Consider the following 57,671-nt stretch of genomic DNA (forward strand, 5'->3'; position numbering starts at 1 on the left):
CCAAATTGAACGCGCCCAACGTGATCCGCACCAGAAAATGGCTTTAGTCTTTCGCTGGTATTTGGGACTTTCCTCACGCTGGGCTAATCGCGGCGAGCCAGGGCGCGAAATGGACTACCAGATTTGGTGCGGTCCGGCGATGGGCACGTTTAACGCCTGGGTGCAGGGAACGTACCTGGAACCGCCGGAGAACCGGCGCGTGGCCGACATAGCCCTGCACTTAATGACCGGCTGCGCGTACCTTGCCCGCGCGCGCATGTTAGCCCTCCAGGGGGTTCGCTTATCCCCTTCCCTTTTCCGCTATACTCCTCAACATCCCATGCTCTGACGCACTGGATGAGCGTGCCGCAGCGGAACATAAATCAAAGCCTCTGGTACATTTTCCGTACATATGGCCAGGGTGAGGACTTTTTGCCCAACAACACACCACCAAGCATGCCAGGAGGCGTGAATACCACGCACAGTAATCGCAGCGCCCCGCCATGAAGAATCGGAGGGCAAAGCCGAGGGCAAATGCACATTAACCCGGCGGGTATCCCAGCTCAGTCCTACCCGCAGGGCTTTCAACGCTGCCTCTTTCAGACTCCATATTAGAGTTACAGCAAAGGCGGATTGGGTTACCGGCAATCGGTGCAGGAAAGCCTGTTCCTCCGGCGTGAAGAAATCTTCAACAAAAGAGCGCGGTCGCGGCTCAATGGTCTCTAGATCAATCCCAAGCGCCAAATCGGGAGCCAAGGCCAGCGCACAGGCTGCCCACCCTTCGCGATGGCTGAGTGAGAGCGAAACCGGGAAAGGATTCTCCGCAGAAACCCAAACCTGGGGCGCCCCCTGAGCACTGCGCAAAACACTAACCCGCTGCATTTCAATCTCGTGCAGGCGGTGATCTGCAGCACAGAGGAGATGCTTTGCCACCCAACGTCCCAGCAACCAGTCGGCGCGTCGCCGCGGAAAACGCAGATTTTTAAGGTGAATCTGTTCAGCCGCTGATAGGGTATGTTCCAGAGTGGCAGAATCAGCCGGCACAGCCGATCCACCCGCCAGTGTCCAATAAATGCTCACCATTATTCACCTACCTTTCGTTCAAGAGATGCCCGAAACGGTGCCACCAGTGCTGGATCGGCCGCATAAGGTAACCGTGCCGTCCGATAACCCTTGACCTCAATAACCACTCGCCCATTAGCATCTACAACCCGCGCGTCAAACCGCCGATTCTCACCCAGCGGTGAAATTGGAATCACCTCAGCCCATACCGGTTCCTGCCATTGCCACGCGGTATAAGTAATCCGCTCCGCACCAAAGGGTAATGCCAGGACACCATCTTGGGCTACTTCCCATGCCGCCGCCGTCTGTAGCACCAATTCGAGCAAAGAGGGAAGGGTGACTAGCGGCGCAGCACTCAGTGCAGGCAAGGACGCAGACAGGCGCCCTCGCGCTCGATGCGGTTCGACCTGCACGGCCTCCAGCACCTGGAACGCTGGCCCGTGGAAGAACAGCCGATAAATGGCCTCGCGGTAGATAAGGCGATGCTCATCCAAGGCGGGTACCTCTGCCTCAGGTGCACCAACCGATTCAGGGGTTCCCAGTAGCACTTTAGCCGTAAAATGGCGCAAAGTCTGAGGTGGCATGCCGGCGCGGGTCAAGGTGGATTCCAGCACCGCCTGGGCAACCAATCCCTCTCGGGCTGGATAGAGATTAACTTTGATCACAAAACGCCGCGGTTGGTTACGGTAGAATTTCAACGGTGCCATAAACTGAACATCTGTAAATCCCCTTACTTGCCAGGCCGAAGACTCATCAGCGAGACTTAGCCAGCACAACGCCGCTGTGGCGAACCCCTCTAAACCCATCACTGCCGGTAACAATGGAATGCCGTTAAGGGCATGATCCGAAAGATAAGGGGTTTGCTGTGGATCCAATTCAACTTCGAAGCGTGCCCCCTCCCAGCGATCATACCCTGTCAGCACCCCGGGAAGGTGATGAAGATCATTGCCTACAAGGGGTTTTATGGCTTCGAGATCGAGACCATCCTGCTCGCGGCGGGGAAGGGTAAGCAAGCCCAGCGAACCCGCCAGAACGACCTCCGGCTGCCCCCAATTGGCAACTAACTCGCGATACACCCATCGAGCTGCCTCTTCGGGTTGCATCAGGTCTATCCCTGCCCGACGCATCAATTCAGGCACATGGCCACGGCTGGCCATCCCCACCTCAGCCCAGGCTCCCCAATCTAACGCAATGGTTTTCATCCCGGCAGGATGATGACGGAGTGCCAGCATCATCTTCGCCAGGAAGTCATTCCCGGCGCAATAATCCACCTGCCCCGCATTGCCAAACCGGCCCGCTACTGAAGTAAATGTAACGACCGCGCGTGGCCATACCCGATGCCGATGCAATGCCCTATAAAGGTGATAGAACCCTTGAGCCTTGACCGCCAGAATCTGAGCAAATTCCTCACGCGGCTTACTCTCCAGGCGACGACTGCGCTCAATTCCTGCGGCATGAATAAGGACATCTATGTGCCCCTGCTCATGAATCACACGTGCCACAACGTCTTCCACGGCCCGAGTCTCAGTGACATCAGCAGTAAGATAGATAATGTCCGACCCCTGGGAGCGCACTTCCTCCAACAACCTCAATGTTCCCTCTGCACGATCCAGCGCCGCCAGATGTTGTTCCACTTCCGCCAGAGAGGGCCGTTTGCCCTCTGCCGCAAGGCGTTTGAGCAAAACCTGGCGCAAAGCCGAGCGGTCCTGCCGTAATAGCATCAAATCGGGGTCGTTGGGAGCAGGCAAAGGTGAGCGTCCAATTAAGTAAAACACCCCATGGGTCTGGCGCGCCAGATCACGCACCACGGCCTGGGTGATTCCACCACTACCACCGGTGATCAAGAAGACCGGCTTTTTTCCCCAATCCGGACTCACAACGGTATCCAATGGTGCCTCGACTAGGGTGACACCATAACGCTGACCTCGGTATCGTCCTACCTCTACCACGCCGGGGTCATAAAGTAATTCTTCGATCAACTGCGCGGCAATTTCGGCGGCTTCAGCCTGCGGAGCAAAATCTACCACCTTGACCAGTGCATTGGCCCGTTCCCAAGACACCGCTTTGACCAACCCGCTGACCAAACCGCCCAAGGGGGCCGCCAGTGGCTCACCGGAGAATCCTTGCCGACCGTCCAGGCGCGTGGCTGCAATTAAGAACGGCTCACCCGGCAGAGTCTGGAGCAGGTCAAACAGCGTCTGGGCCCGGCGTTGTACCTCAACCTGCCATTGTTCGTCTCCCATAGCATCAAGCTCAGGGTGCACATCCAGGCCGGGCAAGAAGAACACACCATCCACCTTCCCGTCCTGAACCCATCCCTGAACCCGCGCGCGGGTTTGCTCAGACCACTCCGCCGGGATCATCAGCACCTTGACTTTGCGCACACGCAACCGGCGTGCCAGGGCCAAGCCAACACCGCCCTGATCTTCCACCAAAACCACCCGTAACCCTGCTGAAAGATCAATCCCGGTCGGCTGGCAAAGCGTTGCCCGTGGGCGCAGCACAGCCTGGGGCACCCGCCGGCGTATCATTCCGGCTTCTTGCTTGTCACTTTCCAAGGTCTCGGAAAGCACGCCTTCTTCCTGCATGGAAGGGAGCGTCGTTGACCTACCCTCCGTCTCGGTTTCAGGCGCAGTCTCCCGTGAGATAACCTGCGCGGCCAAAGCCTCTTGGATAAACGCAATGACCTTGCGCAGGGTATTGTAATCGCTCAAACGCAGGTCTTCCCGCCGAGGTATTCCATATTGCTCACGAACTGCGGTGAAGAGCTCTGCTTGCTTAACGGTATCAATGCCCAAATCCGCTTCCAAATCCAAATCCAGGTCTAACATTTCCTGAGGATAGCCGGTCTTCTCACTCACCAGCCCCACGACAAAGGACTGAATGTCCGTCTCATCCACGGTCTTGACCGCTTGAGCCGCAGGCGGTTGAGATGGGCCGAGATGCGCCTCTCCACCCTCTATATCTATGGGTAGATGATCAACAGGATATCCCACCCGCGCGGCGACCAGTTCCAGCACTTCTGGACTCACGGCTTCAGAGGATTGAGCATCTAAGGCTGAGGTTGATGGTCGCGATCCCGACCCGCTTTGTGCCTCAAGCGACTCCCGCACAAACGCGATCACCTTACGCAGCGTGTTGTAATCCACCAACCGCAAATCCTCACGGCGAGGAATACCATAGCGTTCGCGCACCGCAGTGAACAATTCTGCCTGCTTGACCGTATCAATGCCCAAATCGGCTTCTAAATCGAGATCCAAATCGAGCATATCGGGTGGGTAACCAGTTTTCTCACTCACCAGTGCTACCAGCACGGTTTTAATCTCCTCTTCGCTGGGTAGCCCCACCCTGGGCTGGGTCAAAACTATCTGCCCATGTCGTTCTTCGGCCACGAGCGGCCCGGGATGCACCTCAAGCGCCACCTCGGCACGGGAAACGGCCCCGGTCACTTGCGGTTGGTTTCCTGCCGTCTCGCATACAAACGCAATCACCTTGCGCAGTGTGTTATAGTCCACCAAGCGCAAATCTTCACGGCGAGGGAGCCCGTAGCGCTCCCGCACGGCAGCAAAAAGTTCGGCTTGCTTAACGGTGTCAATGCCGAGGTCGGCTTCCAAGTCCAAGTCCAGGTCCAGCATCTCACGTGGATAACCCGTCTTCTCGCTTACCAGGGTTAAAACAAATTCCGTAACCTGTTGCTCATCCGGCACCGGCAGCGTTGGCTGGGATGTTGGCAATGCCTCCGGTTGCTGAGCGGACAGGGATTGCAAAGACTCAAGCACTTCCTGGGCCTCTTCTTGCGCAATAGCCTCAGCCCACTGCGTTGGCCCTTGTCCGTATTGCCAGCGTGATTTCAATGGCGACCGCTGTGGCGGGCCGGCGTGGCGAATGCGCAGCGTCCGCTGTACCACCTCCAACTCGGCCTGTTCATAACCGGCCAGATCGGCCAGCCAGCGTTGATAGACCCGATGATCCACCCGTTCTCCCTTGTCATCAATTCGCCGTAGCAAGGCCATAGCAATTTGAGACCCAAAACCGGCCCCTAAACGCAAGGCATAACGCAGGGGGAACACCCCTCCCCGTGAGAGGTTCAAATCACCCAATTCTGGATCGGGCTCAAAACCATCGTCAATATTGGCAATGGGGGGAACCCGACCGTATTGCAACGCTTTAACCGCCAGAACATCTTCTATCCCCACCCCCATGGCATGGCCAGTATAACCCTTGGTATTCGCGATTAAGATGCGGTTGGCGTGTTCGCCAAACACCTGGCGTAATGCTCGGATTTCGGCCGACGCGGAGCCTCCGCGGGCCGGGGTATAGGTCTCATGAGAAACGAACACCATATGCGGCGCCATTGCCGCCCGCTTGAGCCCAAAACGGCGTTCCGCGGTGCACACCAAACGCTCCATAATCTCACTGACGTGGGATACATCCAGGCGGGTACCGTGATAGGCGCTATTAGCGATATCGGTGGCCAAGACCTCACAGATGCCTCGCATTCCGCGCTCACGCACCGCGTCCTCTGATTCCACGACCAGCGCCGCTGCGCCCATGCCCATAATCATCCCATTGCGTCGCCGGTCAAAAGGTAGCACAGCCTGACGCAAGTTGCCTTCAATCGTTGCCGCGCCGCTGGCCATCAGCGATGCTCCAATCCAGGATATCAGGGGATTGCTGGTCACATCATCGCCGGCAATAATAACGACGCGGCGGCAACGCCCTTGACGTATCCAGTCCTCGGCCAACGACAGCGCATGGGTGGTACTGGCACAGGCTGCATTCACATGGGTATTTGGACCACGCGCACCGATGTATTCGGCAAATTGGGAATGCCCCATGCTCAACGCCCGAAACACCAGGCGGCGATCCAGATGATAATCTCTTTCCTCCAATTGGCGTTCAAGGGAGGTTATTTGAGCGCGCAAAATAGGCACAACATCAGGCGAAGTCACGCTCAATGACTCCAATAAGGCGTACAGCGTGCCTAACTGACGTCTGAGCGTCTCATATTGATAAAAATCTTCAATCTCGCGCGCCAGTTCACTGAGCCCCGGAAAAGCGGAAGCAAAGATCACGCCGGTCTCGTCGGCCAAAGCAGGTGGCAGGCGCCAACGATCTGGCAAATAGGTCCCCACACTGGTCGGACGGTAATGCATCACGAGGGGAATGCCCGCATCGCGTAAGGCTTCAATACCGGCGGCTATCGCCAGTTGGGTCGAAATATCCAGGGCTTCTACGCGTTCCGCGGGCACACCAAAATCCGCACTCAGGTCGAACCGTCCACGCTGGCCAGCCAGTTTGACCGTTTGCTCGAGATCCTCAACGGGTTGCACTTCAGCCCCATTATCACTCTTGATCAGGCGAATAATGCGACGTTGGAGGAGGCTTTGTCGCACCTCCAACGGCAACGGCTCAATCATGATCTCACCGCGCAGCAACCGCTCCACGTTGTCATCCGCAAAAACCGCATGCTGGCGCCCCGGTAACCCCAAGCCGGCCCCACTGATAACCACAGAACCCGTCAACGGCAAAACACCGTCTCGGATCACCACTGCTGGCGCTTCATAGTGAGCGGGCGATTTGGGCTCCGAGGTTGATGCTTCACCTAAGGGTGAAATTGTTACCGGAAGAGGACGCGCATCGGCTACCTGAGGAACAACACCCGCCGCATATAAACCGGCCAGCGTCTCATTGAAAGAAGCCGGCCCACCCTTGCGGGGGTGATTGGTTGCAAGCACCCATACTTCAGGCGCTTTTTCCCTAAGGATATCGTTGGTAAGCCCGGCCAAAACGCGCTTTGGACCCACCTCAACAAAGATGCGTGCACCGTGGGCGTAAAGGGTTTGCACGCCGCGAATGAATTGCACTGGCGAAGCCACCTGGTGTGCCAACAGGTCAAGCATGGCTTCACGCTCGGTCGGGTAGAAGTCGCCGGTTACATTTGAGATAACCGGAATGCGCGGCGGCTGAAGGTGCATGCGTGCGATAATTTGCCGCAAAGGTTCACTGGCCGGAGCGACGATTTGGGTGTGGAATGCATGGGAGACGGGAATCTTCACTGCCTGGTAGCCTGCCGCCTGTAATGCATTGATGGCAGCGTCAACCGCTGCTGTTTCGCCCCCGATCACGCTTTGCAGCGGGCTATTGTAGTTGGCAATGACCACATACCCCGGTACCTGGCTCAGGATGCGTTCAATGGCCTCAGGGGGCGCGGAGACCGCTGCCATGCACCCGTTATCGGCCATGGAAACACGCGCCATCTCGCGTCCCCGTGCGCTAACGATCTCCAAGGCCTCGGCAAAAGGCAAAGCCTCTGCCGCCACCAGCGCCGCGTACTCGCCCAAACTGTGACCAATAGCCATATCGGGAGAAAACCCGTATTTCTTCAGCAAACGCAGAAGGGCAACATTCGCGGTCAGCATGGCTGGCTGCGTGACAATCGTGTTTCGTAATTCGGCCTCGGCCTGTTTGAGACGCTCATCGCCATCCTCAACAAAGACATAATCGCTCAACGGACGGCCTAGAATCGGCGTCATGACCGCGTCGGCTTCTTGGAATGTTTCAGCCACAACCGGATCTAAATCCCGTAAGTCACGCAGCATATTAACGTACTGTGAACCCTGTCCCGGGAAAAGGAACGCCACTTTACCCGCAGCCCCTCGTCCGCGGAAGATACCCTGTCCGGCTAAGGCTTGCCAGGTTTCGGGCGCATCTTTCTCCAAGGCCGCCAAGGCTTTCTCTAACCGCTTCGCCAGGTCCGCCGCATCGGCATAATCCAGCGCCAAACGCTCAGGTTGGCGCACATCCTCGAGAGCAGGTGTCTTCCAGGTTGGTGTCCGCCCCGTTCTTGCTTCCTCGAGCACCCGATACAACTGTTGAGTCAATGTGGCGCGATCCGGAGCACCTATCACCAATAGACCACGATAGATTGGCAACCCTTCGGACGCCCCGCTCGAAAGGGGTTCTGGTGTGGTTTCCACCGGAGCGACCGATACCGCCGGGAAGACTTTCTTTTCGCTAGTGAGTAACCCGGGCACATACTCCTCAACTACGGCGTGGAAATTCGTCCCGCCAAAGCCGAAAGAACTGATACCAGCACGCCGAATCTCTCCACGTGGACGTTCCCAAGGACGCAGTTCGGTAATCACGTAGAAAGGTAAATGATCAAAATCAATATTGGGATTGGGGCGGGTGAAGTTTATTGAGGGAGGTAATACCTTCTCATACAGCGCAAAGGCCACCTTAAGCAATGCCGCTGCACCGGCAGCGCTCTTGAGGTGACCAATGTTCGACTTGACCGAACCCAATGCAATGGAGGCAATCGGTAGGTCAAAGGGATCAAAGACGGCGTTGAGGCTATTGACCTCAACCACATCCCCCACACGGGTAGATGTGCCATGTGCTTCGATAAGGGTAGCCGTAGCCGGTGAAAGACCGGCATTCTTCCAGGCCCGTTCAATGGCACGCTGTTGACCGGTGGGATTGGGTGCCGTGATCCCTTTACCGCGCCCATCACTGCTCGCTCCTACCCCGCGAATCACCGCATAAATCTTGTCGCCATCGCGTTCAGCATCGGCCAGGCGCTTGAGCAGAAAGACTGCCGCTCCCTCACCCATGACAAACCCGTTAGCACCCTCGGCGAAGGGCCGCGAACCATCCGGGCTCAAAGCGCCGATTTTACAGAATTTGACGTAGGCATCAATGCTCATATTGCCGTCCACCCCACCGGTGAGGACAGCATCGAATTGGTCATTATTTAAACCCTCTATAGCCGCCTGGAGCGCCGCCAGGGAGGATGCACAGGCTGCATCGGTCACAAAATTAGCCCCGGAAAAATTGAACACATTGGCAACTCGGCCAGCAATGATGTTGGCCAACTCACCAGGCATGGTATCTTCGGTTATCGGTGGCAGTTTAGTTCGTATTTTCGTCGCCACCCCTTCTAAAAGCATACGCTGCACCTCAGGAGGAAGGTGCTGAAAGGCTTCAAGTTCGCGTAAGGCTTCGAGATATTCCGGTAGGCGCACGCGCAGACTGGTATTGTATTGGTTCTCACCTGCCATCGAGTTGCCCAGGATGACTGCCACCCGCGTTGGGTCCAGATACCGCTCGGGGTAACCATAATCCAACAGGGCTTCTCGCGCCGCTGCAATCGCCCATTTTTGGGTGTTATCCATCACGGCCAAGACATTGGGGGGAATAGGAAGCCCCCACTTCAACGGCTCAAACCGAAATTCGCGCACCCAGGCACCGATTTTGGTATAGGTCTTATCCGGGGCACGCGGATCAGGATCATAGTAAAGGTCAGGATCCCAACGTTCGCGGGGTACTTCGGTAACCGAGTAGCGCCCTTGTTTAATGTTTTGCCAAAAGGTCGCTGCATCGGGGGCATCGGGTAAGATGGCACCCACCCCCACTATGGCAACCGCTTTGGTCTCGCTCATGCTTGCTCCTCCTCAATGATGATGAGATGCCCTATTGCACAATCCACGCCGTTATTTTCGTCGGCAGAATTTTCATCAGCACTCGTTTATGGAAGCGTTGGGTCTATGTTCGTGGCATTGAAAAAATGCGCATGCCTCATAGCGCAGGGGACTCCACAATCCGCGTTCTATCCATTGGTAACCCCCGGGCCCAAGGAGAGTTACGCCCGTTATAAGAAAAACACCCTGGACAAGACTGACCAGGGTGATGAGAAGATGAACGGCATAGACCAAACTATTACGGGGGTGAAAGCAATTCAATTTCAATCAAATACGTAGGATCACCGGTTTTCCTTGCCCTTAGGGCAGCGACCAGGCGGATCAGGCGGCGCTGCCAGCGATATTTACGATCAAAAGCCGCTTCCACAACTTGCCTCAAACTTATATCCTCTACCGGACGGGCCCGCGCTGGTAAAAATTCGCCCAGGGGGCGCCCGCGCACATCACTGGGGGCTACCTGGGCCTGACCATTTGCCCGAATGCGTTTGGCTTTGCCCGAATCCGCATTGGTCATCACATATAAACGCCCATTGTGAACCACAAACCACACCGGTGTCGCCACCGCTTGACCATTGCGGCGAAACGTCGTTAAGTTGATGTACTGCGCACGATATGCCCATTCAGGTAACTTCTCTTCCATCGCGATTCGATCCCTCTGGTATCGGTTTTGAGGTCTATTTTATCCCTAGCCATCAAAAAGGCGAACCAATGTACAACCCATTACACCCACCTCATCTTTGTGAAGAACGTAACAGACATGACATTCATCGTGACATTTGTCACTATCTGGGGTAGGTCAAGCGTGCTACCATTGAGTTCGATAGAGATTGCTATAACATTTTATAACATGCTATGGAAGAATTATTAACCACACGCCAGGTTCAAGACCTTCTAAAGGTAGATCGGATCACCATTTACCGCATGCTTCAGGATGGGCGGCTAAAAGGGGTGAAGATTGGCCAGCAGTGGCGTTTTCCGCGCAGTGAGGTCGAACGATTACTTGGACGCCCAACACCCGAGCCGGCATCCCAAGCCATGGATCTCGCGGCCAGTTTTCCCACCCACTGCGTCCAAACCATCCAAGACCTCTATGCCGAAGTCAGCGGGTTAAGTGCCGTTGTCCTAGACCCTGAGGGCAACCCCCTAACCGAGATTAGCCATCCTTGCGCGTTTTGCCGTCTGCTGTGGCAAAACCCACAAGCCCGTTTGGACTGCCAGGCTTCCTGGAAACAAATGGTGCGCGAGGTTGCCCCACGCGGCGGGGTTGCAACTTGCCATGCCGGTCTGGATTATTTGCTCACCCCTATCCAGGATGAGGGACAGGTTGTGGCGTGGTTCGTATGTGGCCCCTGCTGGTGGCAAACCCAACCTGCCAATACGGATGCCTTATGGGAGCACCTTGCCCAACGTTATAGCCTATCCTTAGAGCAAGTACGCAATGCCGCGCGCGAGGTTCGTGTCATTGATCCCGCCCAGCGTCAGCGCGTTGCGGCCTGGCCACTGGCTGCCGCCCGCGCTGTGCAAAGTATCCTGCATGAGCGCCTATCGTTTATCGAGCGCCTGCAGCAAATCGCTAGCCTAACTCAAATTTCTTAGCAAGGAGTGTAACTCTTATGAAGAAAATTGTCATTCTCGGCGCTGGAACCGCAGGCACCATCGTGGCCAACCGCTTCAAACGCCTCTTGGATTTCAACCAATGGCAGGTCACCCTGGTTGACCCTGACCCCGTCCACTATTACCAACCGGGGTTCTTGTTCATCCCCTTCCGCATGTATTCAGAGAAAGATGTGATCAAGCCCAAACGTGATTTCATTGACCCACCGCTGCGCTTGATCCAGTCCAAAGTTGAAGCCATTGATGCCGACCATAATCGCGTGCACTTAGCCGATGGTACCAACTTGCCTTATGACTTCCTGATCATCGCCACCGGGGTAGATATTCACCCTGAAGAGACCCCGGGAATGCTGGATGGCGAGTGGGGTAAATCCATTCACTCGTTTTATACCCTGCCTACCAGCCAAGCCCTGCGCGATGCTCTGCGCACGTGGAAGGGTGGACGGCTGGTGGTCAATGTGGTGGACAATCCCATCAAATGCCCAGTTGCGCCGCTGGAATTCATTATGCTGGCCGATTGGTACTTTCATCAGCAAGGCGTGCGCGATCGCGTTGAGATTGTTTACGCCACACCGCTATCGGGTGCCTTCACTAAACCCGTGGCCTCAAAATTGCTCGGCGAATTGCTCGATAGCAAGAACATCAAGGTTGAACCCGATTTCATGATTGAACGGGTAGAGCCGGAAGCCAAAAAGATTGTTTCTTATGACGAGCGCGAGATTGAGTACGATTTACTGGTCACCATCCCGCTCAATAAAGGCGCCGATGTCATCGGTAAATCCGGCTTGGGTAATGAACTCAACCTGGTGCCAGTAGACCCGCATACCTTACGCGCCAAAGCCTATCCCAACATCTTCGTCCTGGGCGATGCCTCGGACGCGCCCGCTTCCAAGGCCGGTGCTACTGCCCACTTCTCCATTGACCTCTTCACCGAACACTTTCTGGATTATGTAGAAACTGGCGAACTCCCACCTTACTTCGATGGGCACGCCAACTGCTTCATCGAAACCGGCTTTGGTAAGGGGCTAATGATAGATTTCAACTATACCCAGGAACCCCTTCCCGGTCGCTACCCGTTGCCCGGAATCGGCCCGTTGACCTTACTGCAAGAGTCCGAGTTCAATCACTGGGGCAAATTGATGTTCCGCTGGATGTACTGGCACATCTTATTGCGGGGCATGGAATTGCCACTTCCTGCCACGATGAGCATGGCCGGCAAGTGGAAAGTTTAGTGGAGGGGCTATGGAAGCCGAGATCGCTGCCTTAAACCAAAAACTCGATGCCCTCATGACACAGGTGGCTTACCTCACCGAGCAGGCCAGGGTGGCCGAGCGCGGACGACAAGCACGGGATGAACTGATTGAAACCGCCATGCCCATCGCCAAAGAAGCTCTACGCCTGGGAAGCGAACAACTCGAAGAGGTGCAGGACTATGTCCAGCCAGAAGAATTGCTGCGCCTCCTTAAAAAATTCCTGCGCCATGCCCGCCAACTTGAGTCCCTGCTTGATCAGTTAGATGCGCTGTACGATTTGCTCGAAACCCTGACCCCAGTCTCCAAGGACGTCATGATGCGCCTCACCGACGTCCTACAAACCCTGGATGAGAAAGGTTACTTTGCCTTCGCTCGCGGTGGGGTTCGCATTGTGGATAACATCGTTACTTCGTTCAGTGAAGAAGATGTCAACCGGTTAGGCGATAATATCGTCCTGATCCTCAACACGATCAAAGATATGACCCAACCTGAGATCATGACCTTTGTCCGCAATACCTTGCTCCTAGCAGAGCAAGAAGTGGGCAAACCGGTAGACACCTCGTTGTTCAGTTTATTGCGCCAGTTGCAAGACCCGGCCGTTCGTCGCGGGTTGGCGCTGACATTGCGTGTTTTGCAGGTCATCGGCCACCAGGCCGATGCCAACTCGAAACCCGTCCCTGCTTAGGGATAAATATTCACACGTAAGGAGGAACCAAACTATGCCTACCCGAGTTATTGCTGGAAAGACCGTGGAAGTGGATGCTGAGGGGTTCATGACCAACCCCAATGAGTGGAACGAGGAGATCGCCGTGGAATTGGCAAAAGAGGAGGGTATTGCCGAACTGACCCCCGAGCATTGGAAGGTCATCAACTTCTGCCGCCAAACCGCCAGCGCTAATGGCAAAGCCCCCACCCTGCGCCAAATTACCGCTGGCACCGGTATCTCCACTAAGGACCTCTTTGCCCTCTTCCCCAAAGGCCCGGCCAAGAAAGTAGCCAAGATCGCCGGGTTGGGCAAGCCCGAAGGTTGCGTCTAATTTAAGCAAAAGGAGTCAAAGCCATGACCGAAGGAAACCGCCACATTGCGTTTATCTGCTCCAAGGGCAATCTCGATATGGCCTACCCAGCCCTGGTAATGGGCTGGGCCGCCCTGGGTAATGGGGTTGATGTTACCATCTTCTTCACCTTCTGGGGCTTGGACCTGATCAACAAGCACCGTGTAGATCATCTGGAATTGCCCCCGGTGGCCAATACCAGTATGAAAATGAGCATGATGGGCATCCCGGGCAATTTGGGCATTCCCAACATTGTCGGCGTTCTGCCGGGTATGACTGCATTTGCTACTAAATTGATGAAAGACAAGATGAAAGCTCTGGGTGTGCCACCAGTACGTGAGTACCTACAAATGCTGGCAGATGGTGGCGCTAAGCTCTATGCCTGTAAGATGACCGTGGATATGATGGGGTTGACCATGGATGACTTCGTCGAGGGCGTGCAGGGTATTGTTACCGCCAGCGACTTCATTGACATGACCGAAGGGGCACAGATAATCTTTATCTAAACCCGGGTTGTTGTCCGATACCAAGAGCGCCTCTGCGGATTGGCAGAGGCGCTTGGTTTTTAATACCGAAACTGAGCCACGAACGGCGCATCGAGCAGGAATTTCACAAACTGTTCGTGGGCTGAAACGCTGCCCAGCACGACCCAACGACAACGCAGCAACCCGCTGCCCTCCTTGAAATATTCGCGGCGGATCAAACGCAAACTTGCACTTTCTAAGGCGACTCGAATTTGATCAAACGACTCAACCCCGCCTTGGAGACTTATTTCGTAAATCCGCTGCTCGCGCAAACGATCAATCCGTCTTTCAAAGGATGGGAACAACCACAGCACGATCAAAGCCAGAAGCGTCACCAATCCGCCCAGCAGATACTCTCCCGCCCCCATGGCCATCCCTACTCCCGCAGTCAACCAAATGATCGCGGCCGTCGTCAGGCCCGCAATCCGCGGCCCTTCTCTTAAAATCGCCCCTGCACCCAGAAAACCGATACCGGTGACGATATTGGCCGCAATACGCGAAATGTCCGAACCACCGAAATAACGTGAAAGCAAGGTGAATAATGCCGAACCCGCGGCAATGAAGATAAACGTGCGAAACCCGGCGGACTTATCACGGTACTCGCGTTCCAATCCGATTAATCCGCCCGCCAACATCGCTGCTACAATGGGGAGAAACGACGTATGAAAGAGACTGGTTAGAAAAGCCATGGCGTCGTTCACTGAAACTCACTTTCTGTGCCCAATGATAAAACTTCACAACCAGATTAGCTTCATTCAGGGGCAATATACCATTACGGAGAAAATGCGTCAAATACAAGAGGAACGTATTTCGTGATAAACTTAACTGCTATGTTCTGGGCTATTTTGCGCCTGGCCATTACCTTTGGTCTGGTGGGACTGGCACCCCTACCCCAAACCCCACCTCCTCTGATCATCTCCCCCACCCCTGGCGCGGTGTTGCGCGGACAGGTAGTCATTCGCGCCAGCCTGCCGCCGGGTGAATTTCAACGCTATGAGTTAGACTTCAGTTATCAAGACGACCCAACTCAGACCTGGTTTCCCCTCACCCAGTCCGATCAACGCCCGGCAGATGAAGCGCTGTTTACCTGGGATACCACCGCCATCACCGATGGTAATTATCGCCTGCGCTTGCGGGTATTGCTGGGAGATGGGCAGGTGATCGAGCACATCGTCACTGAGTTGCGCGTGCGTAACTACACCGCAGTAGAAACCGAAACGCCGCAGGTGTCCTCAGAGCACACGCCAACCCCTACCCCCTTGCCCGCCACCCCGACCCCGCTCTTTACCCCTACACCGTTCCCACCGAACCCCCTTATTTTGACCCCGAATGCTATCCTACGGGTGCTCGCCCGCGGCGGGCTGGTGGCATTGGGTCTGCTCGCCCTTATCGGGCTCTATTCCGGCTTACGCCAGCATCGTGATCGCAGTTAATCGCCTATGACAACGCCATCTACTGATTCTTCCGTAGAATTTGCCTCCTCACCTTACTTGCTGGTCGGTTTAGGGAACCCTGGTCGTACCTATGCCCGCAATCGTCACAACGTGGGTTTCATGGTCATTGACGCCTTGGCCAAACAGTTGGACTTGGGCACCCCACGCTTGCAAATGAAGGCCTTAGTGTTGAATGGCACACTGGACGGGCACAAGGTCATCTTAGCCAAGCCCCAAACCTATATGAATCTCTCCGGCGAAGCGGTGGGCAGTCTGGTACGCTATTACAAAATTCCTTTTCCACATCTTCTGGTCATCCACGATGACCTCGACCTGCCATTCGGGGTTATTCGTCTCCGCCCCGGAGGCGGCGCCGGCGGACACAAAGGACTACTTTCAATTATGGACCGCCTGGGTACTCAGAATTTTCCCCGCCTTCGCTTTGGCATCGGCCGCCCGCCGGGCAAGATGGACCCTGCGGATTACGTGCTTCAAAATTTCGACGCCAGCGAACAGCCCATTCTGGAATTGCTCATTGATCGCGCTGTGCAGGCCATTCGCGTTTTCGTCACCGAAGGCCTGGACACCGCCATGAACCGCTTTAACGGTATGACGCTCGAACCATGAAGGTGGACATCTTATTGGAAGCCCTTCGCTCCCACCCGGAGTACCGCCATCTCCTGGAGGATCTGCGCGACGGTCTGGTGATCCAGGGAATGGGGATCATGCGTGCCGCACGTCAGCCACTGGTCGCCGCTCTGGCTCAAGACCTGGGCGTGCCCTTGCTCTGGATTGTTGAACGGAGTGACCGTGCCCTGGCACTTCACGACGAACTAACCCTCTGGATGGGCGAGGGTCAACATTTCCTCTTCCCTGAGCCCAATCCTCTCTTTTACGAACGAGCCGCGTGGGGAATGTTGACGCGGCGAGATCGCCTCCAGGTGCTGAGCCTGCTCAGCCGTTACCATCTGCCCACATTGCCGCGCCCTGAACAACCACCACTGATCATCGCCCCCTTGCGCGCCGTAATGACCCGCACGATTCCACGACGTGAATTCATCAAAGCCACACGGCTCGTCCGGGTCGGGCAACATTTGCCTTTGGAGCCCTTTTTGCGCCAATGCCTGGACATTGGCTATCAACGTGAGGATGTGGTGGTGGAAGCCGGTCAGGTCGCATTGCGCGGAGGCCTTTTAGATCTGTGGCCACCTACGGAGCCGCTCCCTCTGCGCCTTGAATTTTTTGGGGATGAACTGGATACCTTGCGCCAGTTTGAACCAGCCACCCAACGCACTGTGCGCAATCTGGAACACGCTCTGATCACCCCAGCACGCGAAGTACTGCCAGCCAAAGCCGCTGCGCTTGGTCTTTCACCTGCCGACGTAGATGAATTCGAACTTCCCGTGCTCTATCCCCTCGCCGGCAGCCTGCTGGATTATCTACCCCGCGGCGCCCTGGTAGTTATAGATGATCTGGACCTCTTGCGCAGCACAGCGAATGACATCGAAGAACTGGCTGTGCGCATGCGCCAAGAAAGCATTGCTGAGGGTTTGCTCTCACCCGATTACCCCCTCCCTTACTTCCCCTGGTCAGAACTGCAAGACCTGTTGGGGGATCATCTCTGGTTAGAGTTAGGCCATGGCCAGGCCGAAGAGGGGCACCCCTTAGCAAAGCAATTTCAACCCCAACCTCGCTTTGGCGGACGACTCAAGTCCTTCTTGGAATGGCTTGCCCTGCGCAGCACAGAAGGAGAAGATATTTTCATAGTCTCTCGCCAGATAGCACGCCTGCGCGAATTGTGGGAAGAACACCGCCGCCACATGCCGGAAACCGCGGAACAACGCGTTCATTTCATCGAAGGTAGTCTGAGTGAAGGTTGGGAACTTCTGCGCCCGGCAGCAAAACCACTCCATTTGCTTGGCGACGGCGAACTCTTCGGTTGGGAACGACCACAACCCCGCCGTCGTACCCGCCCTCAAGCGCTTCCTCCTGAAGCCGTCTATGCTGATCTCAAACCGGGCGATTGGGTGGTACATGTGGACTACGGAATCGGTCGCTTTGTGGGCTTAGTGCGGCGCACGCTAGAGGGTGTGGAACGCGAATTTCTCTGTATCGCCTACGCCGAAGGGGATCAACTCTTTGTTCCGGTGCATCAAGCCGACCGCATCAGCCGCTATATTAGCCCGGATGGTGAAGAACCCACTCCCACCCGCTTGGGTACCGCCGACTGGAACCTGACCAAACAGCGGGTGCGTGAGGCCGTGCAAGAGGTGGCCCGCGAGTTGCTGGAACTCTACGCTAGACGCCAAGTGGCTAAGGGCTTTGCCTTTAGCTCCGATACCCCCTGGCAACAGGAACTTGAAGCCAGTTTCCCTTATATTGAAACCGAAGATCAGTTGCGTGCCATTGAAGACGTAAAACGGGATATGGAAAGCCCGCGTCCTATGGATCGCCTTTTATGCGGCGATGTGGGCTACGGAAAAACCGAGGTAGCGTTGCGCGCCGCGTTTAAGGCGGTCATGGATGGTAAACAGGTGGCCGTTCTGGTGCCCACCACCATCCTGGCACAACAACACTATGAGACCTTTCGCCAACGCCTGGCGCCCTTTCCGGTCAATGTGGAGATGCTATCACGTTTCCGCAAGCCCAAAGAACAGGAGGAGATTTTGATCCGCCTGGCGCTTGGGGACATTGATATTATTATTGGCACCCACCGACTGCTCCAGCCCGATGTGGTTTTCAAGGACTTGGGCTTGGTCATCATAGACGAGGAACAGCGTTTTGGGGTTACCCATAAGGAATATTTTAAGAAACTACGCACCGAGGTAGACGTCCTGACCCTGACCGCTACCCCGATTCCGCGCACCCTCTATATGGCCCTGGCCGGTGTGCGCGATATCTCCATCATCAACACCCCACCGGCAGAACGTCTGCCTGTGATTACCCACATCGGTCCCTATTCCCCGCGCCTGGTGCGACAAGCCATCCTGCGTGAGATCGAACGAGGAGGGCAGGTGTTCTTCGTCCACAATCGCGTCCATACCATCCAGGCCATGCGCCGCCATCTGGAAACCCTGGTGCCCGAGGCGCGTATTGCCGTAGCGCACGGGCAGATGCCTGAAGATGAACTGGCCCAGGTCATGGAACGCTTCACCCGCGGTGAGGTAGATGTTTTACTATGCACCTCAATCATCGAATCAGGGTTGGATATTCCTAACGCCAACACCCTCATCGTGGATCGCGGCGATACCTTCGGTCTGGCACAACTTTATCAATTGCGCGGGCGAGTAGGGCGCGGTACCCAGCGGGCTTACGCCTATTTCTTTCGCCACCGTAAACGCCCACCAACCCCTGAAGGTCAGGAACGGTTGGAAATCATTGCCGAGAACACCCAACTCGGCTCGGGATACGCCATCGCTATGCGCGACCTGGAAATGCGTGGGGCGGGCGAAATCCTCGGCACGCGCCAACACGGGTACATTGCCAGCGTCGGTTTTCACCTTTATACCCGCTTGCTGGCGCAAGCCGTGCGCGAACTGCGCCGCGATTACCCACAACTCAGCACGGCTGAACCCACCCCATCCACAGGTGATTTGGGGCTCATGGTTAACGTGGATCTTCCCTTGGATATAGGGATTCCTATGTCTTACGTGCCCGATCAGCAGACCCGCTTAAGCCTTTACCGCCGTCTGGCTGACACCCGCAGCGAAAATGAACTGGGTGCTCTGCGTGAGGAGTTCCGCGACCGCTTTGGCCCCTTGCCCGAAGCAGTGGAAAATCTTTTCTTCCAAATGCAGGTCAAACTCCGCGCCGAGGCTGCAGGGTTGGCTTCTGTGAGCATCGAAAGCGGCCAAATCGTGCTTCGCTACCCTCCTCGTCCTGATGATGCGCCACCTCGGACCCTGCCATCGCTCGAGCCTCTGGCACGCAGCGGTAAGAATGCCTATTGGATGCCCTTCGACCCCTCCAATCCGCAGTGGCGCCAGCGCTTGCTCGACGTGCTGGAACGACTCAGTCAATTAGAACGATCGCCCAAACCCTCATAACCTCCCCGATTTTGTTACCTTTCCCTGCCATAAGACCATCTAATCTTAGTTCAAACCCATTTTGACGTCACCTTAACCCATATCTTGTCCATTGTTTGCCTTTTCTAATTCTGTTCGGGCCAGGATAAACATGAAGCCCATGCACATGGGATGCGCTTATGTCTTACCCTTCTGATCTGCCCTCTATAGCCAACAAGTTACTCACCGCCTTTTACTGTTCGCTGGGACGAGGTCATCCATCAAGCATCTGGTTTGATTCAGGCGCTCATCCATTCTTAATCTCCCTTTAATCGGCAACAATCAAACGCAAAACTTCTTTTATCCCTGTGTTCACGAAACCTTAAAAAACACAGGCTATAGTAACTATTGGAAACATAAATAAAGGGAGAAATCACATGGGATATGCGGATTTGCACATTCACACCATTTACAGTTATGATGGCACGTCTTCGGTAGAAGCCGTATTGAAATACGTTGCAGAGTACACCGATCTCGATGTTATTGCCATAACCGATCACGACTGTATTACCGGTGCCCTCAAGGCGCAGGATTTAGCGCCAGCCTACGGGATTGAGGTCATACCGGGAGTTGAAGTATCTACATCCGATGGTCATGTCCTGGCACTTTACATAGAGCAACCGGTTCCAGCCGGTCTTTCCCTTATTGAAACGGCACTGCGGGTCGGTGAACTGGGAGGACTATGCATTGCCGCGCACCCGATGGCTGCGGGTACCAGCAGCCTCGACTTTAAAACCATCCACGCCGCGCTTGAGCATGCGGAGGTGCGCCGCATCCTGGTAGGGGTAGAACGTTTCAATGGCGGACTGGTTTACACCCGGCGTAATCCATGGGTCGAAGCAATGGCCAGCGCCTTACCTCTCGCCCAAGTTGGCAATAGCGATGCTCATGTCCTCCGCATGATCGGTCAAGGGGCAACATACTTTCCTGGTACCACCGCGGCTGAACTGCGTCATGCTCTGGAACAGGCTACGACCGAAGTGCGCAAGGGACATGGTCTTGGGGGAGTTGAGGTGCTGCGCGACTTTATCCCTCGCTATCTTTTGCGTAAGATGGGTTGGGTGGTTCATAATTCAGGCCCGCACGCTCCACTCCGACTAGCCCGCATGTCCCAAGCGCTACAAAACCCCATGCTAGGCTCAGCCCATGGAGCACACATGTGATGACGACCAACCCCAAAGTACTTTTCATCGGTGGCTCGCTTAATCAAACCACCATTTTGCATCAAATCGCCCAACAATTGCCGGAGTGCGATCGTTATTTTTCGCCCTTCTACGCGGACGGCTTGATCGGTTTATTGACTCGCTTAGGCTTTACTAACTTCACCATCTTGGGCGGGCGTCATCGGCAAGCCACCAAGCGTTACCTGCGCGAACACCATCTCCCCATAGACTGCGGGGGTAAACAACGCACCTATGATTTGGTCGTGACCTGCACTGATCTACTTCTGCCCCGCAACATTCTCAATACGCGCCTGATGTTAGTTCAAGAAGGGATGTTAGAAGCAGAAGATTGGCGCTTTAACCTCGTTCGTACATTCAACCTTCCTCGTTATCTTGCCAACACTGCTGCAACCGGCCTATCCCATGCCTACCACGCCTTCTGTGTGGCTTCACCGGGCTATCGCAACCTCTTTATTCGCAAGGGAGTTAACCCTGACAAAATTATTGTCACCGGTATCCCTAATTTTGATCACGCCGCAGGCTATTTGAACAACGATTTTCCCCACCATGGCTACATCCTAATAGCAACATCTGCCACCCGTGAAACACTGAAATTTCATGATCGCAAGCGCTTCCTCCAACGCGTCAAAGCGCTGGCTTTTGGCCGCCCAATGATTTTCAAATTACACCCCAATGAAAACATTGACCGTGCGACACGCGAAATTCGGCGCTATTTTCCCGAGGTTCCAATATACACCGAGGGCAACTTGCACCATATGATCGCGAATTGCGATATGCTCATCGCCCAAAACACATCGGCGATCTTTACGGCTCTGGCACTGGGTAAACCCATCCACTGCGATCTTGATCTCAGTACCCTCAGACGACTTATGCCCATTCAAAATGGTGGACGCTCTGCTGAACGCATTGCCGAAGTCTGTCGGCAACTTTTGCAAACCCCACTTGCAGAACTCAACCGACGACCGCTACGTGCCCACTTCTTTCCGCGCTGGGAGACCCAAGATCTCTTTTAAAATGATCATTCACCCCTTCTCCCAAGTTGCCCGGGTGCACCCTTGCCCCGGGCAAAATTATGTTAGAATCAAATTCCTTGAACAAATGTTTCAGCGTTCTCAGAACGGACAAGAAGGGCGACCCATGAAATTCAAGTTGCAGGCCCCTTACCACCCCACTGGCGACCAGCCTGAAGCCATTCGTCAACTGGTCGAAGGCGTGCGGCGGGGATATCGCCACCAGGTTTTGCTGGGCGCCACCGGCACCGGCAAGACTTATACCATCGCCAATGTTATCGCTGAGTTGCAAATGCCGGCACTGGTCATGGCGCACAACAAGACGTTAGCAGCGCAACTTTATGCCGAGTTTAAGCAATTCTTCCCGGAGAATGCGGTTGAGTATTTTGTCTCTTACTACGACTACTACCAGCCTGAAGCCTACGTTCCGCAGCACGACCTTTACATCGAGAAAGAGACCGACATCAACGAAGAAATTGACCGCTTGCGCCTGGCGGCCACCACGGCATTAATGTCGCGACCGGATGTCATTATCGTCGCCTCTGTGTCATGCATCTACGGCTTGGGTGATCCTCAAGCCTATGGCAAAAGTGTCATTGACTTGCAAATCGGCGGCATCTACCGTCGCAACGCCCTGCTGCGCCAGTTGGTTGAGAGTCAGTACCAGCGCAACGATTTTGAAATGCGACCAGGCGTCTTCCGCGTGCGCGGTGATACCCTGGAAGTGTTTCCCGCCTATGAAGAAAAGCGGGCTTATCGAATCACCTTCTTTGGCGATGAGGTTGAACGCATCCAGGTTGTCAACCCCTTGACCGGGGAATTGCTGCACGAACCCCACCAGATCGCCATCTACCCTGCCAAACACTACATCACCGAGCAGGAACGCCTGCAAAAAGCGCTCCAAGACATCGAGAACGAACTGGAAGAACGCTTGGCTTTTCTACGGGCCCAGGGCAAATTGCTCGAAGCCCAACGCCTGGAACAGCGCACGCGATATGACCTGGAAATGCTGCGCGAGGTGGGTTACTGTTCGGGCATCGAGAACTATTCGCGCCACTTGGATCAGCGTCCGCCGGGTTCACCACCCTGGACGCTCATGGACTACCTGCCCAGCGAATATCTCTTAATCATAGATGAATCGCACATGACCATTCCTCAGATTCGCGGGATGTATCACGGTGATCGCTCGCGCAAAGAGGTACTGGTGGAATATGGTTTTCGCTTACCCTCGGCGCTCGATAACCGCCCCCTGACGTTTGAAGAGTTTGAACAGCGCATGGGCTACACTATTTACACCTCCGCCACCCCTGGCCCTTACGAACTAGAACGCGCCGACCAGGTGGTTGAACAGATTATCCGTCCTACCGGCTTGCTCGACCCGGTCGTGGAAGTGCGTCCTACCCAAGGGCAAATTGACGACCTGGTCAAAGAGATTCGCCACCGCGTCGAACGAGGTGAACGCGCCCTGGTCACCACACTGACCAAACGCATGGCCGAAGATCTTGCCGATTACCTGATGGAACTTGGGATCAAAGTGCATTACCTGCACTCCGAGATTGATACCTTGGAACGGGTAGGCATCCTGCGTGACCTGCGCCTGGGAGTCTTTGATGTCGTGGTGGGTATCAACCTGTTGCGTGAAGGGCTGGATCTGCCCGAAGTTTCGTTAGTTGCCATCCTAGACGCGGATAAAGAGGGTTTTCTGCGCTCGGCTACGGCACTCATCCAGACCATCGGTCGTGCCGCCCGCCACGTGAACGGACATGTCATTATGTACGCCGACCGCATCACTGAAGCCATGCAGCAAGCCATTGATGAAACCAACCGCCGCCGTGCCAAACAGATGGCCTACAACCGTGAACATGGCATCGAACCGGTCAGCATCGTTAAAGCCGTGCACGATTTGACTGAACGGCTGAGCACCACTGCCGTAGCCGAAGGGCGGGCCGAATACACCGCCGGCAGGGCTGCCCACCGTGCCGCTTCTGCCCGCGAACTGCGGCATCTGATTACCGAACTGGAACAACAGATGAAAACTGCCGCCAAAAACCTGGAATTCGAGAAGGCAGCCATCTTGCGGGATCAGATTTTCGAGTTGCGCGCCCTGCTAGCCGAAGAAAGCAACCTTCCGCCGTGGCAAAAAGCGCGCCTATTGGCCGGCGAGGAAGCGTCTTAAGCGGTGGGCCGAATCTCAAAACGACGGAATTCGCCGCTGGCGGCTGACCATTCCACATCCACTTGGGTCACCACAGCAGAACGGGGCCCACGCCGCAGGTAATCCAGCAGGGTTTCCAGTTTATCTCGCGGCCCCTCGGCCACAACTTCGACATCCCCATCAAACGTATTGCGCACCCACCCAACCAACCCCAGGGCAAGGGCACGATCCTGCACAAAGTATCGGAACCCAACCCCTTGTACATGGCCTTGAATTCGGGCATGCAGACGCATTGTCTCCATGGTCATGGTTCCTCCTTTTGGGGAAGATGCGAATGACGAGGAAAAGAACCGCGCAAATTGAACAGTACTGGGAGCATGATCAGTGCTCCCAACACCACGTAGGGCCACAGGTGACGCCAGGCTCGCCGCCAGGGATTGACCCCCAGGCTATCCTCCAACCACTCCCGCTCCAGTTGCGCCAGTGATAAACCCAAACCAGCCTGTACCCCCTCCTCACAACCCAAGCCATCCTGATAAGCCCGGGTCAGGGTAGTGAGGCCACTTCGGCCAAAACGCTCTTGCAAGTAACGCACAAATGAAGCCGATTGGGCATAGGCCAGAAAAGCCGCAGCAGACTCGCGCGGAAAGGCTTGACACAGGCTCGACAATGCCAACAAATGATCCTCTTGGACAGCCCGATCAAGCGCCCGCTGATAGTCCGGGTTAGGATAGAGTTCGGCCAACGAGGCCATCCCTTCAGTTAGCCAGAGCGGTAGTTTTCCATAAGCCTCCCCCATTAGCCGGTACTGCAATAGATGAGCAATTTCGTGCGGAATCTGCCGTTCCATCTCGGCAACCTGATCCGGGCCAGGTGAGATGGCCACCAACACGATGCCCGTTTCAGGGCTGGCATGACCCGCCAACCACGGCGTACCGCTCAAGTTCAAAGCACTTTGCAGGCTTTGAATATCGGGGTAGAGATAAACCTGCAGCGGGGAGGGAGGCTCTACATCCAGCAGGGATTGCGCACTTTTCAAACCGTTTTGCGCCGCCTGAAGTGCTGCCCGCCCAAAGGTAAGATCTCCCTCTACCCACCCCACCTGAATGCCCGCTTCTTCCAGGAATTGCCAGTTAAAGCGATCATCCGCGTAGATAAACTGATAGCGAGGGCTTTCAACCACTTTTCCATCCGCCAGCCGGACTTGAAACCAGTATGTGACGTGGGAAAACGGCGTCAACCTGCGCCCAACCAGTTCCCAGTTATATGTTAATTGCCCGTCCGGAGCTGGCATTAGGGCTACCGTCAAGGGCGGCTGGCCCTCAGGTGCAATCAGCAACACAACCTCTTGCGCTGGAGTTGTAAGGCGTAAATGCGCCTGAAAAAGCACGCGCTCGCCAAATATCGGTTCCGCAGAAGCCTGTTCTATAATAGTGTCCCCTACGACCTGAGGCCACCCCAGACTCTGCCACCATAATATCGCCACAACTAACCAACCCAATCGCCTTACCTCCCCACTGGGGGTTTTGCTTCAATTCAGGCGCGCCAGCATATCCTCATCCAGATCCTCTTCATCATCCATTTCGGATTCGAGGTCAATGATGTGATCGAGGTCTTTCTCATCCTGGATTTCGAATTCAAACATGCCAAACGGCATCACACCCTCGTTGAACGACAGGTTATCCAGGGCATCCTCGATAAAGGCAGCTTCGTCATCATCCTCGGTCTCTGCCAGAAGGCGCTCCAAAGCCTGTTGGACCCCCTCACCGCCAATTTGCGAGAGCGACCAGATCGCCGCCATGCGCACCTCTTCATCTTCGATGCCCTCTTCCAGCATATTGAGCAACGGCTCGCGGGCCTCTTCGACCTCCAACTCACCCGCCGCGCGCACGGCTTCTAATTGCACATCGAAATCGGGATGATCCAGCATGCGCACCACATGCTGACCCCAAGCCGGGTCTGCCGAGCGCCCCATGGCGAAGAGCGCGCTGGCAATCCAGGCCGGGTCGTTGCTGGTGTAGGCACGCAGGATCAACGTCGGCACTTCCTGGCGGCTGGAAAAACCCAAGGCCTCCAACGCCCGCCACTGAACCAACGCCGAACGATCTCGGCTCAACGTGGACAGTAAATGATCCTCGACCATGTGCAAGGTGGCCTCAGGAAGTTCTTCTACTTCACCCATATAGACAAACTGGGCTAACGTAGAGGCTGCCTGAGCACGCACGATCTCGTCGTTGTCCTCTTCCATCATTTGGATAAACTTGTTAATCAGATGCGGATCCTGACATTCCCACAGCAAACTGAGTGCACCGGCACGCACCCGCGGTTCCTCATCATCCAGGGCGAACTTACTCAATTCATCAAACGAGACCAGGGTATCCGCCTCAGCCAGCATTTCCAAATCTTCCATCAAGGCGACGCGGCGTTCTACCGGCACCTGCCCCCACACCTTTTTCAAACGCTCCAAGTCCTCTGGGCTGAGATCCGAGAAACGGTGCAGAAAGCGGGCCGGAAAAGGCTGGTTGGTATCCAACAGGGCCGCTAACACCTGGTCAAACGAAACTTGCTTGCGTGGTTTTTTCGACATTCCTTTCCTCGATCTAGGGTAACGTAATTGGATTAATAATATCCTGGGCAGTGATATACAGGAAGAGCAGTATCAGCAACACAAACCCAACCGTATGTACCCAAGCCTCATACTTCGGAGGTACGCGTTTGCCAATCACCAATTCCGGCAAAACAAACAGGATGCGCCCACCATCCAGGGCTGGGATCGGCAATAGATTGGCAAACCCCACCGCCACCGAGATCAGGGCCATCAGCCGCAGGGTCAGGGTGGTTTCCACCGGGCTTGCCCCCGCCTGCTCATTTTCAATATCACGTTCGCGGGCCTGGGAGAAGATGGTATAAATCCCCACCGGGCCGACTACCCGGCTTTGTTCGGGGGGTACCTCTCCTCGCACGGCTGCAATCAGCGAGCGCGGGATTTGCACCAAGCCCTCCCAGGTCGCTTGCGTTGCCCAAGGCAGAGTCTCAAACCATGAGGTGACCGGCCGCCAGGGCGTGACCATGCGAATGCCGAGTGCCCCTTGCCCCGGCGGTGGGTTTAGACGCGGAGTTGCACGCAAGGTGATTTGCTGACCGGTGCGCTCCACGACCAGGGTAATCTCTTCCCCTCGATGCTGGGCGATGATCTGACTTAACTGAGCCATGCCAGTGATGGGAACGTCATTTACCTGACGCACAAGGTCGCCGGGTTGGATACCGGCCAGAGCCGCAGGCGAATCGGGTTCCACGTAGTCCACCATCACCTTGGTAACCTCAGGCACCCCGGCGCGCAGGAAAAAGAGACTGAAAAGCACCAAACCGGTCATCAGATTCATAAACGGCCCGGCCAATAGCACGGCAATGCGCGCTAGCGGTTTGGCATTGATAAAGCCACCGGGCACGCTGGGATCATTTTCACCCGAAAGGCGCACAAAAGCGCCAAAGGGAATCCAGTTTAATGTGACTTCGGTTTCACCCACTCGAAATAAGCGTACCAAACGCGGCGGAAACCCAAACCCAAACTCTTCCACCCGAATGCCAAACAATCGCGCCGCCAGATAGTGCCCGAATTCATGCAGAAACAGTGTCAGGCTGAAAAAAATCAGAAACTCTAGAAAGATCATCATCCTACCTTTAGATTAACAAGTGGTGTGCACCCTGATTATATCGCTTTTAAACCATCAGAGCAAAAGTCGCGTCTATGCCTCTGTCTCAATCAACCTGGCTGCGCCACCTACACCTGCCACAATCACCTCTTTCACCCCCGAGAAAGCCTTTAAGCGTGCTTTCACAGTCTCGGCATCTTGCGGTAAACAGATCACGTGCACGTTTGGCCCAGCATCCAGAGTATAGAAAGCTGCTACCCCCTCACGGCGCCAAGCGGTTACTGCACGCATCAGGTCTACCGAGGTCCCTTGCCAGTAGATCAAGGGAGGATGAGAAGTCATCATCACGGCATGCATCATCATGCTGTCCTGCTCGGCCACCTCGGCCAGGGCTTCAAAGTCACGCCGCAGGATGGCCTGGCGGGCGAGGCGAAGGCGTCGCGGCGTATCCACCACCCGCGCCGATTGAAGCGGACTGGTCGCCGCCAACCTGTGCCCTTCGCTCGACCCTACTGCCTTGTGGGTTGCCTCTATCACCGCCACACAGTCTATTAAGGGCCAATGCTCGGGTGGAGCAATCGAAAACGCATACGAATCGGCATCACCACGACCGGGCTGCCATTCCACAAACCCCCCCGGCACCGAGCGCGCTGCCGAACCTGAGCCACGCCGTGCCAGCCGAGAAAGGGTGGGCTCATCCAGGTGCAATCCCAACGCCGCCGTGGTTGCCAACGCCAGCGCCGCAAAGGCAGCCGCCGACGAAGCCAACCCAGCCCCGGCAGGAAAGTTATTTTCACTTTCCACCCGAGCAGCCAGCGCGACCCCCGCCCAGGCGCGTATCAGATCCAGAAACTGCACCACGCGATCGCGAGCACGTCCTTCCAAGAATTGACCATTGAGCCAGATTTGATCGTGAGCCAACGTTGGATCAAACTGCACGCGGGTGCGGGTCATGAGACCGGCCAGATTCATTGAGAGTGAACCATTCGCCGGTAAACGCAGTTCCGGATCACGATTGCCCCAGTACTTAATAAAGGCAATATTCGGGTGGGCTAATGCCGTGGCTTGCATTGTTTCCTTTCCCTTACACCACTTTCTCGGCAAGGATCAGGTAAGCATCTTCGTGCTGCCAAGGGGATTCGCGCATTATAAAACCGGCCTCTTGCAGATGGCGGCGAATTAATGCCGCCGGCAGGCGATGGGCACGGGGTGGACCATCCTCATGAACGGCATCCGGGCGCCAATCCAAAATAGCCACCCGCCCCCCAAGGCGTAACACCCGCAACATATCACGCATGAGATGATCTATGGGTTCAACCTCATGCACCACAAAAGCTGCCCAAATCAGATCTACACTTGCCGCTGGAAGAGGAATGCGAGGCAATTCCGCGCACATGGTGTGCACCTGCTGTGGGGGATGACGCGCAATGAGTACATCCAACATTTCGCGGCTTCCATCCAGCGCCCACACCGCCCCACTGGGAGTAACCAAGTCGGCCAACGGAAAGGTCCAAAATCCCGGACCACAGCCCAGGTCCACGACCACCTGCCCCGGCTGCACGCCAATGGCACGGAGCAAAGCACGCGGATGCCACTTGGCTTCGCGCGAGGTATCCAGCAAGATAGCATGCTTTTTCGGATCAAAACGTTTTGAATCGGCCACGCGGGTTAAAAATCACCTTTCTCCTGAGTCTCAAAAGAATTATAGCCCGAAGATGCTTTCCCGGGAGATGGTAGAGTTGGTCCAAACAAAAAAACCTCGCCCGGTTTATAGAGCGAGGGAAACACCTACGGAAAGTTAAGGTTTCAAGCCGATTGACGCTTTTCGAGATATTTACGCAGTTTTCCGGGCATCAATTCGGCCGTCAATTCGGCATACGTCCCCTTAAAGATGCGCACATTATCGAAGCCCTTACTGCGCAAATAAGTAAAAGCCACATTGGAGCGATCACCCCCTGAACAAAATGTAGCAACCAACACATCGCGGGGAATTTCCTGCCACCGTTGAGGCAACTCGTGAAGTGGGATTGCCATCGCAAACGGTAGGGCCAAGAACCGTTGTTCTTCCGGAGTGCGTACATCAAGCAACACGGCTTTCCCCTCTGCCCATAGATCAAAAAACTGGGCCGGGTCTATTTTATGATAGCCATTACTCCAAAACGTGAAGTCGCGTCCGCTCAACCATTCATCTAAAGAAATCTCAGACATTTTTATGACCTCCTTTATTTAGAAAATAAGATCGAAAACCATTTTCAGCGCAATCAACCAGAGTAAGACACCAATGATCCGTTTAAGTTGCTGGCTGGAAAGACGGGTCTTCATCCAATACGACCCTACCAGCGAACCAGCGCCAGCAGCAAGCGCCATGATGGCAAGAAACCGTGGCTCAAGCCCACCCAGGCTTACATGACCGAGAAAGCCCGAGAACGATGAAAACACAACAATCATTGCCGTGGTGCCAGCCGCAATTTTGGGGTCTAATCCCATCCAAGCCAAAACAGGCAAAATAAAATTGCCGCCCCCAACCCCTAATAACCCGCCCAGGAACCCGGCCACGATCCCAATACCAATCCCTACCCCTACTTCCACCCAGGATATGAGAGGCTTTTGACGGGGTTGAGGCGAGTAGAAGAGCATCATAAAGCCCGCAAATACCAGGAATGCCGCAAACAGAGCCAGCAGGATATCTCGCGCAACGTAAGGGGTTAATCGTGCTCCAAGGGGAGCGCTTATAACTGCCGCCAGCATGATGGGAATTCCCATCCGAAAATTAATCAACCTGGCCCGGCCGTAATTAACCGCCGCCATGAAGAGACTAACCACGTTTAGTAGAAGCGCAATTGGAGTTGCTTCTGAAAGCGGTAATCCCATGTAGTAGAAAAAAGGCACAAAAAGAAAAGCCGCCCCTAGGCCAGCCATAGCCAGTAATCCGGAAAAGACAAAAACCACACTTGTGGAGATCACATAAAACCACACATTCATATATCAAGCAACCTTACCAAGATAAAGTATTGCCATTATATCTGCTTATATAAATATTTGAATATGATATTCATCCTATTTTTGTCCCCTTTTCTCACCTTCTTACGGGTAACCTCCCCTCTCAGAGTCCGGGGTCTGCTTTTGTCATCAACCGCTTGTGGACGGCTCGCAATCGCTCTGCGTCCATCTTGAGCACCGCCCGGTCATACGTCATGTAACCGTTCACCTCAATTTCCACATCCGTGGTTTGGGTATAAATAGCGGCAGATAGCCCGGCCTCGACCCAGGGGCGCAGTTGTTCATCCACCAAGCGCTCGTAGGCTGCCGTCAAATCAGGAATGGTCTGGAAATGCTTATACCCAAAGCGCTGGCGCGGGTTCCAGAGGTGGTTACAAATCTCCAGGCTGTAACCCCCAAATTCCGACAGCACCACGGCCCGCGTCGCTGTGGGGGGAATGGGTTTCAGGGGTTTGCCGTAGATATGATAAGAGGCAAAATCCCCACCCCCCTGGTCATACCAACCGCTGGCGTGATCCACTAACCGAGTAGGGTCATAGGCTTTGAGCCACTCGGCAATGGCACGGGCTTCAAACTGTCCCCACCCCTCATTGAACGGCACCCATACCCCGATACAAGGAAAGTGATAGAGATGATCTACCAACGCCTTGAGTTCACGTTGATAGTCAGCCCGCGATTCGGGGGATTTACGTCCAAAACGCCACAACGCCCGCCGATCATCCTGATGCACCCCCAAGAAAAGCGTCACCAATCCCTCAAACCCGGTTTGCGCTCGCCCGCCGTTAGGCATATCCTGCCACACAATTAAGCCCAAGCGGTCACAGGCATAATAATAGCGGGCCGGTTCGACCTTAACGTGTTTGCGAAGCATGTTAAAGCCCAATTGCTTGAGCAGTTTCAATTCCCACTCCATCGCCTCTTCCGAAGGCGGCGTATATAACCCATCGGGCCAGTAACCCTGATCCAACGGGCCGAACATAAACAGCGGCTCATCGTTGAGGAAAACTCGTGTTCGACCATGTATGTCTTTCCCCAGGCGAAATTCGCGCAAACCAAAATAACTGCTCACGCGATCCTCTTCTGCCGTCACTACCAAATCATAGAGGAACGGCGAATCGGGATGCCATAAACGTGGTGAAGGCAGGGAAATCGCCAATTCACCTTCAGAGGATGAAAGGCTCGCCTCACCATGGCGCATCCCTTCCGCCCATACTTCCACATGTATATCCCGCAAAATATCACTGCCTCCGGCCAGCACTTTTACTCGCACCGCCTGGGCTGCCAGATCAGGGGTTATCCGCAAGCCGGCGATATAGCGAGAGGGCACTGCTTCCAGCCAAACCGTCTGCCAGATCCCTGAAACCTGCGTGTACCAAATGGAATGAGGATGGCGCACTTGTTTGCCTCGCTGTTGCCAATGGGCATCCGTGGGATCCCACACTGCAACCACAAGTTCTTGCTCTCCAGGACGCAAATAAGGGGTAATATCGAAGGTAAACGGCAAATAGCCTCCCTGATGTTTTCCTACCCGCTGGCCGTTGACCCAAACTTCTGCCTCCCAATCCACCGCACCGAAGTGCAGTAACACGCGTTTCCCCTCCCAGGCTGTTGGCACCGTGAACATCCGCCGATACCATAAGCGCTCCTCGGGCTGAAGCGGACGCATCACCCCCGAAAGCGCCGATTCGATGGGAAACGGCACCAAAATCTCACCTTTGAAAGTGGGAGGAACTGCCTGTGCTCGCGGCGCAATGCCGAACTGCCAGACCCCATTCAGGTTCAACCAATCCTCCCGCACCAACTGGGGACGGGGATATTCCGGCCAAACACAATCGGGGCATAAGGCCTCACTCCAGCGCGTCATCAAAGGAGCACGTTGTCGCTGCCAGACCATGGGTTCTTGTTCCTTCCACGATGGTTATGAGTAAATTGAATGGTTTCCTCGCAACCTAAACCCCAACTGGGCGAATTGCCTCAATGATAGCACAGAAAAACGCAGACCGGCTAACACTTCATTAGCCGGTCTGTGCTGAACACCCCAAAAGAGTGGCATTACTATGAGGAATTGGCTGAAGCCGCTTTCTTCTGCCGCCGCGGTTCATCCGCCCGCTCGTGCTCGACCTTGGGGAAGCCCTCCATGCGATAACGCGACTTGTTATACACCTTGAGGGTCACGGTGCGCAGGCTCTCAGGAATCGTGACGACGCGTGCCCATTTTTGCAAAATCGGCGAACGATGCTGACACTCGGCCAGGAAATAGTTTGGAATGCGCGGGCTAAGGTGATGGATGTGATGATAACCGATGCTGCCGGTAAACCACTCTAATACTCTGGGGAGTTTGTAGTAGGATGCCCCTAATAATGCCGAGGCCACGTAGTTCCAGTTCTCGGCCCGCTCCCAGTAAACATCTTCAAACTGATGCTGAATGTAGAAGAGCCAGATTCCACCCGTGCCCGCTATCCAGATCACCGGGAGTTGGATCATGAGATACGCCTTCCAACCTACCAGCGCAATTAGCCCGGCGGCTAATGCTACAATGCCCAGGTTGGTCAGCCAAACGCTACGCATTTGGCGCTTGCCGTAGCGCGGCAAGGGTAAACGATGCATGATCAGGAACATAAATATTGGCCCTAAAATGAACATGACCAGGGGATTGCGGAAGAAACGATACCCCAGTTTCTCCAGCCAGGCCTTTTCATAAAACTCTTCAAGGGTGAGGGTAGTGACATCGCCCACACCGCGTTTGTCCAGATTTCCGCTGGTCGCATGATGAATGGCATGGGAATGCCACCACTGCTCACCAGGGGTAAACACCAGGATTCCTAACCAGAATCCCACCGAGCGATTAAGGCGGGTAGAGGGGAAAAACGAATTGTGACCACAATCGTGAAAAAAGATAAAAACCCGGACCAGAAATCCTGCTGCCAAAACTGCTAAGCCCAACGTCAAGGCATATGAGATAGCCAAACTGCGGTACATGAGGTACCAAAGTAACCCATAGGGAATAAGGGTATTCGCCAATTGCCAGATGGCTCGACGGGTATCGGCATGCTGAAAAACCGCTATTTCCCGATTGATCTCACTTAATTTAGGCAAAGCGGCAAGTCGCGCATCACGGGTCGTTGTCTCCATGGGGTTTTCTCCTTTTTATTCGGTCATGGATACTCTCATTTTATGGTACACCCCCCGCATCCACACCGCCCATGTGGAGCAATTCAGTCATATTTCAGGTCATACGTCCGACCTCATGGACACATGTCTACTCCCTCAGCGCGTGTCAGTCCGTGCTATCCTTGACGTAACTTCCGGATGACCACACGAAGCAAACGCGCCCCCAACACCACGCCCATCCCTACACCGACCAGGAGCGGTTTCCATACATCCCCCCGCAACTTCAACGGATCACCCTTGACCACCAACCCTAAATGTATCAATGCCAGAAGTGCGCCCAAATAAACCCAGCGATGCAGGTGCTTCCAGGTTTTTCCGAGCCAACGTTGAATCCAGTGCGGCGAACTCAACGCCAGAAGAAGCAAGATCAGGAATGCCCCTGCACCATACCATAAATAGGGTTTCTCGCCAAATTCACCACCTAACCAAGCCCAATTTAACCCGTAATCTACCCCAACATAGAGGCTAACATGGAGCAAAGCATATCCAAACGCATAAAGTCCCAAGGGACGCCGCCAACGCCCGATCCAGACCCAACCGCGCCACCAGCTCAACGGTGTGCAAGTCAGCGAAGCCAGCAGCAACAAAATAGCCGCATCCCCACTCCGTTGTATGGCTGCCTGTAAGGGATTAACCCAATATGCCCCCCACGCCAAATTGATCCCCAACCAAAACAGAGGCGCCAACCCTAAGGCATGCACCGCGGCCAATCGCCACCCCCGTGCCCTGGTCTGCTGGGTCAGACCTTTCATCATGGCCCGGTTCAATAGTTTAACCGCAAATCCATCCCCTGATACAACCCCGCCACCTGCTCCGAATATCCATTGAAGAGCAAGGTGGGACGACGCTCACTCTCGCCAATGCGCCGCTCAGTGGCCTGTGACCAACGTGGATGCGGGACATCCGGGTTGACATTCGCGTAGAAGCCATACTCTTGCGGTGCCACGGTTGACCACAATGTGGTAGGTTGTTCTTCAGTCAGTTCGATCCGCACAATGGCTTTGATGCTCTTAAATCCATACTTCCAGGGCACAACCAAGCGTAACGGGGCGCCATTTTGCGGCAAGAGCATTTGCCCATACAGCCCCAAGGCCAGGATGGTTAAGTCATGCATGGCTTCGTCCAGGCGCAAGCCCTCGGTATAGGGCCAGGGGAACAGGCCGGTTTTCTGCCCCGGCATGTGTTCCGGATCATAAATCGCCACAAAACGAACGTAGCGCGCACTGCCCATCGGCTCAACCCGCTCCAACAACTGGCGCAGGGGGAACCCCAACCAGGGGATCACCATAGACCATCCTTCCACACATCGCAACCGATAAACACGTTCCTCCAGCGGAAAAAGACGCAAGATATCTTCAATCCCCAGTGTCTGCGGTCGGTGCACCAAACCACCGATGACCACGGACCAGGGCTGGTAAGGAAAATCACGCGCCAAATGAGCTACAGCCTGCTTGTCGGTTGAAAACTCATAATAATTGTTGTAGTTGGTCACTGCTTCAAATGGCGTCAGAGGATCACCTAATTCATCCGACGTCCCGGTAGCCTGGGGAGTTATTCCGGCCCTATCAGGGAACGACTCGCGTGACGGGGGCAGACACGCGGCCAGCGCAATGCCCGCCGACAGCGTTAGCGCGCTTTGCAGAAAACGGCGCCGAGAAAGATAAAGGGCCTCCGGCGTGATCTCAGAAGACGGGGGTATGGGGTATTCTAAACGCACTTAACCTCCTTTTCCGCCTTCATTATAGCGAATTTGGAGATTTTTAGGTTTAATTTGTCAATACCCTTAGCGCGGTTTTTACAACTTATGCGAGCGAGGATGTGCGTGCTTGCTCAACCCACCACCGTGCAAAACGCTCGACCTGCTCATACTGCGCCGCAGTGGGGCGAATGAAAGGCCGAACACGGCGAATAATCGCCCAAGCCTGCTCCACCGGATATCCCAGGCTGACAAGATAAGCCGCTACGAGTGTAGGTGCCCGCCCCACGCCTGACGCGCAGTGGATATAAACCTTACGTCCTGCCTCAATTTGGGAATGAATAAATTTGACCCCCGTGTTCAAATCCTCCAGCGTCGGCGCTTGGTCGTCAATGGTGGGCAAGTGAAGGTAATAGGGGGGTGCCAACCCGGCGGCATGGTCATCAAACTCTTGGCGCAAGTTAACGACTGCCTCAACCCCCCATTGCTCAAGAACACGTTTACCCCGTGCTTTAAATTGTCCTCCCACAAATACCCCCGGTGCAACCTGTGAGAGCCGCTGCAAGGGCCGATCTAGAACCACCCGGCAAAAAAGATTCAGTAGCCACAATCCCGTGGTGCGTACCCCTTGCTCCAGCAGCCGCGCCACCAGGATGCGCATACCCTTGACAACCTGGGATCTTCTCTCAATGGTCACATCGGATTCGGTCACGTTTCACACCCACCAGGCAGCATTTTGTTAGAGAATTGTACCAGATGACAGCCCTTTCAATTCCCAAACCGGGGCGAATATGGTAAATTGGTGGCAGAGACTTAATCGCCCTTGAGTTTTCCGTGATGCCTCTTGACCTATCCCAAAAATTTGCCCGCTACACTCACTTTGCCCAGAATGGGTACCTCAAACTGCGCACGTTATACCGCCGTGCCAACCGCCTGAGCCGCGGAAGCCTGCATATTCTGCGCTTGACCGTCTTGCGCTTCAGCCAAGCCCGCGGGGCAGAAGCTGCCGCCAGCCTCTCGTATTATGCCCTTTTTTCTCTTTTCCCCCTTCTATTGATCCTGATCTCGGTTTTAGGCTTCGTACTGCGCCGAGAGGATGCCTATCAAGTAACGCTCAAATTGGTCATCGAGACCATGCCCGCTGCCCAAAATCTGATTGAACGTACTTTGCAAGAAGTGCTTAGTCGCCGTGGCACTTATGGATTAATCGGTCTGTTGGGAGCATTGTGGTCGGCAACCAGTTTTTTCAACACCTTGGTGCGCCATATCAACTATGCCTGGCAAGGTATTAAGCCCCGCGATCTTATACGCACCCGGCTAATGGCCCTGCTGATGGTGCTCCTCATCATCCTTTTGCTAATCCTCTCCCTCGCTTCAACCCCGCTGATCAACTTCCTGCGCCAATCCCACCTGCCGGTGCGCAACGGCGTCCCACTGGAACAAACCCTGCTCTGGACTGCGCTCTCCACGCTGATACCCTGGAGTTTCACCTTTCTGATGTTCCTGGGTTTATATGCCTGGATCCCCAACACCTCGGTGCGCTGGCGAGCGGTTATATGGGGCGCGCTTTTTGCGGCGCTGGGCTGGGAAATCGCCAAGCGTGCTTTTGTCTTCTACTTGAGCAGTGGTTGGGCGCGGTATGAACTTATTTACGGTTCTTTGGGTACGGTCGTGGTCTTCATGGTCTGGATGTATGTTAGCAGCCTGATCACACTGCTTGGCGCTCACCTGACGGCAACCATTGATCAAAACGGCAAGAACGTCCCATAAACAGAAGCGGGGAAGCCTTTTTCCCCGCCCCTGTTACCATAGTTGTGTTAGGGATTAACTAGCGCGCCTGCTCGTAAAGCCGGCCCACCACATCCCAATTGACCACCGACCACCAGGCCTTAACATAATCGGGGCGGCGCCACTGGTAATTCAGATAGTACGCGTGCTCCCATACATCCAGCCCCAAAATCGGGGTATGCCCTTCCATGTAGGGGCTATCCTGATTGGGTGTGGAATAAACGCGCAATTTTTTATCCCCATCTACCACCAGCCAGGCCCAGCCGGAGCCAAACCGGGTGATGGCCGCATTACTGAACTGTTCCTGAAACGCGGCAAAAGAACCAAACGTAGCGTTAATTGCTTCCGCCAATGCGCCATGAGGTTCCTTCGCTCCGCCTGGAATCATCACTTCCCAGAACAGGGAGTGATTGGCATGGCCACCGCCGTGATTGCGCACCGCGGTGCGAATAGACTCGGGGATTTCGTTAATCCGTCGCAGAATTTCCTCAATTGGATGGTCAAACCACTCGGGCGCACTTTCCAGCGCCTTGTTGAGGTTATTAACATAGGCAGCATGATGTTTAGTATGATGAATCTCCATCGTCCGCGCATCAATGACCGGCTCTAAAGCCGCATAAGCGTATTTCAGTTCAGGTAGTTCGAATGGCTTTCCCATAATCAACAATCCTTTCAGTTTTTCAGGCCCTTTACCAGCCCGAATATATTAGATTTTCTAGATTATATTACTATCATTAGTAAAAATTGTCAACTGTAATTGTCCAAGGTTTTTACAAACCCTCTACCCTTTTGAGTCAAGGGTGCAAATTGCCAACTTGTTTTTGGCAGTGAAACGCTTTATGTAAAATCCACAGCGACGCGCAAGAAATCCGGGGCTCGTTCAAGGCGTACCACCCGCCCGTGGACAATGAGCGGGTCGCTGGCATCCAGATGCGGCACTTCTAACGCTACCTCATCCCCCACGTTCAGAGCCGCATCAGCGGCGGTTAAAAGCAACATTCCCACTGCGCTGACATTAATCGTTTTGGCCGCCGCCAAAATCGGAGCGATGATCTGCACCGGACGTTCCCAGTCAATGCGATTTGCACGCCGTGCATCACCCAGACCAACCACTGGCATCCTCCCAAGGCAATCCCGAATCCTATCGAATGCCCTTTTGTTTATTTATACCACACCTTTGAAACCCTCTGCCTAGTCGCCACCTTGCACCGATCTTTTTTCGGTTATAGGCACTAAGGGGTAAAATCAAGACAATTCCCGCTACACCATCCTGTTTTCCGGAGCATTGCCGCCATGATCATCCCAACTCTAGGCGCTTTGGCTGCCCTTCTGGCCGCTTTTTTCTGGGCTTCTGCTTCCTTCTTATTTGCGCAAGCCGGGCGTTGGTTGCCCCCGCTCCACCTTAACCTCTTCAAAGGAATCTGTGGTCTAGCCCTGTTAGGATTAACCCTTCTGGTCCTGCCCGGAAACATGACCGCATTTACCCCCTCTACCCTGCTTTGGCTGGGGTTGAGCGGCCTGATTGGGATTACCCTGGGGGATACGGCTTACCTCGCCGCATTAAATGATCTCGGGCCGCGCCACACACTGCTTTTATCCATCCTCGCACCGCCGATGACGGCCTTGCTCAGCCTGATCCTCTTGCACGAGGCCCTTACCCTTTGGGCCTGGGGAGGCATTGCCATCACCACTGCCGGCGTAGCGTGGGTGATCAGTGAACGTACATCCGAGACCCACGGGCAGACCCCGGTACGCTGGCGCGGGGTTATTTGGGGACTCACCGCAGCACTGGCTCAATCCGGCGCGGTCATTCTCTCACGAGCAGTCTTTCTTACCACCTCGGTCAACGCCCTACAAAGCGCCGTCATTCGTCTAGCCGCCGGAGTGGTTGGCCTGCTGCTGTGGATGATCCTCACGGCTCAAATACGACTAGAAATTAGCGCCCTTAAGGTCCAACCCCGCTTTTGGGGTTATGCCTTCGCTGCAACGTTTTTAGGCACTTACTTAGCCATGTGGCTGCAACAAGTGGCTCTCACCTATGCCGCCGCCGGTATCGTCCAGACTCTTCTGGCCACCAGCCCGATTTTTGTCCTCCCTCTAGCCGCCTGGCGCGGGGAGCGGTTAACACCGCGTGCTGTCCTGGGTGCAATGGTGTCACTGCTGGGAGTGTGGTTATTGTTCCAGCCGATTTAAGGCCTTATTGCGGGCAATTCGGTAGACGATCCAACGCCTCTAGGTTCCAAATATCACTGCGACTGCTTCGATCAGGAGCTAAGCCGCAGATGTCTGGGCGAGCCGCCACCAAATCTAGCGAAAAATACAGGGGAACCGATGGCAGGGCTTGTAGATAATACTCCTGCACGGCACGCTGGGCGCTTTGATAAGTTTCAATCTCATTGGGATTCGCATCAAGTGCCGCCCGGCAGAGGCGGTCATATTCGGGATCGCTGAATCCCGACAGATTGACACCCAACCAATGATTACTGGCATCGGGAATTTGGCTGCTCAAGTAAAGAAAGCACGGGGAACCTTCACCGCTTTGCCAGGAAAGAGCCGCCAGGTCGAACTTGCGCCCAAAAAGTGGCCCTTCTGGGCCCGGGGCGTAGAAATCTCCGAGGTCCAAGAACTGCACATTGACCCCGATACCACACCCCCGCAAACCTTCGGCCAGAATCGTCGCCACTTTTTGGCGTAAGGGTGCGTTGGTCGTCAGGTAGGTTACTGTCAACAGTGTGCCGTCCAACACATTGGGCACGCCCTGCGCCACGCGCGGGGTAGATGGGTTGGCATCATCATCTATCCAACCCACGGTCTCCAGCAACTGTTGCCCGCGCTGTGGATCATAAGGATAGGGATTCTCAGTGACGAGGGCACGCGGATCGTCAGGGGGATAAAAGCCCACCGGCGCCTGGTTCTGCCCCAGGAATATCTCTTTATTCACCCGCTCCCGATCCAGGCAATAGGCAAACGCCTGACGTACGCGTACATCCCCAAAAATATCCTGGCGATACCCCCCATAGGGGGAATAACCCGCATCATAAGCCGCAGGACGAATGCCAAAAACCAGTTGCTCCCAATTCGGCCCCAAAATACGCCACAGGCGAATCTGGCCCGCTTTTTCGGCTTCCAACACGTCTTTTAGCTGGTTCTCCAACAACACGGTACGATCTACAATATCACAGGCGCCGTGGAGTAAGGCATAGAGATTGTTGTCGGCTTGCTCGCCCAAGAAACGAAACTCCACCACATCAAATTTAGGAAGACCTTCATTGGCCCGAAAGTAGTTCGGGTTGCGTCGAACCCGTAAAACCTCACCAGGCTGCCAGGTTTCGATCAGGTAGGGTCCCCAACCCAGCGGGTATTTAGTACTTACCTCAGCACTTAGCAACGTTTTAGCGGTGTAATTACCCCAAATGTGCTGCGGGAGGGGAATAAAGAAGAGCGCCGCATGATCACGGGGGAAGTAGCCGGATTTTCCCATCCAGAGCACCGTTTGTGCATCTAGGGCTTGATACTCCGCAGTGCGATCAACGTAAAACTTCGAGGTGGGGGTTTGGGGGTCGGCGGCTAAGCGATACGAAAAGACCGAGTCCTCCGCAGTCAGGGGTTGCCCATCCGACCAGGTTACACCGGCACGCAGATGGAAGGTGATCCGCAGGCGCGTCATTTCCAGCGGTGTCGTGCCATCCCAGGTTTGGGCGCACCCTTCATCCCGGCATCCCGCCGGAAAAACCTGAACACCCGCTTCCAGAGGCACCACCTGACCTTCAGCATTGACAACCTCATCCCCGGCTTTGACGGTGATGCGTTCTTCAACCACATCGCCATTATCTCGGGTGGGCAAGCGCTCCAGGATTACCGGCGTCGGTTGGCCGTTGACCCAATCCACTGGTCCATCATAAATGGCCTCTAAGACATTCCACATCGAACGGCTATTGCCCCCGTAAATATATAGCGTTTGTGGTTCCTCACCCAGGCACACGGTTAACACCTTGGGGGGTTGAGTTGGAGTGGGAGAAAACGTGGGGGCAGATGTATTGACAACCGTTGGCGTGCGCTGGTCAGGGGTTATCCCAGCCGTTTGACATGCCGTCAGGATAAGGGTCATAATCACCCAGACGCCTATCCGCCTGCGCCAATCTGTGAAAGTCCCGATCATAAGATTCTCCGCAATGATGGTGCCTTTCAGCCCTTTTATCTGAGAGAAGGCTTCCCCATTATAACCACAATTCTCGCACCGCGTTAAAAAAGGCAGCCCCCGGCTGGCCCAGGGGCTGTCAAACGATCCAAGCGAGTACCCGCTCAGGACTTGATATCCCACTTCTCGTATCGGTCATACCCGGTGATGGAGGGTGTATCCACCACCCGCGGGCTGACCAGAACCTTATCCGCATACCAGTAAAGCGGAAGGACTACCGCAGCTTCATTAACCAGAATATTCTCGGCATCCGCATACAACTGCATGCGTTTCTCCGGATCCGTTTCTCTGGCCGCTGCCTTCACCAACTCGACAAACTTGTCATAGAGCGGGTTACTCCCGGGCGTATAAACGATCATTCCTTCGGCGTTTTCAGCTACCGGCCAGTTCACCACGTCCTGGTAAGCCCCAGGTGTGCCGTTATTATCGGTAAACACCTCGCGCAGGAAGTTATTGGCATCGGGGTAATCCTGCACCCAGGAACCGCGATAAATGTTCTCATTGCCTGCTTTGCGTTGCTTCAGGTAGACCTTCCATTCTTGATTGGTCAGTTTGACATTAATCCCCAGGGTCTCTTTCCACATCGCTTGCACGGCCTCGGCTTTACGCTTGTGCGATTCGCTGGTGTTGAACATGAGCGTAATATCCAACTGATCAGCGGTGAGGCCCTTTTCCTTCAAATACTCATCCAGCAATGCCTTAGCCCGCTGGGGGTCATACGTGAGGCCCAGATTGGGGAATTTCTCCGGTTTGGGAGCACCCGCGACACCCGGATGCGTGAACCAGCGCGCCGGTTCGCCTGTCTTGGTCACATTCTTGACCAACGCCTCACGATCCACGGCCAGCGCCAACGCCAACCGCACCCGCACATCATCGGTGGGGGCCTTAGTGGTATTGAAGGCGTAGAATTCAGTCCCAAGGGTATAGGTGTTACGCAGCATATCTGCGTATTTCGGATCATTGAGAATGCGATCCAGGTCACCTGAGGGGATGCCCGACACATCGAGATTACCCGTTTCAAACTCGGCTAAGGCACCCGAAGTATCCACCAGTTTCCAACGCACCTCATCAATCTTGGGTGAGGGTACAACTGCATCACCTGGCCAGAAGGGGTTCTTCACAATGGCAATTTCAGAGTCGTGTACCCACTCCTTGAGCGTAAACGGCCCATAACCCTGGTAGAAGCCCGTCTCCGTCCAGCGCTCGCCGCGCCCTTCGGTGCAATCATCCCCATCAATAATCCACTTGGGCTGCGCATGAGCCACCCACAGACCAGCAATGTTGAGGTTATACACCGCCGGCTCAACGAACGTGATTTGCAACGTCTTGGCATCCAGCGCCTTGACCCCGACAGTACTGGGATCCTCGGTTTCCCCCTGATTGTAAGCCGCGGCCCCCTCAATGCCGTACAGCACGTATGCATAATCCGAGGCCGTGGCCGGGTTGAGGGTGCGCAAAATGCCATATTCAAAGTCATAAGCGGTTACATAGCGTGGGTTACCCTCACAATCCAGCACCTGCTCGACCTCTTTCCCGTTGTAACGCACCCAGGGCACGCCCTCTTTGATCGTAAAGGTGTAAGTTCGCCCATCATCCGAGGTCTTAACATCCGTGGCCATTGCCAGTTCCAATTCTGCCGTCTGTTCGTTCTGACGTGTCAGCCCCACCGTCATCTCGTCAATGAGTTGTATAGAAATGACATCCACCGCCAGCGCCGTATCAATCGTGGGAATATCCCCTGGACCCCAAGCCAGGCGCAAGACTTTACGCTGCTCGGCCGGTTGTGTGACCTGGGGCGTGGCGACGACCACTTTAGGCGTCCCTTCAACCACCACGGTCTCCACAATGACTTGCGGGGTGGGTGCAGTGGGTTGGCAGGCTGCCAACACCAATGTAAGGGCGAGTAAAACACTCAAGGCCATCCAGACTTTAGTACGCATTGCAACCTCCTCCTTTGGGAATTAATAGGATAAGCCGCCCTGAGAGTTGGCAAATCCCTCAGCGCGGCGGGCTAACGACCTCAATTCTTAGGGTGCGAGTTCTGGAACTACGAATAAGCCCCTCTAAAAGATCACTGGGTTCCGCGCAGGCGCGGATCAAGCGCATCGCGCAAGCCATCGCCCAGGAAGTTGAACGCAAACATGGTGATCGCCAGCGCTAACGCTGGGAAAATGGTTTGGTTGGGGTAGGTGCGGATAACTTGAGCGCCCTCGGAGATCATGGAACCCCAGGAAGGCGTGGGCGGGTTGACACCCAGCCCAATGAAAGAGAGAAACGCTTCCGTTGTAATGTAGCCGGGGATTGCAAGCGTCTCCGCCACCACCAACGGACCAACGATATTGGGCAGAATATGGCGGAACATGATACGCAAGTCAGTAGCGCCAATGGTGCGGGCTGCTTCAACAAATTCCTTCTCGCGCATCGAAAGCACCTGTCCACGGGTGAGGCGCGCCATCGTCTCCCACGCCGTCAGACCAATTCCAATGAAGATAAACAACATGCCCCCCATACGCGCATCTAACTGGCTGATGCTGTAGGCAAATGTGCCTGGCTCAGGTCGTGCCAACGTAGAGCGGAAGAATGCCATGAGCAGGATGATAAACAGCAACCCCGGGAAGGCGTACAAAACATCCACGATGCGCATCATGATGTTATCCAGGCGCCCCCCAAAGTACCCCGAAATACTGCCGTAAATCACGCCGATAAAGAGGCTAATGAGAGGTCCGATCAGCGCAACGGTTAGCGAAACACGCGTCCCGTATACGATCCGGCTGAAAAGATCACGCCCCACATAGTCCGCCCCTAAAAGATACTTATCCGAGATTTTGGCATAGGGCTGCATGGTAGGGAACACCTTAAGCATCCAGGCCGGAACCTTGTTCTGATCCACCAGGGTCTGCTTTTCATAAGGATAAGGGGCGATCTTATCGGCAAAGATTGCGGTTAGGTAGAGGATTAGAATAATCACCCCGCCGATCACTGCCGCGCGGTTACGCACCAACCGGCGCAGGGCATCTTGCCACAGGCTTTCGCGTTTTGTGGTCAGAAGAACATCCTTTTGGCTTGCACGATCCAAGGTTACAGGCTGAGCCATACTCTCTCCTCGAAACGCTTAATCATACCGGATGCGTGGATCCAGGTATGCGTATACGATATCCACAATCAAGTTGGCAATCACCAAAATCACCGCATACAGCAGAATAGTGCCCATGATCACCGGGTAATCGCGATTGGTGATACTGGTGACAAAGTAACGTCCCATGCCCGGAATACCAAAGGTAACCTCCGTGACAAAGGTCCCGGTAACCAAAGCGGCGAACAGCGGCCCCAGGATGGTGACCACTGGAATTAGCGAATTCTTGAGTGCATGACGCACAATGACCAGCGACTCGCGCAATCCTTTGGCCCGCGCCGTGCGAATATAATCCTCGCGCATGGTTTGGAGTAAACTGGCGCGGGTGAGGCGGGCAATAATGGCTGAAGAACCTAACCCTAATGCTACCGACGGCATAATCGCATAGCGGAAGAACTCGGGGCTCAAATCGCGCGGGAAGATACCCAACACAAAGGGCGGTTTAGCCCCCCACCCTGTCGGTGGAAACCATTTCAGGGTGACTCCAAAAATCCAAATCATAAGTGGGCCCAAAATAATGACGGGTACCGAAACCCCAAAAATGGCCACACTCATCCCTAGATAGTCAAAAATGGTGTTCTGTTTCAATGCCGCTAGAATCCCCAACGGCATTCCGATGATGATGGCGACCAGCAAGGCCATAATCCCCAGTTGGGCAGAAACGGGGAGTTGTTGGCGAAAGATATCGTTAACGGTGCGACTGCGTGATGAATAGGTCGGGCCAAAATTCATCCACTTAAACCACACATTACCCAACTTAACGGTAATTAAGAAATCATCATCTACACTACCTTTGGGTGGAACAGAAGTTATCCGCGGGATAAAGACATCGTACATGTAGCGCCCATATTGCACCAATAAAGGTTCGTCCAAATGGTAACGTTTGTTCAAGTTTTCAAGGATTTCGGGCGGCAAGGCTTTTTCGCGATCAAAGGGCCCCCCCGGCACTGCATGCATTAGCCCAAACGTGATCGCCGATACCACAAATAGCACCACCAGGAGATAAATCAAACGCCGCGCAATATATCGGCCCATTCACTCACTCCTAAACAAATTTCGCTCATAGAGAAGTGGAGGGGAGAGGCGCCCCCCTCCCCTCCTGTTTCTCCTCATACACTACTGGGTAATATCCCACTTCTCGATGTGCTCGAGGCCACCCAGCACCGAGAACGTGCGCTGGACATACGGCTTGGTCACGGTAACGCGGGTGTACCAGTAGATCGGAATCATTACCGCATCTTCGTAGACCAAAATCTGCTCCGCCTGCGCGTAGAGGTCTACACGCTTCTGCGGATCGGTTTCGCGGGCAGCCTGGACGACGAGTTCTTCATACTTGGGATTCTCCCAATTGAAGCCGCCACCCTCAGCCGGGTTAGCCGAACCACCCTTGGTGGGTACTTCGCGCAGGAAGTTGTTTGCATCCGGATAGTCCTGGCACCAACCAAGGCGCCAAATCTGCGGCGTTGCTTGCGGGTCGCGGATGGTCTTCAAGTAAACCTTCCACTCCTGGTTCGCCAGTTTGACATCCAGGCCGAGGTACTCTTTCCACATCTGCTGAATGGCTTCAGCGATCTTCTGGTGACCCGAAGAAGTGTTGAACATCAGGGTGATATCCAAATCGCTAACCTTCAGGCCCTTCTCATCCAGGTAGGATTGCAGTTCGGCCTTGGCCTTTTCCGGATCAAACTTGACGCCCAGGTCGGGGTATTTGTCCAGGGTCGGTGCACCGGTCAGACCAGGGCGGGAGAACCACTGCGCCGGTTCCTGACCACCCTTGAGCACGTTGTCAATCAGGCTCTGGCGGTCAATCGCCATGGAGAGAGCGCGGCGCACACGGGCATCATCCACGAACTTGGCCTTGGTGTTGAAACCGTAATAGTAGGTGCACAGTACCGGGCCGATTGCCAGTTGTTTGGAGAGTTCGGGATCTGCCTTCACCCGGTCCATATCGGCCAAGGGTACCGCCGCCACATCCAGGTTACCGGCCTCGTACTCGGCGAACGCCGGAACCTCATCCAGCATGGTCCAGGTGACCTCATCAATCTTGGCCACCGGCACGGAGGGCAGACCCGGCCAGAAGGGGTTCTTGACCAAGGTGATGTAGGAGTCATGCACCCATTCCTTCAGGGTGTAAGGGCCATAACCCTGGAAGAAACCAGTCTCAGTCCACTTATCGCCACGGGCCTCGGTGCAGTCATCGCCCTCGATCAACCACTTCGGTTCGGCGTGGGCAACCCACATGCCCGCGATGTTGACATTGTAAACGGCCTGCTCGGTGAAGGTGATCTCGAGGGTCTTCTCGTCAATGGCCTTCACGGCAACCGTGGTCGGATCCTCGGTCTTACCCCCGTTGTAATCTGCCGCACCCTTGATAGCAAACGCCAACACATAAGCGTAATCCGAGGCCGTCTTGGGGTTCAGTGTGCGCAGGATGCCGTATTCAAAGTCATAAGCGGTGACATAGCGCGGATTGCCATTACAATCCTTAACCTGCTCGACTTCCTTACCGTTCCAGCGCACCCACGGGATGTTCGACACGAGATGGAAGGTAATAGTCTGAGTGCCGTCCTCATTATTGACCACATCCCAGGATTCGGCCATGCCGGGTAAGACTTCCGCGGTCTCTTCATTCTGGCGGGTCAAACCAACCGAGGTTTCCTCAATGATTTGGGTTGAAGAGGTATCCGTTGCCAGCGAAGGATCAAGGGTTGGAATGTCACCCGGGCCCATGTTCAGGCGCAACACCTTGGGACCGGCCGCGGCTGGCGCGGGCGTTGCGGTCACCACGACCTCCTTAGGCGTCCCTTCCACCACCACCGTCTGGATGATGGTTTCAGGGGTTGCAGCAGCGGGTTGGCAGGCGCCCAAAACCAGGCTTGCCAAAACCAACACACTGATCAACAAGAAAAACTTGGTACGCATATCTTTCTCCTCCTTATAAAAGGATCTAGAATGGATTCGAGTGGGTTAAGCGCCCCGCTTTCTCCAACTCACCACACCTAACACAGATTTCCAACCATCACCTCCTTTCGGAAAAGTCGCCTTATTTAAAAATTTATACCATATGACAGGCCACAAAGTGACCTGGACTTACCTCACGCCATTCCGGTTTGACCTCTTTACAAATCTCCGCCGCCAGCGGGCAACGGGTGCGGAAACGGCACCCCGAGGGCGGGTTAACCGGTGAGGGCACATCCCCTTGCAGAATGATGCGCTTGCGTTTCTTCTCTACCGCCGGGTCGGGGATGGGCACCGCCGAGAGCAACGCCTGGGTGTATGGGTGCAGGGGATGATTGTAAAGTTCATTGCGCGTCGCCAGTTCCACCATGACACCCAGGTACATCACCGCTACCCGGTTACTGATATGGCGCACCATTGAAAGATCATGCGCAATGAAGAGATAGGTGAGGCCAAATTCTTGCTGCAGGTCTTCCAGCAGGTTGACCACCTGGGCCTGAATGGACACATCCAGCGCCGAGATGGGTTCATCGCAGACAATGAATGAGGGTTGCAGGGCCAAAGCGCGTGCCACCCCTATGCGCTGGCGCTGACCACCCGAGAATTCATGTGGATAGCGATTGGCATACGCGGGATTGAGCCCCACCAGTTCCAGCAAGTGCTCCACCCGTTCCTGCACTTCGCGCCCCCGCGCTACGTTGTGGATGATCAACGGTTCGCCGATGATCTCGCCAACCGTCATGCGCGGGTTAAGACTGGCATAGGGGTCCTGGAAGATCATCTGCATGCGTCGGCGCATTTTGCGCAGATCTTCACCCTTGAGCCTAACCAGATCAACCCCTTCAAAATGAACACTCCCGGAGGTGGGACGGTAAAGTTGGAGGATGGTGCGTCCGGTGGTGGATTTTCCACACCCCGATTCGCCCACCAACCCCAACGTTTCACCTTTATAAATATCAAACGTTAATCCATCTACCGCGTGAACCGCCCCCACTTGACGTTGAACAATAATGCCGCGGGTAATCGGAAAATGCTTGACCAGATTTTCAACGCGAACCAGGACTTCGGGCTCGGCCATCAGCGTTCTCTCCCAGTTTGAGTGTCCACCCAGCACGCCACTTGATGCTCAGGAGCAACGGTCATCAAGGGTGGGTTCTCGTGCCAACAGTGTTCAACCGCGTACTTACAGCGCGGTGCAAAGGGGCAATAATTCGGCTTCTCTAATAATACCGGGGGCAAGCCATCAATCGAAACCAGACGCCGATGGCCGGTTTCATCCATACGCGGGAGACTACCCAGCAGGCCAATGGTGTAAGGATGGGTGGGGTGGGCATAAAGTTCATCCACCTGTGCCATTTCGATGATATAACCGCCGTACATCACCGCCACCCGGTCGGCCAACCCGGCGATGATCCCCAAGTCATGGGTGATCCAGATGATGGCCATTCCCAATTCATCCCGCAGACGCTTGACCAGATCAATAATCTGCGCCTGGATAGTGACATCCAACGCAGTAGTCGGCTCGTCGGCGATCAGGATTTGCGGGGTGCAGATTAGCGCCATGGCAATCATCACACGCTGGCGCATTCCGCCTGAGAATTGGTGGGGGTAATCGTTCAGGCGTTCTTTGGCATTCGGAATGCCAACCATCGCCAACATTTCCGCCGCTCGTTCGAGGGCTTGCTTGCGTGACATCCCCATATGGATTTCGAGCGGCTCAGCTACCTGGCGACCAATGGTCAACACCGGATTGAACGAGGTCATTGGGTCCTGAAAAACCATGCTAATGTGAGCGCCGCGGATATGACGAATTTCCTCATCGCTCATCTTCAGCAGGTCTTTACCCTGGTAGATAGCCTTTCCCGCCACCACCTTACCAGGCGGCGATGGGATCAGGCGCAACATTGACATCACGGTCACACTCTTACCGCAACCACTCTCCCCCACAATGCCCAGGGTCTCCCCTTCACGCAGTGAAAATGAAACGCCATTTACGGCATGGACGATCCCTTCACGAGTGCGAAATTGGGTCTCCAGGCCCTCAACAGTTAATAAATCGGTCATGGAATGGACCTCGGGTGTTATAGATGTTGTTCCAGGAATTGGAATGGTATAGCCCATAGGTAAGCCAGAACAAGGCAAATCAATTTTACAACCAAAAAAAAGCGCTGTCAAACCGAATCACCCGTTGCGCCAATTCAACCGCTGCGATTCAGGACAAGTGTCCTGGGTTCCTTATGCTTTTTGTCGCAACTTGACCTATTCAATATACCCTTTTACGGTTAGAATCCAGGTCATCCCACACCATAGAATGTAAGGTTAGCGGTTGAAGAGTACCCTTTTAATAACGACTTTGTTCTCCAGTTTTTCCATATTGCTCGCCTCGGCGCCAATGGTGGGCGAAATGATCGCCACCACAGCGCCATTACGAATCCTCAAAGCGCCCCCTTCTATATTGAAGGTTGATTACGAAAAAGTAGAATTTTTAACCTCCGATGGCCTGACCCTGCGTGGGTGGTTCTTTCCCGCCGCCGATCCCGCGGCACCGGCCATCCTATATGCCCCGGCAACGGCTAAAGACCAGCGCCAGGGTTTAAGCCTGGTGCGCCCCTTGCATGAGGCAGGTTATCACGTTTTGCTATTCAGTTACCGTGGGAGCGGTGAGAGTGACGGCAACCGTTTTGTGTTTTCCTACGGCGCGCGCGAGAGTCAGGATGTTGATGCCGCCGTGCGTTATTTAGTCGAAACACGTGGCATCACTTGCATTGGGGGCATCGGACATTCTGCCGGTGCGGTGGCGCTCATCCTGAGTGCTGCCCGCAACCCCAACCTCCATGCCGTTGTCGCCGCTGCCCCGTTTCCCTCACTGGAAGATGCATGGCGGGTCAACCGCCCCACTTTCTTCCCGCCCCCGCTTTACGAGCAGGTCATGCGCCTGGCAGAATGGCGCAAAGGATTCACCCGCGATGAGGTGCGCCCTTTGGACGTTGTTCACCGCCTTTCCCCGCGCCCAATTCTCTTCGTCTTTGGACAGGCCGATCGGCGCATTCCCCCCGATCAAGCTAAGCGCCTCTATGAAGCGGCTGAAGAACCCAAAGATATCATCTGGCTCCCTGAGGCTAGTCACGAACAGGTGCGCAGTCCTGGCCTGGATTTCCTTATGCCCCAACTGGTAGATTTCTTTCGGCGCAACCTTCACAGCAACGCCACCTGCTTCCACCGGCAAAGCATACCCTGACTTCTTACGCTGGCTACCATTCCGTTACTCCAAGAATGAGCGGTAAAATCAAATTACCGTCTTGGTGTCTTGAGGGAGGTTAAGGTGGACCTCATGGATTTTCTCCAGGCTCTGCGCGGCTCGGGCACGCAATACGCTTTCTATCTGCATCGTCAGGATCATCCCCCCTGTTTTGAAGCCAACAGTGAGCGTTTCTCTGCCGCCTCACTGATCAAAGTACCCATCCTGCTGGCCTGGCTTCACCTGGAACGCCAAGGAGATGTCAGCCGTGCAGAATGGTGTCATCTGGATGACGAACCTCAAGTCCAGGGGGCGGGATTTGCCTGGGCGATGACCACCCGCCATTTGACTTATCATGACGTCCTGTTGATGATGATCGCCACCTCGGACAATCTCTGCACCAACTTGGTCATCCGCCGCCTCGGAATCGAGCGCCTCAATCGGGTTTTTCAAGCCCATTTAGGATTAACCGACACAGTGCTTCAGCGCAAACTTATGGACTTTGAGGCGCGCGCCCGCGGTTTGGATAACTGGATCAGCCCCACCGACTGCATCCGCCTATTCGATCTCATCCGCAGCCTTGAGCCGGATGAACGACAATGGGTGGATCGCATCCTCAGCCTCAACCAGGACGATCGTCTGCTCAAGCGCAATTTCAACCCGGATGCACTCACCTTTTGTCATAAAACCGGCAGCATTCCGGGCGTGCTGCACGACTGGGGCTACACCTCCGAAACAGACGTTTTCCTGCTCATGCAAGGGATCCAGGACGAACGCGCTGCGTTGGAGTTATTTGGGGCAGCGGGAGAGTTAGCCCTGGGTACCCCTATGGCTTAACTTCAAGGCGCATCCAATCTTCCAACATCTGGAATCCGCAGCGCAAGGCTTCCAGATCCTCTTGATTGGGAGAAACCTGGCAAGCCAGTGGTTTGTAGGTTTGCAAAAGTGACTGTTCTGAGTCGGACATGCCAAAGGGTTCGGCACAGCCGTGCGGCTGCCAGACGATCTGTAAGCGCCTGGCATCCAAGTCGGTCTCCACAATCATCAAGGCTTGGGCTGGAGGAGGTGAATCTGTCCCACCCTCAGAAAACCAGGTTGGAATTGGTTGCCAGTCCAGAATTAACGGTGGGCAAACCGTTCCATTGCCCCGGGCGAACAAAGCCATGCGCACCGGGCCTTCCCAACCCCGCCAGGATGACGTGGACTCACCCGGTGCTTGAACTCCTCTACTACGCTGTTCAAACAAGCGCGCCAAACGCTCTTCCACCGCTGTGCGTAATTCATCGAGTGTAAGCCCGGAAGCCGAAGCCGCTGGTGCGCGGTACATATCGCTCAAGAAGAGCGCCCCTAGAACAACCAGAAGCACCGCCATAACGCGCGAGAACGAGAGGCGCCTACGACGTTGAGCAGGCCGAGCCGCCACCGTATGGGGCGCCATCCCGGATACGGAGATCCTTTGATAAAGTTGTTCGTAATGGGCAATGGTAAGTTCAAGATCGTGCGCTCGTGCAATTTGACGCCCCCGCGCCCCCATAACCGCCCAGGCATCAGGATGTGCTAAAAACCACTCCATTTGGACTGCCAGGTCTCTGGAATCTCCAGGTTGGAACAGACGCCCATTTTCCCCGTGACGGACCAGTTCCGGCAAGGCCATGGCACGGGCGGCGATCACCGGTTTGCCACAGGCCATAGCCTCCAGCGTGGCCAGGCTTAATGACTCCACATCTCCGGGCATTACAAACACATCGGCTGCTTGCAACAATTGGGCCACTGTCTCGCGGGGCACCCGCCCCAAAAAACGCACCCGATCCTGAAGATGATGTGCCGAAACCCAACGGCGCAGTGCAGCCTCCATCCCTCCTTCCCCTGCCAACGCCACTTGGAAGGGTCTTCCCTCAATCTGCGCTACGGCTTCGAGCAAAACCGGTAATCGTTTTTCCGGATCCAGCCGCCCAACATAGAGGAAAAGTGGAAAATCTGGTTCCAGATTCCAGGTTTGTCGCACCGCGCGGGGGTCAACTGGCTGTAGAGCCTGCCAATCCCACCAATCCACACCACAAGAAATAACATAGACTGGGGGACGCACATGTTGCTGACGCAAGACCTGGGCAGCTGCAGTAGAGGGCACCACCACCCCATCCACATGGTTGAGGTAAGAGAGCATCCAGCGCCAGGCTGCCCAGGCCACGATAGGACGAAAATAACGCGCTAACCATGAGAAATAGGGCGCCCATATCTCCGGTCCGGGATGATGCGTGGCCAGAACCGGCAGGCCGCGGCGGTGCGCCTCACGCCGGGCCGCCCGACACAAAGGCGAGGAATCCTGCAGGTGAACCACATCGGGTTGAAAGGCGTCGAAGATGCGCCGCATCCCTGCGCCCAACCGCCAGACCCAGACCAACTCGTTATGGAGCAGACTTAAGGGCAGTCCGGGCAAGCGCCACACAGTAAGGTTGCCCTGGCTTTCCATTTCCGCTCGCCAGCCGCGCCCTGGCACCACCACCCCTACCGAATGCCCGTGCCGCACCAATCCTTGCGCTAAGTTACCGCTAAAGGTAGCCTGCCCATTTAAGTGGGGCGGATAGGTCGTGGTAACAATTAGCACACGCATGGAGAACAATCACTCTCTCGCATCATCATGTCCGGTGGCTTCAATGCGCAATGCCGGATGACGGCGCAACAAACGGGGCAGAAAAATCATGCCCAGGATCAAAAAGAAAAGCGTTGAGGCGATCGCCAGATACCGCACCCCTTGGGTGATATACATCAGACTGTTGGCTAAATAGTAACCAACAGCGACGAAGGCGCCAGTTACAATCAAATTGGTGAGAAAAATCGCTCCAAACCAACGGCGCAAAGGCACCCGCGCCAGTCCGGTTGCGATTAGCGCTGGGATGATCATCCCATTGGTGAGTTTGGCAACGACCAAAATCTTAAGGGCATGACGTTGGACTAAATTCTGCAATCCTTCCACTTGCTCCCGGCGAATCCCCAACCAACGCCAGCGCGTCAGCCATTCCAATCGCCCAAGATACCCCAGAGCGTACCAAAGGGTATCTGCAATCAGGTTGCCCAAAGAGGCAGCCACAAAGACCGGAATAGGCGCGACAAAACCGGCCGACGCTGCCGTAGCCGCCAGCAGGATCGAGACCGGGCCTTCCAACGCCACCATGAGCACCAGAAGCGGATAAAACCACCACCCCACTGGCGCGAGGGGAATCAGATGAATCCATCCCAACGCATGGTCTATGCCGTTAAGAAAGCCTTCCATCGCCCATCCCTGTTGACAAACGCTAAATCCAAACTTAACTCAAACGTCCCTCTGCGGTTACACCGAAAATTGTTGACCGTGCTGATTATAATACGTGAAATGATCCCCTTGGGTTTTCCTTTCAAAGATTAGGATTCACCCCGATAATAATAAAAGCATAGGTTTGGCTTGACGCTCCTTTTTCTTTGGGATAGGATAACTGACGTGGCTCAGCACCGTTCTCCCCGTGTTCCCAATTGGGTAATCCTAGGGGATGGACTTTTCCTGCTCGGGGTAACGCTGGTCGGGGAAGTCACCCATGGGATTTCCCTGCTCTCTCCGCGCTGGCTCACCACATATATCCCGCTACTTATTGGCTGGGCATTGAGCGCCCTGCCGTTGGGGCTTTACCATACCTCATATGCCAGTCGCTTTGGGGTAAGCGTACGTACCCTTTGGGCTGTTCTTCTCGCCGTTCCTCTAGCCGCATGGCTGCGCGGTTTTTGGCTGCAAACCCCCGTGATTCCGCTGTTTGTTCTGGTACTAATAGCGACAACTGGCGTCACCCTGGCCATCTGGCGCGCAATCGCTGCTCTCCTGCTCCGTGCAAGAAAGGTTTAGGATGGACGAAGCCGCATACATTAGCCGCGCTTTAGAAGGTGACCTGGAAGCGTTCAACCACTTGGTGTTGACCTACCAGGATAGTGCCTATAATCTGGCCTACCGCATGCTAAACGACCCTGATGCGGCCGCCGATGTGACTCAGACCGCTTTTATCGCGGCATACCGCAGTCTTAAATCCTACCGCGGGGGCTCGTTCCGCGCCTGGGTTATGCGCATGGTGACCAATGCCTGCTACGATGAATTGCGGCGGCGGAAACGCCGTCCCACTATCGCGCTCGAGCCGCTCAACCGCGAAGACGAGGAAATCGAATCCCCCGCCTGGTTGGCCGATAACCACCTCTCGCCTGAAGAAGAAATTCAAATGCGTGAGCTCGAACACGCTATCACCCACTGTTTACAGGAACTCCCAGAAGACTTTCGGGCTGTGGTCATTATGGTAGATATAGAAGGATACGACTACAGCGAAGTTTCCCAGGCGCTGGGTAAACCCCTGGGCACGATCAAAAGCCGCCTGGCGCGTGCTCGCCTCCGCCTGCGTGATTGCCTGGCCGGATTTGCGGAACTATTACCCACCCGCTTTCGTCTAGGTAAAGAGGAAATGGCATGAAGACGCGACTCTCTCTCAAAGAATGGGAACGTCTCTCCGCCTACCTAGATGGACAACTTGGCGAACGTGAACGTCGGCAGGTGGAGGAATGGCTACGAACGCGTCCTGAGGTTCGTGAGGCTTGGCACAGTTTGCGTCAGACCCGGCACGTGCTACGCCACGCGCCGCGTCGCAGAGTTCCGCGCAACTTCACGTTAACACTGGCAATGGCAGGAGCGCCCGCACCTAAACCGCGCCCCTTCTTCATCTGGCAACTGGCACCGGCGCTAGCGGTATTTCTGGTCATTGTCGCTGTGTTAATAGAATTTTTGCCCATAGGTAGTGCTGGCCCTACCGCACACCCTCTCCTTTCCGCTGCCCAGCCGGAAGCCATGAGTGCGGCCCAACCCACTGCAACCGCGGTCGTCGTTTATTGGGGCGGGCCCCCATCACCGGCGATTGGTATGGGTGGGGGCGGCGGCGAGGGATTCGGTGGCATGGGCGGAGGAGCCGGGGATACCAGCACACCATTCAAGGGATATGCACCAGAGACAACGCCCCCTGCGCCGCCGTCACAACTCACCCCAACACCCGCTCCGCTACTCGCTACCCCGCAACCCACGCCTGAGGTACGCGCTCTAACTGTACCTTCCCCCCAAGCACTTAATCCCGTCTTGGGACTACCTGCACCAGAAGAGCGGGGTAAAATATACTTTGTTACTCCTACCCCAACCCCCGAGCGCGAAAGCCCCTTTGTTTTCCCAACCTCGTTCAAACGCCTGCTTCAAGGCGGACTGATTGGGCTGGCTTTCATTTTAGGGATGGTGGTCCTGATCCGGAGGTTGCGCTCCCAATGAACCAACGCCCGATTCGATTTTGTCCCTACTGTGGAGTTCCGGTGGTCTCCCGTTACTTGTTCGGACAGGAACGCCCCACCTGCCCTGAATGTGGATGGATTTACTTTGCCGACCCTAAAGTTGCCGCAGCGGCAATTGTGGAAGAAGAAGGTAAAATCCTGCTCACGCGCCGCGTCAACGAACCTTATCAAGGCTATTGGACGCTACCGGCAGGTTTTGTGGATGCCGGCGAAGACCCCGCCCGTGCTGCCGAGCGCGAGACCTTTGAAGAGACCGGCTTAGAGGTTCAGGTGACCGGCTTGGTGGAGGTTATCAGCGGGCGTGAGCACGAACGGGGTGCCGATATTGTCATTGTGTACCGCGCTAAACGCATCGGTGGCACGCTACGGCCCGGTGATGACGCCGACCGGGTAGGCTTCTTTGCCCGTGAACAACTACCTCCGCTGGCATTTCGGGCTACTCGCCGCGCCCTTGGGGTAGAATAAATAAAACAGAGAGTTCACCCGGTTTAGGCATGTATGAGTCCACAAGCCAAGACCCGTAAGCCATCCTCGCGCAAGGGCCGGCCTGGGGAGCAACCTTCGCGTCTGCGTGGGGCTCAACCAAAGGCACGGACCGCTGTGCGGCGAAAACCAGGCGCCACAACGCCGGGCAATCCACCGCGGCTCCTTGCCCGCCTGCAATATCTATGGAACCGGATCTCTCCCGAGCATAAACTCGATGCGCTTGGCGTCCTCCTAACCTTAACCGGCCTAGCCCTCTTCTTAAGCCTGATCTCATCTCAAAATGGAACGGTGAGCCGGGCTGTTCTCAGTGCCCTGCGCCGATTTCTGGGTTGGGGAAGCCTTGCAGTACCCTTCGCGATGATAATTTCCGGCATCTGGCTGATTCTACGCCGCGTCGAGCGCCTTCCGTTGCCCTCCACCCCCCGCCTGATCGGTTTGGGATTGCTCTATTGGAACCTGTTAACCTGGTTGCACTGGCTCAGCGGCAGTGGCCCCGGCCTGGTCAATCAGGGAAAGGGAGGCGGATGGTTAGGTCAAGCCACGCTTGCCGCGCTCCTTGGCGCCCTTGGTCAAGCCGGCACCATGGTCGTCCTATTGGGATGGCTGTGTTTTGGCATCATGTTGATCACAGACACCTCACTCACCGAATGGGCTAAGTTCGTGGTGAAAACCTGGCAATCCGTCGTTGCCAAACGCTTAAAACCCTCAGCCCATCGCCCAGCAATAACTGCACCGACATCTCAAAAAGTCACCGAAGACCTCCCTCCTGAGTTCCAGCCCCTGCCCGGGCGGTCACAACCTCGAGCCACGTCCACCCGAACACGTCGCACATCAGCCGAATCCACCACCAGTGAGTCCCCCTCATCTTCTACCCCCACTCTTCCCGCAACAACCGCTACCGAGCCGACATCGCTAACCGATTCACAACCACCACCCTCGCCCTGGGCATTGCCGGCCTTAGATCAGATTCTTGATCCTCCCACTCCCGCCGCCGCCCAGGATAACCTGGATCATGAGCGCGCCAAAATCATTGAGGAAACCCTGGCCTCGTTTGGCGCCCCGGCCCATGTGGTGGACATCTCCCACGGCCCTACCGTCACCCGTTTTGGCGTCGAACCGGATTTTATCGAAACCCGCAGCGGGCGCACCCGTGTGCGTGTCAGCCGCATTGTGTCGCTCGCCGATGATTTGGCGCTG

Annotated in this window: 49 protein-coding genes (2 of these 49 only partly in view); 21 read left to right on the forward strand and 28 right to left on the reverse strand. The window is 55.2% G+C overall.

What is annotated here, in order from left to right; all coding sequences use genetic code 11:
- On the forward strand, positions 1-328 hold the 3' portion of the coding sequence (locus QYE77_RS06385) for a PfaD family polyunsaturated fatty acid/polyketide biosynthesis protein (RefSeq protein ID WP_315624542.1). 1,328 nt of this gene lie to the left of the window's left edge; the window shows 328 of its 1,656 coding nt (coding positions 1,329-1,656); its start codon lies beyond the left edge, outside the window; it ends in the stop codon at positions 326-328.
- On the opposite strand, the gene QYE77_RS06390 is transcribed toward QYE77_RS06385, so the two are convergent.
- From QYE77_RS06390 to QYE77_RS06400, 3 genes are all read right to left on the reverse strand, one after another.
- Positions 310-1,062: a 4'-phosphopantetheinyl transferase family protein gene (locus tag QYE77_RS06390; protein ID WP_315624543.1), complete on the reverse strand. Its 753-nt coding sequence runs from the start codon at positions 1,060-1,062 to the stop codon at positions 310-312. The two genes, QYE77_RS06385 and QYE77_RS06390, sit on opposite strands and share 19 nt — an antisense overlap.
- On the reverse strand, positions 1,062-9,485 hold the full coding sequence (locus tag QYE77_RS06395; protein ID WP_315624544.1) for an SDR family NAD(P)-dependent oxidoreductase: 8,424 nt from the start codon (positions 9,483-9,485) through the stop codon (positions 1,062-1,064). Before QYE77_RS06395 ends, QYE77_RS06390 begins: the two co-directional genes overlap by 1 nt.
- 277 nt (positions 9,486-9,762) lie before the next feature.
- Complete coding sequence (locus QYE77_RS06400; RefSeq protein ID WP_315624545.1) at positions 9,763-10,164, reverse strand: PPOX class F420-dependent oxidoreductase; 402 nt, start codon at positions 10,162-10,164, stop codon at positions 9,763-9,765.
- A gap of 212 nt (positions 10,165-10,376) precedes the next feature.
- On the opposite strand from QYE77_RS06400, the gene QYE77_RS06405 reads away from it, so the two are divergent.
- From QYE77_RS06405 to QYE77_RS06425, 5 genes are read left to right on the forward strand one after another with little or no spacing between them, the layout of a single operon-like run.
- Positions 10,377-11,120: a PocR ligand-binding domain-containing protein gene (locus QYE77_RS06405; RefSeq protein ID WP_315624546.1), complete on the forward strand. Its 744-nt coding sequence runs from the start codon at positions 10,377-10,379 to the stop codon at positions 11,118-11,120.
- Positions 11,121-11,137: 17 nt separating this feature from the next.
- Positions 11,138-12,370 (forward strand): type III sulfide quinone reductase, selenoprotein subtype, encoded by a 1,233-nt coding sequence (sqr, locus tag QYE77_RS06410; RefSeq protein WP_315624547.1) that lies wholly within the window; start codon positions 11,138-11,140, stop codon positions 12,368-12,370.
- Positions 12,371-12,380: 10 nt separating this feature from the next.
- Positions 12,381-13,076 carry a helical membrane plugin domain-containing protein gene (locus QYE77_RS06415; RefSeq protein ID WP_315624548.1) on the forward strand — a complete coding sequence of 232 codons (696 nt, stop codon included), beginning with the start codon at positions 12,381-12,383 and terminating at the stop codon, positions 13,074-13,076.
- A gap of 34 nt (positions 13,077-13,110) precedes the next feature.
- Complete coding sequence (locus QYE77_RS06420; RefSeq protein ID WP_315624549.1) at positions 13,111-13,428, forward strand: TusE/DsrC/DsvC family sulfur relay protein; 318 nt, start codon at positions 13,111-13,113, stop codon at positions 13,426-13,428.
- Between the two features lie 23 nt (positions 13,429-13,451).
- Positions 13,452-13,952 (forward strand): DsrE/DsrF/DrsH-like family protein, encoded by a 501-nt coding sequence (locus QYE77_RS06425; RefSeq protein WP_315624550.1) that lies wholly within the window; start codon positions 13,452-13,454, stop codon positions 13,950-13,952.
- 59 nt (positions 13,953-14,011) lie between these two features.
- On the opposite strand, the gene QYE77_RS06430 is transcribed toward QYE77_RS06425, so the two are convergent.
- A complete protein-coding gene (locus tag QYE77_RS06430; RefSeq protein ID WP_315624551.1) occupies positions 14,012-14,671 on the reverse strand; it encodes an MgtC/SapB family protein in 660 nt (219 codons plus the stop codon).
- Positions 14,672-14,782: 111 nt separating this feature from the next.
- On the opposite strand from QYE77_RS06430, the gene QYE77_RS06435 reads away from it, so the two are divergent.
- From QYE77_RS06435 to uvrB, 6 genes are all read left to right on the forward strand, one after another.
- The gene (locus QYE77_RS06435) at positions 14,783-15,403 is read left to right on the forward strand and encodes a hypothetical protein (protein ID WP_315624552.1); all 621 of its coding nucleotides are present in this window, start codon (positions 14,783-14,785) and stop codon (positions 15,401-15,403) included.
- Between the two features lie 6 nt (positions 15,404-15,409).
- Positions 15,410-16,030, forward strand: coding sequence for an aminoacyl-tRNA hydrolase (pth, locus tag QYE77_RS06440; RefSeq protein WP_315624553.1), 621 nt, complete (start codon positions 15,410-15,412; stop codon positions 16,028-16,030).
- A complete protein-coding gene (gene mfd, locus QYE77_RS06445) occupies positions 16,027-19,449 on the forward strand; it encodes a transcription-repair coupling factor (protein WP_315624554.1) in 3,423 nt (1,140 codons plus the stop codon). The genes pth and mfd overlap by 4 nt, the downstream gene beginning before the upstream one ends.
- A 395-nt stretch (positions 19,450-19,844) precedes the next feature.
- Entirely contained in the window at positions 19,845-20,630 is a 786-nt protein-coding gene (locus QYE77_RS06450; RefSeq protein WP_315624555.1) for a PHP domain-containing protein, read from the forward strand.
- Entirely contained in the window at positions 20,630-21,664 is a 1,035-nt protein-coding gene (locus QYE77_RS06455; RefSeq protein ID WP_315624917.1) for a glycosyltransferase family protein, read from the forward strand. Before QYE77_RS06450 ends, QYE77_RS06455 begins: the two co-directional genes overlap by 1 nt.
- 124 nt (positions 21,665-21,788) lie before the next feature.
- A complete protein-coding gene (gene uvrB / locus QYE77_RS06460; protein WP_315624556.1) occupies positions 21,789-23,837 on the forward strand; it encodes an excinuclease ABC subunit UvrB in 2,049 nt (682 codons plus the stop codon).
- Here uvrB and QYE77_RS06465 read toward each other — a convergent pair.
- The 13 genes from QYE77_RS06465 to QYE77_RS06525 form a co-directional block, all read right to left on the reverse strand.
- Entirely contained in the window at positions 23,834-24,124 is a 291-nt protein-coding gene (locus QYE77_RS06465; RefSeq protein ID WP_315624557.1) for an acylphosphatase, read from the reverse strand. The two genes, uvrB and QYE77_RS06465, sit on opposite strands and share 4 nt — an antisense overlap.
- Complete coding sequence (locus tag QYE77_RS06470; RefSeq protein WP_315624558.1) at positions 24,121-25,317, reverse strand: peptidase MA family metallohydrolase; 1,197 nt, start codon at positions 25,315-25,317, stop codon at positions 24,121-24,123. The genes QYE77_RS06465 and QYE77_RS06470 overlap by 4 nt, the downstream gene beginning before the upstream one ends.
- Positions 25,318-25,347: 30 nt before the next feature.
- Positions 25,348-26,403, reverse strand: coding sequence for a HEAT repeat domain-containing protein (locus QYE77_RS06475; protein ID WP_315624559.1), 1,056 nt, complete (start codon positions 26,401-26,403; stop codon positions 25,348-25,350).
- A gap of 13 nt (positions 26,404-26,416) precedes the next feature.
- Complete coding sequence (locus QYE77_RS06480; RefSeq protein ID WP_315624560.1) at positions 26,417-27,490, reverse strand: M50 family metallopeptidase; 1,074 nt, start codon at positions 27,488-27,490, stop codon at positions 26,417-26,419.
- A 72-nt stretch (positions 27,491-27,562) separates the two neighbouring features.
- The gene (gene mvaD / locus QYE77_RS06485; RefSeq protein WP_315624561.1) at positions 27,563-28,540 is read right to left on the reverse strand and encodes a diphosphomevalonate decarboxylase; all 978 of its coding nucleotides are present in this window, start codon (positions 28,538-28,540) and stop codon (positions 27,563-27,565) included.
- 13 nt (positions 28,541-28,553) lie between these two features.
- On the reverse strand, positions 28,554-29,132 hold the full coding sequence (locus QYE77_RS06490; RefSeq protein ID WP_315624562.1) for a class I SAM-dependent methyltransferase: 579 nt from the start codon (positions 29,130-29,132) through the stop codon (positions 28,554-28,556).
- Between the two features lie 143 nt (positions 29,133-29,275).
- Complete coding sequence (locus QYE77_RS06495) at positions 29,276-29,677, reverse strand: rhodanese-like domain-containing protein (protein WP_315624563.1); 402 nt, start codon at positions 29,675-29,677, stop codon at positions 29,276-29,278.
- 18 nt (positions 29,678-29,695) lie between these two features.
- Entirely contained in the window at positions 29,696-30,451 is a 756-nt protein-coding gene (locus QYE77_RS06500) for a sulfite exporter TauE/SafE family protein (RefSeq protein ID WP_315624564.1), read from the reverse strand.
- Positions 30,452-30,572: 121 nt separating this feature from the next.
- Entirely contained in the window at positions 30,573-32,363 is a 1,791-nt protein-coding gene (locus tag QYE77_RS06505; protein WP_315624565.1) for a glycoside hydrolase family 2 protein, read from the reverse strand.
- A 161-nt stretch (positions 32,364-32,524) separates the two neighbouring features.
- Entirely contained in the window at positions 32,525-33,601 is a 1,077-nt protein-coding gene (locus QYE77_RS06510) for a fatty acid desaturase (protein ID WP_315624566.1), read from the reverse strand.
- A gap of 155 nt (positions 33,602-33,756) precedes the next feature.
- Positions 33,757-34,395, reverse strand: coding sequence for a protein-methionine-sulfoxide reductase heme-binding subunit MsrQ (locus QYE77_RS06515; protein ID WP_315624567.1), 639 nt, complete (start codon positions 34,393-34,395; stop codon positions 33,757-33,759).
- A gap of 8 nt (positions 34,396-34,403) precedes the next feature.
- Positions 34,404-35,357: a protein-methionine-sulfoxide reductase catalytic subunit MsrP gene (gene msrP / locus QYE77_RS06520; RefSeq protein WP_315624568.1), complete on the reverse strand. Its 954-nt coding sequence runs from the start codon at positions 35,355-35,357 to the stop codon at positions 34,404-34,406.
- 85 nt (positions 35,358-35,442) lie between these two features.
- Entirely contained in the window at positions 35,443-36,048 is a 606-nt protein-coding gene (locus tag QYE77_RS06525) for a protein-tyrosine phosphatase family protein (RefSeq protein WP_315624569.1), read from the reverse strand.
- Between the two features lie 125 nt (positions 36,049-36,173).
- Here QYE77_RS06525 and QYE77_RS06530 point away from each other — a divergent pair, with 125 nt between their 5' ends.
- Complete coding sequence (locus QYE77_RS06530; RefSeq protein WP_315624570.1) at positions 36,174-37,106, forward strand: YihY/virulence factor BrkB family protein; 933 nt, start codon at positions 36,174-36,176, stop codon at positions 37,104-37,106.
- Between the two features lie 58 nt (positions 37,107-37,164).
- On the opposite strand, the gene QYE77_RS06535 is transcribed toward QYE77_RS06530, so the two are convergent.
- Positions 37,165-37,782, reverse strand: a complete 618-nt coding sequence (locus QYE77_RS06535) for a superoxide dismutase (RefSeq protein ID WP_315624571.1) — start codon at positions 37,780-37,782, stop codon at positions 37,165-37,167.
- A gap of 179 nt (positions 37,783-37,961) precedes the next feature.
- Positions 37,962-38,243, reverse strand: coding sequence for a PilZ domain-containing protein (locus QYE77_RS06540; protein ID WP_315624572.1), 282 nt, complete (start codon positions 38,241-38,243; stop codon positions 37,962-37,964).
- A gap of 174 nt (positions 38,244-38,417) precedes the next feature.
- On the opposite strand from QYE77_RS06540, the gene QYE77_RS06545 reads away from it, so the two are divergent.
- On the forward strand, positions 38,418-39,317 hold the full coding sequence (locus QYE77_RS06545; protein WP_315624573.1) for a DMT family transporter: 900 nt from the start codon (positions 38,418-38,420) through the stop codon (positions 39,315-39,317).
- A gap of 4 nt (positions 39,318-39,321) precedes the next feature.
- Here QYE77_RS06545 and QYE77_RS06550 read toward each other — a convergent pair whose 3' ends face one another.
- From QYE77_RS06550 to QYE77_RS06580, 7 genes are all read right to left on the reverse strand, one after another.
- Positions 39,322-41,283, reverse strand: a complete 1,962-nt coding sequence (locus tag QYE77_RS06550; RefSeq protein ID WP_315624574.1) for an ABC transporter substrate-binding protein — start codon at positions 41,281-41,283, stop codon at positions 39,322-39,324.
- Between the two features lie 143 nt (positions 41,284-41,426).
- Positions 41,427-43,262 carry a peptide ABC transporter substrate-binding protein gene (locus QYE77_RS06555; RefSeq protein WP_315624575.1) on the reverse strand — a complete coding sequence of 612 codons (1,836 nt, stop codon included), beginning with the start codon at positions 43,260-43,262 and terminating at the stop codon, positions 41,427-41,429.
- A 131-nt stretch (positions 43,263-43,393) separates the two neighbouring features.
- Entirely contained in the window at positions 43,394-44,416 is a 1,023-nt protein-coding gene (locus QYE77_RS06560; RefSeq protein ID WP_315624576.1) for an ABC transporter permease, read from the reverse strand.
- A gap of 18 nt (positions 44,417-44,434) precedes the next feature.
- Entirely contained in the window at positions 44,435-45,490 is a 1,056-nt protein-coding gene (locus tag QYE77_RS06565) for an ABC transporter permease (RefSeq protein WP_315624577.1), read from the reverse strand.
- Between the two features lie 81 nt (positions 45,491-45,571).
- Positions 45,572-47,377 (reverse strand): peptide ABC transporter substrate-binding protein, encoded by a 1,806-nt coding sequence (locus tag QYE77_RS06570; RefSeq protein WP_315624578.1) that lies wholly within the window; start codon positions 47,375-47,377, stop codon positions 45,572-45,574.
- A gap of 133 nt (positions 47,378-47,510) precedes the next feature.
- The gene (locus tag QYE77_RS06575; RefSeq protein ID WP_315624579.1) at positions 47,511-48,491 is read right to left on the reverse strand and encodes an ABC transporter ATP-binding protein; all 981 of its coding nucleotides are present in this window, start codon (positions 48,489-48,491) and stop codon (positions 47,511-47,513) included.
- Positions 48,491-49,477 (reverse strand): ABC transporter ATP-binding protein, encoded by a 987-nt coding sequence (locus QYE77_RS06580; RefSeq protein ID WP_315624580.1) that lies wholly within the window; start codon positions 49,475-49,477, stop codon positions 48,491-48,493. The genes QYE77_RS06575 and QYE77_RS06580 overlap by 1 nt, the downstream gene beginning before the upstream one ends.
- 340 nt (positions 49,478-49,817) lie before the next feature.
- Here QYE77_RS06580 and QYE77_RS06585 point away from each other — a divergent pair, with 340 nt between their 5' ends.
- The gene (locus tag QYE77_RS06585) at positions 49,818-50,651 is read left to right on the forward strand and encodes an alpha/beta hydrolase (RefSeq protein ID WP_315624581.1); all 834 of its coding nucleotides are present in this window, start codon (positions 49,818-49,820) and stop codon (positions 50,649-50,651) included.
- A 93-nt stretch (positions 50,652-50,744) separates the two neighbouring features.
- Positions 50,745-51,488: a serine hydrolase gene (locus QYE77_RS06590; protein ID WP_315624918.1), complete on the forward strand. Its 744-nt coding sequence runs from the start codon at positions 50,745-50,747 to the stop codon at positions 51,486-51,488.
- Here the strand turns inward: QYE77_RS06590 and QYE77_RS06595 are convergent.
- Entirely contained in the window at positions 51,478-53,262 is a 1,785-nt protein-coding gene (locus QYE77_RS06595) for a glycosyltransferase (protein ID WP_315624582.1), read from the reverse strand. The genes QYE77_RS06590 and QYE77_RS06595 overlap by 11 nt on opposite strands.
- A gap of 9 nt (positions 53,263-53,271) precedes the next feature.
- A complete protein-coding gene (locus QYE77_RS06600) occupies positions 53,272-53,922 on the reverse strand; it encodes a DedA family protein (protein WP_315624583.1) in 651 nt (216 codons plus the stop codon).
- Between the two features lie 204 nt (positions 53,923-54,126).
- On the opposite strand from QYE77_RS06600, the gene QYE77_RS06605 reads away from it, so the two are divergent.
- The 5 genes in view from QYE77_RS06605 to QYE77_RS06625 are tightly spaced (at most 33 nt apart) and all read left to right on the forward strand, a layout consistent with a single transcriptional unit that may run on beyond the window.
- The gene (locus QYE77_RS06605) at positions 54,127-54,522 is read left to right on the forward strand and encodes a DUF3054 domain-containing protein (RefSeq protein ID WP_315624584.1); all 396 of its coding nucleotides are present in this window, start codon (positions 54,127-54,129) and stop codon (positions 54,520-54,522) included.
- A 1-nt stretch (position 54,523) separates the two neighbouring features.
- Positions 54,524-55,132, forward strand: coding sequence for an RNA polymerase sigma factor (locus tag QYE77_RS06610; protein ID WP_315624585.1), 609 nt, complete (start codon positions 54,524-54,526; stop codon positions 55,130-55,132).
- Positions 55,129-55,968: an anti-sigma factor family protein gene (locus QYE77_RS06615; RefSeq protein ID WP_315624586.1), complete on the forward strand. Its 840-nt coding sequence runs from the start codon at positions 55,129-55,131 to the stop codon at positions 55,966-55,968. Before QYE77_RS06610 ends, QYE77_RS06615 begins: the two co-directional genes overlap by 4 nt.
- Entirely contained in the window at positions 55,965-56,453 is a 489-nt protein-coding gene (locus QYE77_RS06620) for an NUDIX hydrolase (RefSeq protein ID WP_315624587.1), read from the forward strand. Before QYE77_RS06615 ends, QYE77_RS06620 begins: the two co-directional genes overlap by 4 nt.
- A gap of 33 nt (positions 56,454-56,486) precedes the next feature.
- Positions 56,487-57,671 carry the beginning of an FtsK/SpoIIIE family DNA translocase gene (locus QYE77_RS06625; RefSeq protein WP_315624588.1) on the forward strand. Its footprint extends 1,212 nt past the window's final position, so the window shows 1,185 of its 2,397 coding nt (coding positions 1-1,185); the start codon lies at positions 56,487-56,489; its stop codon lies off the right edge, out of view.

The organism is Thermanaerothrix solaris (genome assembly GCF_032334255.1).
Lineage (GTDB): Bacteria > Chloroflexota > Anaerolineae > Anaerolineales > Anaerolineaceae > Thermanaerothrix > Thermanaerothrix solaris.

Coding starts and splice junctions, on each gene's coding strand:
- QYE77_RS06390 (WP_315624543.1), bottom strand. CDS start 1,062: ATGGTGAGCATTTATTGGACACTGGCGGGTGGATCGGCTGTGCCGGCT.
- QYE77_RS06395 (WP_315624544.1), bottom strand. CDS start 9,485: ATGAGCGAGACCAAAGCGGTTGCCATAGTGGGGGTGGGTGCCATCTTA.
- QYE77_RS06400 (WP_315624545.1), bottom strand. CDS start 10,164: ATGGAAGAGAAGTTACCTGAATGGGCATATCGTGCGCAGTACATCAAC.
- QYE77_RS06405 (WP_315624546.1), top strand. CDS start 10,377: ATGGAAGAATTATTAACCACACGCCAGGTTCAAGACCTTCTAAAGGTA.
- sqr (WP_315624547.1), top strand. CDS start 11,138: ATGAAGAAAATTGTCATTCTCGGCGCTGGAACCGCAGGCACCATCGTG.
- QYE77_RS06415 (WP_315624548.1), top strand. CDS start 12,381: ATGGAAGCCGAGATCGCTGCCTTAAACCAAAAACTCGATGCCCTCATG.
- QYE77_RS06420 (WP_315624549.1), top strand. CDS start 13,111: ATGCCTACCCGAGTTATTGCTGGAAAGACCGTGGAAGTGGATGCTGAG.
- QYE77_RS06425 (WP_315624550.1), top strand. CDS start 13,452: ATGACCGAAGGAAACCGCCACATTGCGTTTATCTGCTCCAAGGGCAAT.
- pth (WP_315624553.1), top strand. CDS start 15,410: ATGACAACGCCATCTACTGATTCTTCCGTAGAATTTGCCTCCTCACCT.
- mfd (WP_315624554.1), top strand. CDS start 16,027: ATGAAGGTGGACATCTTATTGGAAGCCCTTCGCTCCCACCCGGAGTAC.
- QYE77_RS06450 (WP_315624555.1), top strand. CDS start 19,845: ATGGGATATGCGGATTTGCACATTCACACCATTTACAGTTATGATGGC.
- QYE77_RS06455 (WP_315624917.1), top strand. CDS start 20,630: ATGACGACCAACCCCAAAGTACTTTTCATCGGTGGCTCGCTTAATCAA.
- uvrB (WP_315624556.1), top strand. CDS start 21,789: ATGAAATTCAAGTTGCAGGCCCCTTACCACCCCACTGGCGACCAGCCT.
- QYE77_RS06465 (WP_315624557.1), bottom strand. CDS start 24,124: ATGACCATGGAGACAATGCGTCTGCATGCCCGAATTCAAGGCCATGTA.
- QYE77_RS06475 (WP_315624559.1), bottom strand. CDS start 26,403: ATGTCGAAAAAACCACGCAAGCAAGTTTCGTTTGACCAGGTGTTAGCG.
- QYE77_RS06480 (WP_315624560.1), bottom strand. CDS start 27,490: ATGATGATCTTTCTAGAGTTTCTGATTTTTTTCAGCCTGACACTGTTT.
- mvaD (WP_315624561.1), bottom strand. CDS start 28,540: ATGCAAGCCACGGCATTAGCCCACCCGAATATTGCCTTTATTAAGTAC.
- QYE77_RS06495 (WP_315624563.1), bottom strand. CDS start 29,677: ATGTCTGAGATTTCTTTAGATGAATGGTTGAGCGGACGCGACTTCACG.
- QYE77_RS06500 (WP_315624564.1), bottom strand. CDS start 30,451: ATGAATGTGTGGTTTTATGTGATCTCCACAAGTGTGGTTTTTGTCTTT.
- QYE77_RS06505 (WP_315624565.1), bottom strand. CDS start 32,363: ATGGTCTGGCAGCGACAACGTGCTCCTTTGATGACGCGCTGGAGTGAG.
- QYE77_RS06510 (WP_315624566.1), bottom strand. CDS start 33,601: ATGGAGACAACGACCCGTGATGCGCGACTTGCCGCTTTGCCTAAATTA.
- QYE77_RS06515 (WP_315624567.1), bottom strand. CDS start 34,395: ATGATGAAAGGTCTGACCCAGCAGACCAGGGCACGGGGGTGGCGATTG.
- QYE77_RS06530 (WP_315624570.1), top strand. CDS start 36,174: ATGCCTCTTGACCTATCCCAAAAATTTGCCCGCTACACTCACTTTGCC.
- QYE77_RS06535 (WP_315624571.1), bottom strand. CDS start 37,782: ATGGGAAAGCCATTCGAACTACCTGAACTGAAATACGCTTATGCGGCT.
- QYE77_RS06540 (WP_315624572.1), bottom strand. CDS start 38,243: ATGCCAGTGGTTGGTCTGGGTGATGCACGGCGTGCAAATCGCATTGAC.
- QYE77_RS06545 (WP_315624573.1), top strand. CDS start 38,418: ATGATCATCCCAACTCTAGGCGCTTTGGCTGCCCTTCTGGCCGCTTTT.
- QYE77_RS06550 (WP_315624574.1), bottom strand. CDS start 41,283: ATGATCGGGACTTTCACAGATTGGCGCAGGCGGATAGGCGTCTGGGTG.
- QYE77_RS06555 (WP_315624575.1), bottom strand. CDS start 43,262: ATGCGTACTAAAGTCTGGATGGCCTTGAGTGTTTTACTCGCCCTTACA.
- QYE77_RS06560 (WP_315624576.1), bottom strand. CDS start 44,416: ATGGCTCAGCCTGTAACCTTGGATCGTGCAAGCCAAAAGGATGTTCTT.
- QYE77_RS06565 (WP_315624577.1), bottom strand. CDS start 45,490: ATGGGCCGATATATTGCGCGGCGTTTGATTTATCTCCTGGTGGTGCTA.
- QYE77_RS06570 (WP_315624578.1), bottom strand. CDS start 47,377: ATGCGTACCAAGTTTTTCTTGTTGATCAGTGTGTTGGTTTTGGCAAGC.
- QYE77_RS06575 (WP_315624579.1), bottom strand. CDS start 48,491: ATGGCCGAGCCCGAAGTCCTGGTTCGCGTTGAAAATCTGGTCAAGCAT.
- QYE77_RS06580 (WP_315624580.1), bottom strand. CDS start 49,477: ATGACCGATTTATTAACTGTTGAGGGCCTGGAGACCCAATTTCGCACT.
- QYE77_RS06585 (WP_315624581.1), top strand. CDS start 49,818: ATGATCGCCACCACAGCGCCATTACGAATCCTCAAAGCGCCCCCTTCT.
- QYE77_RS06590 (WP_315624918.1), top strand. CDS start 50,745: ATGGATTTTCTCCAGGCTCTGCGCGGCTCGGGCACGCAATACGCTTTC.
- QYE77_RS06595 (WP_315624582.1), bottom strand. CDS start 53,262: ATGCGTGTGCTAATTGTTACCACGACCTATCCGCCCCACTTAAATGGG.
- QYE77_RS06600 (WP_315624583.1), bottom strand. CDS start 53,922: ATGGAAGGCTTTCTTAACGGCATAGACCATGCGTTGGGATGGATTCAT.
- QYE77_RS06610 (WP_315624585.1), top strand. CDS start 54,524: ATGGACGAAGCCGCATACATTAGCCGCGCTTTAGAAGGTGACCTGGAA.
- QYE77_RS06615 (WP_315624586.1), top strand. CDS start 55,129: ATGAAGACGCGACTCTCTCTCAAAGAATGGGAACGTCTCTCCGCCTAC.
- QYE77_RS06620 (WP_315624587.1), top strand. CDS start 55,965: ATGAACCAACGCCCGATTCGATTTTGTCCCTACTGTGGAGTTCCGGTG.